59 protein-coding genes and 1 tRNA gene (1 of these 60 only partly in view) are annotated in these 53,703 nt (G+C 67.8%); 31 read left to right on the top strand and 29 right to left on the bottom strand.

The window, feature by feature from the left end; translation table 11 throughout:
- Nucleotides 1-95 carry the 5' end (the start) of a hypothetical protein gene (locus NLI89_RS14220; RefSeq protein WP_187502157.1) on the bottom strand. 109 nt of this gene lie to the left of the window's left edge, so 95 of the gene's 204 nt are visible here — the first part of the coding sequence; the start codon lies at nt 93-95; its stop codon lies beyond the left edge, outside the window.
- Nucleotides 96-166: 71 nt separating this feature from the next.
- On the opposite strand from NLI89_RS14220, the gene NLI89_RS14215 reads away from it, so the two are divergent.
- On the top strand, nt 167-427 hold the full coding sequence (locus NLI89_RS14215) for a DUF2171 domain-containing protein (protein WP_187502156.1): 261 nt from the start codon (nt 167-169) through the stop codon (nt 425-427).
- Nucleotides 428-527: 100 nt separating this feature from the next.
- Here the strand turns inward: NLI89_RS14215 and NLI89_RS14210 are convergent, their stop codons facing one another.
- On the bottom strand, nt 528-2,447 hold the full coding sequence (locus NLI89_RS14210) for a ribonucleoside-diphosphate reductase subunit alpha (protein WP_254687610.1): 1,920 nt from the start codon (nt 2,445-2,447) through the stop codon (nt 528-530).
- A gap of 1,343 nt (nt 2,448-3,790) precedes the next feature.
- On the opposite strand from NLI89_RS14210, the gene NLI89_RS14205 reads away from it, so the two are divergent.
- The 19 genes from NLI89_RS14205 (at nt 3,791) to NLI89_RS14115 (ending at nt 21,400) form a co-directional block, all read left to right on the top strand.
- Nucleotides 3,791-4,585 (top strand): hypothetical protein, encoded by a 795-nt coding sequence (locus NLI89_RS14205; RefSeq protein WP_254687609.1) that lies wholly within the window; start codon nt 3,791-3,793, stop codon nt 4,583-4,585.
- A complete protein-coding gene (locus tag NLI89_RS14200; RefSeq protein ID WP_254687608.1) occupies nt 4,582-6,213 on the top strand; it encodes a DNA-packaging protein in 1,632 nt (543 codons plus the stop codon). Before NLI89_RS14205 ends, NLI89_RS14200 begins: the two co-directional genes overlap by 4 nt.
- 313 nt (nt 6,214-6,526) lie before the next feature.
- Nucleotides 6,527-7,648 (top strand): phage portal protein, encoded by a 1,122-nt coding sequence (locus tag NLI89_RS14195; protein ID WP_254687607.1) that lies wholly within the window; start codon nt 6,527-6,529, stop codon nt 7,646-7,648.
- Nucleotides 7,648-7,953 carry a DUF6127 family protein gene (locus NLI89_RS14190; RefSeq protein WP_183129183.1) on the top strand — a complete coding sequence of 102 codons (306 nt, stop codon included), beginning with the start codon at nt 7,648-7,650 and terminating at the stop codon, nt 7,951-7,953. Before NLI89_RS14195 ends, NLI89_RS14190 begins: the two co-directional genes overlap by 1 nt.
- On the top strand, nt 7,941-8,330 hold the full coding sequence (locus tag NLI89_RS14185) for an HK97 family phage prohead protease (protein WP_439144517.1): 390 nt from the start codon (nt 7,941-7,943) through the stop codon (nt 8,328-8,330). The genes NLI89_RS14190 and NLI89_RS14185 overlap by 13 nt, the downstream gene beginning before the upstream one ends.
- Nucleotides 8,331-8,570: 240 nt before the next feature.
- Nucleotides 8,571-9,572, top strand: a complete 1,002-nt coding sequence (locus tag NLI89_RS14180) for a phage major capsid protein (RefSeq protein ID WP_254687606.1) — start codon at nt 8,571-8,573, stop codon at nt 9,570-9,572.
- 120 nt (nt 9,573-9,692) lie between these two features.
- On the top strand, nt 9,693-10,241 hold the full coding sequence (locus tag NLI89_RS14175) for a head-tail connector protein (RefSeq protein WP_254687605.1): 549 nt from the start codon (nt 9,693-9,695) through the stop codon (nt 10,239-10,241).
- Nucleotides 10,238-10,621, top strand: a complete 384-nt coding sequence (locus NLI89_RS14170) for a DUF3168 domain-containing protein (RefSeq protein ID WP_254687604.1) — start codon at nt 10,238-10,240, stop codon at nt 10,619-10,621. The genes NLI89_RS14175 and NLI89_RS14170 overlap by 4 nt, the downstream gene beginning before the upstream one ends.
- 70 nt (nt 10,622-10,691) lie before the next feature.
- The gene (locus NLI89_RS14165; protein WP_254687603.1) at nt 10,692-11,099 is read left to right on the top strand and encodes a phage major tail protein, TP901-1 family; all 408 of its coding nucleotides are present in this window, start codon (nt 10,692-10,694) and stop codon (nt 11,097-11,099) included.
- A 158-nt stretch (nt 11,100-11,257) separates the two neighbouring features.
- Nucleotides 11,258-11,572: a gene transfer agent family protein gene (locus NLI89_RS14160; protein ID WP_254687602.1), complete on the top strand. Its 315-nt coding sequence runs from the start codon at nt 11,258-11,260 to the stop codon at nt 11,570-11,572.
- 44 nt (nt 11,573-11,616) lie between these two features.
- Nucleotides 11,617-11,760: a phage tail assembly chaperone gene (locus tag NLI89_RS14155; protein ID WP_254687632.1), complete on the top strand. Its 144-nt coding sequence runs from the start codon at nt 11,617-11,619 to the stop codon at nt 11,758-11,760.
- Nucleotides 11,753-12,298 carry a tail tape measure protein gene (locus NLI89_RS14150; protein WP_439144516.1) on the top strand — a complete coding sequence of 182 codons (546 nt, stop codon included), beginning with the start codon at nt 11,753-11,755 and terminating at the stop codon, nt 12,296-12,298. Before NLI89_RS14155 ends, NLI89_RS14150 begins: the two co-directional genes overlap by 8 nt.
- A 169-nt stretch (nt 12,299-12,467) precedes the next feature.
- Nucleotides 12,468-14,768 (top strand): DUF2460 domain-containing protein, encoded by a 2,301-nt coding sequence (locus tag NLI89_RS14145; protein WP_254687601.1) that lies wholly within the window; start codon nt 12,468-12,470, stop codon nt 14,766-14,768.
- A gap of 149 nt (nt 14,769-14,917) precedes the next feature.
- Nucleotides 14,918-15,715 (top strand): DUF2163 domain-containing protein, encoded by a 798-nt coding sequence (locus NLI89_RS14140; protein ID WP_254687600.1) that lies wholly within the window; start codon nt 14,918-14,920, stop codon nt 15,713-15,715.
- On the top strand, nt 15,712-16,083 hold the full coding sequence (locus tag NLI89_RS14135; protein ID WP_254687599.1) for a C40 family peptidase: 372 nt from the start codon (nt 15,712-15,714) through the stop codon (nt 16,081-16,083). The genes NLI89_RS14140 and NLI89_RS14135 overlap by 4 nt, the downstream gene beginning before the upstream one ends.
- A gap of 1 nt (nt 16,084) precedes the next feature.
- A complete protein-coding gene (locus NLI89_RS14130; protein WP_254687598.1) occupies nt 16,085-18,238 on the top strand; it encodes a phage tail protein in 2,154 nt (717 codons plus the stop codon).
- Nucleotides 18,239-18,260: 22 nt separating this feature from the next.
- Complete coding sequence (locus tag NLI89_RS14125; RefSeq protein ID WP_254687597.1) at nt 18,261-18,764, top strand: DUF2793 domain-containing protein; 504 nt, start codon at nt 18,261-18,263, stop codon at nt 18,762-18,764.
- Nucleotides 18,765-18,883: 119 nt separating this feature from the next.
- Nucleotides 18,884-20,005, top strand: coding sequence for an OmpA family protein (locus NLI89_RS14120; protein WP_254687596.1), 1,122 nt, complete (start codon nt 18,884-18,886; stop codon nt 20,003-20,005).
- A 576-nt stretch (nt 20,006-20,581) separates the two neighbouring features.
- Entirely contained in the window at nt 20,582-21,400 is an 819-nt protein-coding gene (locus NLI89_RS14115) for a shikimate 5-dehydrogenase (RefSeq protein ID WP_254687630.1), read from the top strand.
- A 147-nt stretch (nt 21,401-21,547) separates the two neighbouring features.
- Here the strand turns inward: NLI89_RS14115 and ygfZ are convergent, their stop codons facing one another.
- Complete coding sequence (gene ygfZ / locus NLI89_RS14110; RefSeq protein ID WP_254687595.1) at nt 21,548-22,288, bottom strand: CAF17-like 4Fe-4S cluster assembly/insertion protein YgfZ; 741 nt, start codon at nt 22,286-22,288, stop codon at nt 21,548-21,550.
- Nucleotides 22,289-22,369: 81 nt separating this feature from the next.
- Between ygfZ and pyrC the strand changes: the two genes are divergently transcribed.
- Nucleotides 22,370-23,419, top strand: a complete 1,050-nt coding sequence (gene pyrC / locus NLI89_RS14105) for a dihydroorotase (protein WP_254687594.1) — start codon at nt 22,370-22,372, stop codon at nt 23,417-23,419.
- A 214-nt stretch (nt 23,420-23,633) separates the two neighbouring features.
- On the opposite strand, the gene NLI89_RS14100 is transcribed toward pyrC, so the two are convergent.
- Entirely contained in the window at nt 23,634-23,984 is a 351-nt protein-coding gene (locus NLI89_RS14100) for a hypothetical protein (protein ID WP_254687593.1), read from the bottom strand.
- Nucleotides 23,985-24,155: 171 nt separating this feature from the next.
- Nucleotides 24,156-24,926, bottom strand: coding sequence for a DUF1134 domain-containing protein (locus tag NLI89_RS14095; RefSeq protein ID WP_254687592.1), 771 nt, complete (start codon nt 24,924-24,926; stop codon nt 24,156-24,158).
- 326 nt (nt 24,927-25,252) lie between these two features.
- Here NLI89_RS14095 and NLI89_RS14090 point away from each other — a divergent pair.
- Nucleotides 25,253-25,345, top strand: a tRNA-Ser gene (locus NLI89_RS14090).
- 169 nt (nt 25,346-25,514) lie between these two features.
- Here NLI89_RS14090 and NLI89_RS14085 read toward each other — a convergent pair.
- The 4 genes from NLI89_RS14085 to NLI89_RS14070 all read right to left on the bottom strand — a co-directional run bounded on the left by NLI89_RS14085 (nt 25,515) and on the right by NLI89_RS14070 (nt 28,188).
- Nucleotides 25,515-26,435: an HNH endonuclease gene (locus tag NLI89_RS14085; protein WP_254687591.1), complete on the bottom strand. Its 921-nt coding sequence runs from the start codon at nt 26,433-26,435 to the stop codon at nt 25,515-25,517.
- 100 nt (nt 26,436-26,535) lie between these two features.
- The gene (locus tag NLI89_RS14080) at nt 26,536-27,177 is read right to left on the bottom strand and encodes a heme exporter protein CcmB (protein WP_254687590.1); all 642 of its coding nucleotides are present in this window, start codon (nt 27,175-27,177) and stop codon (nt 26,536-26,538) included.
- Between the two features lie 7 nt (nt 27,178-27,184).
- The gene (gene ccmA / locus NLI89_RS14075; RefSeq protein WP_254687589.1) at nt 27,185-27,757 is read right to left on the bottom strand and encodes a heme ABC exporter ATP-binding protein CcmA; all 573 of its coding nucleotides are present in this window, start codon (nt 27,755-27,757) and stop codon (nt 27,185-27,187) included.
- The gene (locus NLI89_RS14070) at nt 27,754-28,188 is read right to left on the bottom strand and encodes a metallopeptidase family protein (protein WP_254687588.1); all 435 of its coding nucleotides are present in this window, start codon (nt 28,186-28,188) and stop codon (nt 27,754-27,756) included. Before NLI89_RS14070 ends, ccmA begins: the two co-directional genes overlap by 4 nt.
- A 48-nt stretch (nt 28,189-28,236) precedes the next feature.
- Here NLI89_RS14070 and NLI89_RS14065 point away from each other — a divergent pair, with 48 nt between their 5' ends.
- Nucleotides 28,237-28,533 carry a 4a-hydroxytetrahydrobiopterin dehydratase gene (locus NLI89_RS14065; protein WP_187503671.1) on the top strand — a complete coding sequence of 99 codons (297 nt, stop codon included), beginning with the start codon at nt 28,237-28,239 and terminating at the stop codon, nt 28,531-28,533.
- A 128-nt stretch (nt 28,534-28,661) separates the two neighbouring features.
- Here NLI89_RS14065 and NLI89_RS14060 read toward each other — a convergent pair whose 3' ends face one another.
- Nucleotides 28,662-29,453 (bottom strand): SDR family oxidoreductase, encoded by a 792-nt coding sequence (locus NLI89_RS14060; protein ID WP_254687587.1) that lies wholly within the window; start codon nt 29,451-29,453, stop codon nt 28,662-28,664.
- 53 nt (nt 29,454-29,506) lie between these two features.
- Here NLI89_RS14060 and NLI89_RS14055 point away from each other — a divergent pair, with 53 nt between their 5' ends.
- On the top strand, nt 29,507-30,280 hold the full coding sequence (locus NLI89_RS14055; RefSeq protein WP_254687586.1) for an ATP-binding cassette domain-containing protein: 774 nt from the start codon (nt 29,507-29,509) through the stop codon (nt 30,278-30,280).
- Entirely contained in the window at nt 30,277-31,815 is a 1,539-nt protein-coding gene (locus tag NLI89_RS14050; RefSeq protein WP_254687585.1) for an ABC transporter permease/substrate-binding protein, read from the top strand. The genes NLI89_RS14055 and NLI89_RS14050 overlap by 4 nt, the downstream gene beginning before the upstream one ends.
- Before the next feature lie 117 nt (nt 31,816-31,932).
- On the opposite strand, the gene NLI89_RS14045 is transcribed toward NLI89_RS14050, so the two are convergent.
- Entirely contained in the window at nt 31,933-32,562 is a 630-nt protein-coding gene (locus NLI89_RS14045; RefSeq protein ID WP_254687584.1) for a TlpA family protein disulfide reductase, read from the bottom strand.
- A gap of 16 nt (nt 32,563-32,578) precedes the next feature.
- Here NLI89_RS14045 and argH point away from each other — a divergent pair, with 16 nt between their 5' ends.
- The 5 genes from argH to NLI89_RS14020 are packed head-to-tail and all read left to right on the top strand — an operon-like array spanning nt 32,579 to nt 37,298.
- The gene (gene argH, locus NLI89_RS14040; protein WP_439144519.1) at nt 32,579-33,946 is read left to right on the top strand and encodes an argininosuccinate lyase; all 1,368 of its coding nucleotides are present in this window, start codon (nt 32,579-32,581) and stop codon (nt 33,944-33,946) included.
- The gene (locus tag NLI89_RS14035) at nt 33,943-34,185 is read left to right on the top strand and encodes a hypothetical protein (protein WP_254687582.1); all 243 of its coding nucleotides are present in this window, start codon (nt 33,943-33,945) and stop codon (nt 34,183-34,185) included. Before argH ends, NLI89_RS14035 begins: the two co-directional genes overlap by 4 nt.
- A gap of 11 nt (nt 34,186-34,196) precedes the next feature.
- Nucleotides 34,197-35,459, top strand: a complete 1,263-nt coding sequence (lysA, locus tag NLI89_RS14030) for a diaminopimelate decarboxylase (protein ID WP_254687581.1) — start codon at nt 34,197-34,199, stop codon at nt 35,457-35,459.
- Nucleotides 35,444-36,331 carry a precorrin-2 dehydrogenase/sirohydrochlorin ferrochelatase family protein gene (locus tag NLI89_RS14025; protein WP_254687580.1) on the top strand — a complete coding sequence of 296 codons (888 nt, stop codon included), beginning with the start codon at nt 35,444-35,446 and terminating at the stop codon, nt 36,329-36,331. Before lysA ends, NLI89_RS14025 begins: the two co-directional genes overlap by 16 nt.
- Nucleotides 36,332-36,344: 13 nt before the next feature.
- Entirely contained in the window at nt 36,345-37,298 is a 954-nt protein-coding gene (locus NLI89_RS14020; protein WP_254687579.1) for a zinc transporter ZntB, read from the top strand.
- Nucleotides 37,299-37,412: 114 nt separating this feature from the next.
- On the opposite strand, the gene NLI89_RS14015 is transcribed toward NLI89_RS14020, so the two are convergent.
- The 18 genes from NLI89_RS14015 to NLI89_RS13930 all read right to left on the bottom strand — a co-directional run bounded on the left by NLI89_RS14015 (nt 37,413) and on the right by NLI89_RS13930 (nt 52,909).
- Entirely contained in the window at nt 37,413-37,811 is a 399-nt protein-coding gene (locus NLI89_RS14015; protein ID WP_254687578.1) for a flagellar export chaperone FliS, read from the bottom strand.
- Nucleotides 37,808-39,256: a flagellar filament capping protein FliD gene (gene fliD / locus NLI89_RS14010; protein WP_254687577.1), complete on the bottom strand. Its 1,449-nt coding sequence runs from the start codon at nt 39,254-39,256 to the stop codon at nt 37,808-37,810. The genes NLI89_RS14015 and fliD overlap by 4 nt, the downstream gene beginning before the upstream one ends.
- 66 nt (nt 39,257-39,322) lie before the next feature.
- Nucleotides 39,323-40,465 carry a flagellar type III secretion system protein FlhB gene (flhB, locus tag NLI89_RS14005; RefSeq protein WP_254687576.1) on the bottom strand — a complete coding sequence of 381 codons (1,143 nt, stop codon included), beginning with the start codon at nt 40,463-40,465 and terminating at the stop codon, nt 39,323-39,325.
- On the bottom strand, nt 40,465-41,238 hold the full coding sequence (fliR, locus tag NLI89_RS14000) for a flagellar biosynthetic protein FliR (RefSeq protein ID WP_254687575.1): 774 nt from the start codon (nt 41,236-41,238) through the stop codon (nt 40,465-40,467). The genes flhB and fliR overlap by 1 nt, the downstream gene beginning before the upstream one ends.
- A 127-nt stretch (nt 41,239-41,365) precedes the next feature.
- The gene (fliQ, locus tag NLI89_RS13995) at nt 41,366-41,635 is read right to left on the bottom strand and encodes a flagellar biosynthesis protein FliQ (RefSeq protein WP_055874447.1); all 270 of its coding nucleotides are present in this window, start codon (nt 41,633-41,635) and stop codon (nt 41,366-41,368) included.
- A gap of 121 nt (nt 41,636-41,756) precedes the next feature.
- A complete protein-coding gene (gene fliP, locus NLI89_RS13990; RefSeq protein ID WP_254687629.1) occupies nt 41,757-42,503 on the bottom strand; it encodes a flagellar type III secretion system pore protein FliP in 747 nt (248 codons plus the stop codon).
- Nucleotides 42,504-42,703: 200 nt separating this feature from the next.
- Nucleotides 42,704-42,958 (bottom strand): flagellar biosynthetic protein FliO, encoded by a 255-nt coding sequence (locus NLI89_RS13985; protein WP_056054129.1) that lies wholly within the window; start codon nt 42,956-42,958, stop codon nt 42,704-42,706.
- A 6-nt stretch (nt 42,959-42,964) separates the two neighbouring features.
- Complete coding sequence (gene fliN / locus NLI89_RS13980; protein WP_056054132.1) at nt 42,965-43,255, bottom strand: flagellar motor switch protein FliN; 291 nt, start codon at nt 43,253-43,255, stop codon at nt 42,965-42,967.
- The gene (locus NLI89_RS13975; protein WP_254687574.1) at nt 43,252-44,214 is read right to left on the bottom strand and encodes a flagellar motor switch protein FliM; all 963 of its coding nucleotides are present in this window, start codon (nt 44,212-44,214) and stop codon (nt 43,252-43,254) included. Before NLI89_RS13975 ends, fliN begins: the two co-directional genes overlap by 4 nt.
- A gap of 3 nt (nt 44,215-44,217) precedes the next feature.
- Nucleotides 44,218-44,844 carry a flagellar basal body-associated FliL family protein gene (locus NLI89_RS13970; protein ID WP_254687573.1) on the bottom strand — a complete coding sequence of 209 codons (627 nt, stop codon included), beginning with the start codon at nt 44,842-44,844 and terminating at the stop codon, nt 44,218-44,220.
- Nucleotides 44,845-44,863: 19 nt separating this feature from the next.
- Nucleotides 44,864-45,862: a flagellar hook-length control protein FliK gene (locus NLI89_RS21905; RefSeq protein ID WP_254687572.1), complete on the bottom strand. Its 999-nt coding sequence runs from the start codon at nt 45,860-45,862 to the stop codon at nt 44,864-44,866.
- Nucleotides 45,863-46,036: 174 nt separating this feature from the next.
- On the bottom strand, nt 46,037-46,456 hold the full coding sequence (locus NLI89_RS13960) for a hypothetical protein (protein WP_254687571.1): 420 nt from the start codon (nt 46,454-46,456) through the stop codon (nt 46,037-46,039).
- A gap of 1 nt (nt 46,457) precedes the next feature.
- Nucleotides 46,458-47,783 carry a FliI/YscN family ATPase gene (locus NLI89_RS13955; RefSeq protein ID WP_254687570.1) on the bottom strand — a complete coding sequence of 442 codons (1,326 nt, stop codon included), beginning with the start codon at nt 47,781-47,783 and terminating at the stop codon, nt 46,458-46,460.
- Nucleotides 47,777-48,589 carry a FliH/SctL family protein gene (locus tag NLI89_RS13950; RefSeq protein ID WP_254687569.1) on the bottom strand — a complete coding sequence of 271 codons (813 nt, stop codon included), beginning with the start codon at nt 48,587-48,589 and terminating at the stop codon, nt 47,777-47,779. Before NLI89_RS13950 ends, NLI89_RS13955 begins: the two co-directional genes overlap by 7 nt.
- On the bottom strand, nt 48,582-49,592 hold the full coding sequence (fliG, locus tag NLI89_RS13945; protein WP_368077283.1) for a flagellar motor switch protein FliG: 1,011 nt from the start codon (nt 49,590-49,592) through the stop codon (nt 48,582-48,584). The genes NLI89_RS13950 and fliG overlap by 8 nt, the downstream gene beginning before the upstream one ends.
- Nucleotides 49,589-51,250 carry a flagellar basal-body MS-ring/collar protein FliF gene (fliF, locus tag NLI89_RS13940; protein WP_254687568.1) on the bottom strand — a complete coding sequence of 554 codons (1,662 nt, stop codon included), beginning with the start codon at nt 51,248-51,250 and terminating at the stop codon, nt 49,589-49,591. The genes fliG and fliF overlap by 4 nt, the downstream gene beginning before the upstream one ends.
- Nucleotide 51,251: 1 nt before the next feature.
- The gene (gene fliE, locus NLI89_RS13935) at nt 51,252-51,614 is read right to left on the bottom strand and encodes a flagellar hook-basal body complex protein FliE (RefSeq protein ID WP_254687567.1); all 363 of its coding nucleotides are present in this window, start codon (nt 51,612-51,614) and stop codon (nt 51,252-51,254) included.
- Entirely contained in the window at nt 51,611-52,909 is a 1,299-nt protein-coding gene (locus NLI89_RS13930; protein ID WP_254687566.1) for a sigma-54 interaction domain-containing protein, read from the bottom strand. Before NLI89_RS13930 ends, fliE begins: the two co-directional genes overlap by 4 nt.
- A gap of 284 nt (nt 52,910-53,193) precedes the next feature.
- Here NLI89_RS13930 and NLI89_RS13925 point away from each other — a divergent pair.
- Nucleotides 53,194-53,703 (top strand): flagellin N-terminal helical domain-containing protein (locus NLI89_RS13925; protein ID WP_439144515.1); only part of this gene is annotated, 510 nt, incomplete at its 3' end.

Here is a 53,703-nt window from a genome sequence, read left to right as displayed (position 1 = left end):
GTGACGCTCGGGCTGCGCAGACGGAGCAGCATCGCGGTGCCGACGATTCCGAGCACGCCCGCGACCACGAACATGATAGCTGAACCATATGTCATGCGGCGAACTCGCATGCCATGCGTTGAGATGCCGAGCCCCGTATCGGGGAACCCAAAACAGGAGAACGACCATGGTCGATGCAACCCAGATCCAGGAACATGCCGAAGTCATCGGCGCGGACGGCGTCCATGTCGGTACCGTCGACAAGGTCGAAGGCAACCGCATCAAGCTGACCAAGAAGGACTCGGGCGCGCAGGTCGTCGAGGGCAAGGGTCGCCATGAAGGGCATCATCACTTCATCTCGCTCGGGCTGGTCGCGGATATCGAGGACGGCAAGGTCCGCCTGTCCGCCAACGCCGACGTGGCGGTGACGTTCGAAGAAGAGGCCTGAACTCTCGGCGGCGCGTTCGACACGCGCCGCCGAGTCTGCCCGAACCCCGGTCCGTGATTCACGGGCCGGGGTTTGTTGCGTCAGGCCGCAGCGAGGCGCCTTACTGGCAGGCAAGGCACTCATCGTAATCCTTCGACTCGACGTCGATCTGGCGGAGGTCGATCGTGTTGTCGGCCTCGACGCCACCGGCGAAGCCTGCGCGCTGGACCGACTTCGAGCGGAGGTAATAGAGCGACTTGATGCCGAGCTCCCAGGCGCGGAAGTGGAGCATCAGCAGGTCCCACTTCTCGACGTCGGCGGGGATGAACAGGTTCAGCGACTGCGCCTGGTCGATGTAGGGGGTGCGATCCGCCGCGAGTTCGAGCAGCCAGCGCTGGTCGATCTCGAACGACGTCTTGTAGCAGTCCTTTTCCTCGGTCGAGAGGAAGTCGAGATGCTGGACCGAACCGCCCTGTTCGAGGATCGAGTTCCAGACCGCGTCGCTGTTCTTCGACTTCTCGCTCAGCATCTTTTCGAGATACGGGTTCTTGATCGAGAAGCTGCCCGACAACGTCTTGTGCGTGTAGATGTTCGCCGGGATCGGCTCGATGCACGCCGAGGTGCCGCCGCAGATGATCGAGATCGACGCCGTGGGGGCGATCGCCATCTTGCAGCTGAAGCGCTCCATCGCGCCGACGTCGGCGGCGTCGGGGCAGGGGCCGCGCTCGATCGCGAGCTGCATCGAGGCTTCGTTGGCCTGGCTGCTGATGTGCTTGAACATGCGCAGGTTCCACGACTTCGCCATCGCGCCCTCGAACGGGATGCCGCGCGCCTGGAGGAACGAGTGGAAGCCCATCACGCCGAGGCCGACCGAGCGCTCGCGGCCCGCGCTGTAGGCGGCGCGTTCCATGCCCGGCTCGTGGCGGTCGATGTAATCCTGCAGGACGTTGTCGAGGAAGCGCATGACGTCCTCGATCAGGCCCTTCTCGTCCTTCCACTGATCCCACGTCTCGAGGTTCAGCGACGACAGGCAGCAGACCGCGGTCCGCTCGTTGCCGAGGTGATCCTTGCCGGTCGGCAGCGTGATCTCCGAGCACAGGTTCGAGGTCGAGACCTTGAGGCCGAGTTCGCGGTGATGCTTGGGCATCGCCTTGTTCACGTGATCGGCGAAGACGATGTACGGCTCGCCGGTCTGGAGACGGGTCTCGACGAGCTTCTGGAACAGCGAGCGTGCGTCGACGGTGGCGCGGATCGCCTGGTCCTTCGGCGAACGCAGATGCCATTCGTCGCCGTTGCGCACGGCTTCCATGAAGGCGTCGGTGATCAGCACGCCGTGGTGGAGGTTCAGCGCCTTGCGGTTGAAATCGCCCGAGGGTTTGCGGATTTCGAGGAATTCCTCGATCTCGGGGTGCGAGACGTCGAGATAGACCGCGGCCGAGCCACGGCGCAGCGAGCCCTGGCTGATCGCGAGCGTCAGCGAATCCATGACGCGGACGAACGGGATGATGCCGCTGGTCTTGCCGTTGAGGCCGACCGGCTCGCCGATGCCGCGGACGTTGCCCCAATAGGTGCCGATGCCGCCGCCGCGCGAGGCGAGCCAGACATTCTCGTTCCAGGTATCGACGATCCCGCCGAGGCTGTCGGGGACCGAGTTGAGGTAGCACGAGATCGGCAGACCGCGACCGGTGCCGCCGTTCGAGAGAACGGGGGTGGCGGGCATGAACCAGAGCTTCGAGATGGCGTCGTACAGCCGCTGCGCGTGGCCGGCGTCGTCTGCGTAGGCCGACGCAACGCGGACGAACAGGTCCTGATAGCTTTCACCCGGGAGCAGGTAGCGATCCCGGAGCGTGTCCTTGCCGAATTCGGTCAGGAGCGCGTCGCGGCTGTGATCGACCTCGACCGGGTAGATCTGCGCGCGCACGGAGTGGCTGTCCTGCGCCTGGCGGGGCGCCTTGGGAGCCTCGGCTTCAGGCGTTGCGATGGTCTGTTCGATCGTGTTCGTGGTCATGTCGCTATCCCGGCTGCTGTCTCTGAAATCCATCGAAACCGCTCCTAGTGTTCTGTATTCGTTCGAATCGGTCGCCTGTCGCCATGCTACCATCGGGCGAGCGCAAACGGGAGAACAAAAAGTGACCATCGCGGCGGTGGAAGGCGCGCTTACGGTCATATCGCATAGGACTATGCGAGGGTTGTTCTACCAGCGATTGGGTCCGCCCCCGAACGCAACCCCAAGAGATTGTGCCAAAGCGCGAAGAGACGCAAGGGGGTGCGGGGGGTGGCCGGGGCTCGGTTCGTCGCGTTCGTCGCGGGGTTGGGCGAGCAGGGGATTCGCGACGCGTGGACTTCTGCGGGGTTCGCGATGCGCAAGGGGACGAAGCGGGAACGAAAAATTATTTACGCGGGGAAGGTAGCAAATGTTGCTCGGGTCCGGGGTGGCGGATGTGGGAGCTAGATATGGGGTGATCCTTTACAATCCTCCCCCGCCAGGGGGGGGCGCCGAAGGCGACGGAGGGGGCGGACACGCAACGTCCGTGATCCCTTTCCTCCCCCTCCGTCTGGCAAGCGCCAGCCACCTCCCCCTGGCGTGGGAGGATCGAAATGTGGTTGGCGATTCAATCGAGGCTTGCTCGACGGCACTGCCCCGGCGGAGGCCGGGGTCCAGTTGGGGGATGTTGCCGACCGAGCGGGGTGGGTCGTTACTGCGGCCTTGCCAATTGGGCCCCGGCCTCCGCCGGGGTGGAGGTAAGGGGGCGGGGACGGGTGGGGTTTGGAGCCCGGGGTTGGGGCCGTAGTTGGGGCTGGGGCCGGGGGAAGTTACGATTGGAGCGAGTGGGGGCGCGGGGCTCGACGTTCCATTGAGCCTACTTCCCTTCTAGTTCCCCCGCGGAGGCGGGGGGCCAGGCGCCACGAACGTCATCCTGCTTGATTCCTGGGCCCCCGCCTTCGCGGGGGAACGGGAGGGGGCGTTCGTCCTCTTCCAAAACGATCGCACCACCCCGCCAAGTCTTTCCACCCCGGCGGAGGCCGGGGTCCAGTTGGGGGACGTCGCTGGCCGAGGACAACGCGTTGTTACTGCGACCTTGCCAACTGGGCCCCGGCCTTCGCCGGGGTGGAGGAGAGTGGGGCGACCCGGACGGGCGGAGGCACGAATGGACGACCGGACGACCGGACGACCGGACGTACGGGACAACGGGAGTGCACGAACGGAAGTTGTCCAAATGGGTTAAAGCGCTTGACATCGTCACGCTCTTTTGGTACATAACAGGAACGATGAAGAATTGCGGGTCGGGCTGGTGTCCGATCGGAGGCCGGGATGGTCGGGGCGCGAGCCTCGGGCGTCGCCGGCCTCTTTGCGTTGGTGGCGGGACGATGCTGGGGGGCGGTATGGCTGATGCGATGCAGGGTGAACCGACGTGCGGGTCGGCGAAGAGAGAGCGGGCGAAGAAGGGGCCGATCGGGGACGTGTCGACCGGGACGGTGCCGACCGGGACGGTGCCGACCGGGACGGTGCCGGCCGGGACGGTGCCGACGGGGACAGTTATCGCCGGCGGAAGCCATCATGTCGTGCAGGTGCGCGCGGTGCGTCGCGACGGGTGGACGGCGGCGCGGCGAACGGCGTTCCTCGCGGTGCTGGCGACGACCTGCAACGTGACGATGTCGGCAGCGAAGGTCGGCATGAGCCGGACGACCGCGCAGGCGCTGCGACAGCGTGATCCGGCCTTTGCGGCGCGGTGGGCCGCAGCGCTGGCGAGTGGGTACGACCGGCTGGAGGAAGGCCTGCTGGCCGTGACGATCGCCGGGTTGCAGGGGGCTGGGGCGGGAGGGGCTGGGGCGGGAGGCGATGACCAGGGCGACGACGTCGTCGGCGCGCCTGTGGAGTTCGACGCCAGCGAGAAGGGCGGGGAGAAGGGCGGCGGGCTGTCGCCGTCGCCGCTGCTGTCGCCATCGTCGGTGGATCGTCTGGGCATGGGATCGGGAATCGTCCCGCTGGCCAGCATGCAGGCGGTACAGGTGGCGCTGGCGCTGCTGAACCGGCACCGAGCGGGTGCGGGGCAAGCCGGTGCCAAGCGCGGCGCGCATCGGCGGGCGACGCCGTCGGAGACCAATGCGGCAATCGCCAAGAAGCTGGATTCGCTGGCACGACGGCTGCGTGCCGCGTCGAAGGGGGGCGACGCATGAGCGAGGTCGATGGAACGCAGCATGGCGGTTGCGACCAAGCCTCGGCCGGTGAGCAAGCCGCCAATGAGCAAGCCGCCAATGAGCAAGCCGCCAATGAGCAAGCCGCCAGTGAGCAAGCCGGCAGTGAGCAAGCCGGCAGTGAGCAAGTCGGCAGCGAGCAAGTCGGCAGCGATAGGGGCTTGGGTACGCCATCGTTCGATGATCCGGCGGGCGATGCTGCCCCGATAGCGGACGCCCCGATAGCGGACGCCCCGATAGCGGATGGCGGGGCGGCCAGCGATGCGGGCGACCCGCCTTCGGGCGAGCCGCGCGACGTGCTGGCGGAACTGGCGCTGCTGCCAGCGGCGCAACGGGCGATCCTGATAGGGTCGCTGACCGCGGCGGAACGGCATGAGCTGCACGATCGGTGGGAGGTCTGGGCGCATCCGGGGCAGCATCTCGGGGCGGGCGATGCGCGCGACGACTGGCGGGTCTGGGTGATCCTGGCGGGGCGGGGGTTCGGCAAGACTCGCGCTGGGGCGGAGTGGGTCAGTCAGGTGGCGCGGGATAACCCGGGGGCCCGGATCGCGCTGGTCGGGGCGACGATCGAGGACGTGCGGCGGGTGATGATCGAGGGGACGAGCGGGCTGCTCGCCGTCGCGCGGGAGGACGAGGATCCGGTGTGGCGCGCGGGGCTGGGCGAGCTGCGGTTTGCGAACGGGGCCTTGGCTTCGGCCTATTCCGCGGAGGCGCCGGAGGGGTTGCGTGGGCCCGAGCATCACGTGGCGTGGTGCGACGAGGTGGCCAAGTGGCGCAACGGCGATGCGACGTGGGACAATCTGATGATGGGGCTTCGGCTGGGGACGCTGCCGCGGATCGTGGTGACGACGACGCCTCGGCCGGTGGCGTTGCTGCGGCGGATACTGGCGTTGCCGGGGGTGGTGCGGTCGCAGGGGCGGACGGTCGACAACGTGCATCTGCCGTTGAGCTTCGTGGAGTCGATGACGGCATCCTATGCGGGGACGCGGTTGGGGCGGCAGGAGCTGGATGGCGAGCTGATCGAGGATGTGATCGGCGCCTTGTGGACGCGGGCGCTGGTGGAGTCTCGGCGGGTCGCTTTTGCGCCCGAGGTGGCGCGGGTCGTGGTTGGGGTGGATCCGCCGGCCGGCAGTGTTTCCGGGGGGCCGGGGGATGCTTGCGGGATCGTTGTGGTGGCGCTCGGGGTCGATGGGTTTGCGTATGTGCTGGAGGATGCGAGCGTGTCGGGGGCCAGTCCCGAGGGGTGGGCTCGGGCTGTCGCGGAGTGCGCCGAGCGGCATGGCGCGGACCGGGTGATCGCGGAGGCCAACCAGGGAGGTAAGATGGTGGGGAGCGTCCTGTCCGGCGCGGACCGGGCGATGCCGGTGAAGCTGGTGCATGCGGCGCTGGGGAAGGTGGCGCGGGCGGAGCCGGTGGTGGCCTTGTATGAGGCTGGGCGGGCCTGGCATGTGGGGGCGTTTCCGGCGCTGGAGGACGAGCTTTGCGGGCTGATCGCGGGGGGCGGGTATGAGGGGCCGGGGCGGTCGCCGGATCGGGCCGATGCGCTGGTTTGGGCGATGACCGAGGTGATGCTGGGGCCTCGGCCGCGGGTTTCCGTGCGGGTTTTGTAGGTGGCCTCCTGAAGCGAGGCGCGACGGCTCATTTTTTCCCCTCCCTGGAAGGGAGGGGCTGGGGGTGGGTTGGCTGGTTTTTGCCGCGGGCGTCTGGATATGCGGACGCCGACCCACCCCCGACCCCTCCCTTCCAGGGAGGGGGGAAGAGGAGTTTTGGCCCTCTCCCCTCGGGGGAGAGGGAAGGAGGAGCCTTGGGCGACGGGAGGTGAGGGCGTTTTTCTTGGTGAGCGTGCCCTCACCCTCCCACGCTTCGCGCGGGCCCCTCCCTCTCCCCTGAAGGGAGAGGGGTTTTCGTTACAGGAGATCATCCATGAAATTGTTCGGGTGGAAATCCGGGCGCGAAGAGTCGCGGCCGGTGTTGTCTCGCGCGCTCAGTGCGCCTGGGTTCCAGGGGGCGTTTGGGGATGTGCCGTATTCCTATGAGGCGCAGGTGCGGGCTGGGTATCTGGGGAATGCGATCGTCCAGCGGGCGGTGAAGCTGGTGGTGGAGTGCGTTGGGTCGGCGCCTTTGATGGCGTCCGATCCGGCGCTCGTGGCGCTCGTGACCGCGCGGTCCGGGGGGCAGTCTCTGGTCGAGACGGTGGCGGCGCAGATGCTGCTCCACGGCAATGCGTATGTGCAGGTGTTGCGTGACGTCGATGGGGGCGCGGCGGAGTTGTTTGCGCTTCGGCCCGAGCGGGTGGCCGTCGAGGCGGATGCCAGCGGTTGGCCGGCGGCCTACCGGTACCGGGTCGGGGAGCGGGTTACGCGGCTGCACGCGGATGCGGTTCGGCCGGAGGTGATCCACCTGAAGAGCTTCAATCCGGTGGATGACCATTATGGGTTGGGGTGCCTGGGGGCCGCGTCGAGCGCGGTGGCGATCCACAATGCGGCGGCGCGGTGGAACAAGGCGCTGCTGGATAACGCGGCGCGGCCTTCGGGGGCGCTGATGTACGATCCGAAGGATGGCGCGGTGCTGTCGACCGAGCAGTTCGAGCGGTTGCGGGGCGAGCTGGAGGCTTCGTTCTCGGGGGCGGGGAATGCCGGGCGGCCGATGCTGCTGGAGGGCGGGCTCAGGTGGCAGGCGTTGAGTCTGTCGCCGGCGGATATGGATTTCGTCGGGACGAAGGCGGCGGCGGCGCGGGAGATCGCGCTGGCGTTCGGGGTGCCGCCGATGCTGCTCGGGCTGCCGGGGGATAATTCCTATGCGAACTACCGGGAGGCTAATCGGGCGCTTTGGCGGCTGGGGGTGCTGCCGTTGGCGTCTTCGGTTTTGACGGGGATCGCGCAGGGGTTGGCCGGGTGGTTCGAGGGGGCGGCGATTTCGGTCGATCTCGATCGGGTGCCGGCGCTGGTCGAGGATCGGGAGCGGCTTTGGGGGATGGTGAGCGGGGCTTCGTTTCTTAGCGATGCGGAGAAGCGGGCGCTCTTGGACATATCGGAGGTGGTGTGATGGATGGGGCGGTTTTGGCGCAGTTGATGCGGCAGGGGGCTGAGCGGGGTGTCGACCTCGTGACGCTGCGGGCGATCGTGGAGGAGGCTGGGGAATTGGGGGCGGCTCGGGCTTTGGCGCGGGTGGCGTTGAGCGACGAGCGGGCTCGGGAGGATGTGGCGGAGTTGCGGGAGCTGTTGGCGGCGTGGCGGGATGCGAAGCGGTCGGTCTGGAAGGCGGTTGTCGGGTGGATCGCTCGGCTGGCGATGGCGCTGATGCTGGCGGGGCTGGCGGTGAAGCTGGGGTTTGCCGCGTGGTTGAAGTGATCCCGGTGGCTTTCGCGGGGTATGCGGCGGTGTTCGATGTCGTCGATCGCGCGGGGGATGTGGTGCGGCGGGGGGCCTTTGCCGACGCTCGGGTGGTGCCGTTGTTGTGGCAGCATCGTGGGGGGGCGGTTGGTTCTCTGTCCGTGGTCATGGAGGATGCTCGGGGGTTGCGGGTCGAGGGGGTGGTTGCGGATCCGGAGTTGGCTCGGCTGGTGCGGGGTGGGGCGGTGGCTGGGTTGTCTGTGGGGTATCGGGCTTTGCGCGTGCGGCAGGGGGTGCGGCGGGAGTTGCTGTCGGTCGAGTTGGTGGAGGTTAGTCTGGTGGCGGTCCCGATGCAGGCTTTGGCGCGGGTTGAGGTGGTCGACATCGTGGCGTGATCGTTTTCCTGCGGACGCAGGAATCCAGGGTCGAGGGGTGAGACGCGTGTGACCCTGGGCTCCTGCGTTCGCAGGAGAACGGTGATTGGCGCGGGCGTTGCGAGCCTCACTCCCCCTCACCCTCACCCTCCCACACGCAAGCGCGTGCGGGCCCCTCCCTCTCCCCTGAGGGAGAGGGATTCAGAAGTTTCATGAGGCGTCCTGCGGGGCGCCTTTTTCGTTTCATGCGAGGAGATGGACATGAGTGTTGTTGACCGGCCGGTTTTGGAGGGGGCGGCTCCTCTCGGGGTGAATGCGGCGTTTGCGGGGTTTGTGCGGACCGGCGCTACGCTGGAGATGAAGGCGTTTACCGGGGTGACCGGCGACGCAGGCGGATTTGCGGTGCCGCGGGAGATCGATGCTCAGATCGATACTTTGCTGAAGGGGATCTCGCCGATCCGGGCGATTGCCAATGTGGTGAAGGTTGGCTCGGCTGGGTATCGCAAGCTGGTGACCACGGGCGGCACGCCGTCCGGGTGGGCGGCGGAGAATGCGGCTCGGCCGGAGACGGCGTCGCCGGTGTTCGTGGAGATCGCGCCGCCTACGGGGGAGCTGTATGCGAACCCTTCGGCTAGCCAGGCGATGCTGGATGATGCCGCCTTCGATGTGGAGGAGTGGCTGGCGGGCGAGATCGCGATGGAGTTTGCGAAGGCCGAGGGGGCGGCTTTCGTGTCGGGTTCCGGTGTGTCGCGGCCTAAGGGGTTTTTGACTTCGGCTACTGCTGCGACGGCGGATGGGGTGCGGGCGTTCGGGACTTTGCAGTATCTGGCGAGCGGGACCGCTGGGGACTTTTCGGCGAACCCGCAGGAGCGGTTGATCGATCTCGTTCAGTCTTTGCGGGGGCCGTATCGCCAGGGGGCCAGCTTCGTGATGAATGCGGCGACCTTGGCGCGGATCCGGAAGTTCAAGACGACGGATGGCGCGTTCGTCTGGGCGCCGAGCCTGGCGGCGGGGCAGCCGGCTACGCTGCTCGGCTATCCGGTGGTGGAGGCCGAGGACATGCCAGATATCGCCGCCAATGCGCTGGCGATCGCGTTCGGCAACTTCAAGGCGGGCTACATCATCGCCGAGCGGACCGAGACGGGGATCCTGCGCGATCCGTATTCGAACAAGCCGTTTGTGAACTTCTACGCGACCAAGCGGGTCGGTGGGTGTGTGACGAACTCCGAGGCGATCAAGCTGATGAAGTTCTCGGTGGCTTGAGCTTCGGGGGAGGGGTTTGGGTCGAGGGGTGCTCGTCCCAACGCCCCTCTCCCTCCCACGCGCAAGGGCGCGCGGGCCCCTCCCTCTCCCCGGAGGGGCGAGGGAAATAGGAGACGTTGCATGGGTGGGTCGGCGATTTCTGCCGGGGTGATCGCTGAGGTGGTCGTCGCGGCGCGGGCTTTGTTGCGGGTGGAGACGGGCGAGGACGCCGTGCTGGCGCGATTGGCGCAGACCGCGCTGTTGCTGGGGGAGGCGTTCCTGGGGGCGGCGGTGATCGTGCGGCCGTTCGAGGACGTCGTCACCAGTGCGGCGGGGTGGCGGCGGTTGTTGGTCGCGCCGGTCAGCGTCATTGCCGGGGTTACCGGGTTGCCGAGCGAGGGGGCGCCGTTCGTGTTGGCGGTCGGGGCTTATGCGGTCGATATCGATGCGGATGGGGTTGGGTGGGTTCGTATCCTGGCCGCCGGATCTGCGGGGCGGGTGGCGGTGGCGTATTCGGCTGGGATCGCGATGACGTTCGAGGCGGTGCCGGCGCCGATCGCGCAGGGGGTGGCGATGCTGGTCGCGCACCTCTTTGACCACCGGGAGAGCGATGTGGCGCCGCCGGCTGCGGTGGCGGCGCTTTGGCGGCCTTATCGGCGGATGCGGCTTTCTGCGGGAGTGCATTCGTGAGTGCGCGGGTGGTTTTGCAGGCGGCGATCGTAGCGCGGCTGAACGCGGTGCTGGACGTCAGTGTGTTCGATGCGCCGCCGGTGCGGGGGGGGCTGCCGTATGCGGTGGTCGACGAGCCGGTGCTGTCGGACTGGAGCACCAAGACCTGGGTCGGGCGGGAGGGGCGCGTTCTGCTGACGCTGTTCGATGGGGGTGAGCGGCCGGTTCGGGTTCGCGCGCTGCTGGCGGTGGCGGAGGAGGGGTTGGAGTTACTCGCCCCTGATCTTGGCGAGGAGTGGCGGGTGGTTCGGCTGGCGCTGGTTCGGTCTCGGGTGCTGCGGGTTGGGGATCGGTGGCGGGGGACGGCTGAGTTTCTGGTGCGGATGTACCGGGAGAGTTGAGATTTTGCGCCGCGAAGACGCGGTGCAGGCTGGGTCCCCGCCTTCGCGGGGAAACATGGAGGGAGCTGACATGGCGGTGGAGAAGGGGAGTGCGTTCCTGCTGAAGGTGGGGAACGGGGCGGCGCCGGTGGTCTACGCGACCGTGGCGGGGCTGCGGACGACGCAGATGTCGGTGAACGGGGAGGCTATCGTTGTTACCACCAAGGATTCCGGGGGGTGGCGGCAGTTGCTGTCGGGGGCCGGGGTGCGGAGTGTTTCGGTGTCGGGGGCTGGGGTTTTTACCGGGTCGGTGGCGGAGTTGCGGGTGAAGGCCAGCGCGCTGACGGGGGTGCTGGATGATTATCGGCTGGCGTTCGAGGGGGGGGATATGATGACGGGGAAGTTCCTGGTGTCGCGGCTGGACTATGCCGGGGATTTCAATGGGGAGCGGTCTTATACGCTGAGTTTGGAGAGTTCTGGGGCGGTGGTGGTGGGTTAGCGGCTTTCCCTCGCCCCTTTGGGGAGAGGGAAGGAGGAGCCGCAGGCGACGGGAGGGTGAGGGCACGTGCTTTGGTGAGCCGTGCCCTCACCCTCCCACGCTTCGCGCGGGCCCCTCCCTCTCCCCTGAAGGGAGAGGGGGTTTTTAAGGACATTCTTATGAACGATCTGGCGAATTCGGTTCGGGGGGAGGGGGCTCTTCGGGTTGGGGGGGAGACTCTTGTCTTGCGGCCTAGCTTTGCGGCTTTGGTGGCCGCCGAGAGCGAGTTGGGGCCTTTGTTTGCGCTGGTGGAGCGCGCGGCGGAGGGGAAACTCGGGATCGGGGAGATGGTGGGGCTGTTCTGGCATTGCCTGCGCGAGTGTCCCGAGGGGGTTACTCGGGAGCGGCTGGGGGAGGCTGTCGTCGAGGCTGGGCTCGCCGCGGTGACGCCGGTGTTGCGGGTGCTGCTGCGGCAGATCCTGGCGGGGAAGTGACGTTTTCCGACAGCGCTGCGCGGCTCGCCGGGTTTGCGGGGGCGATGTTGGGGTGGGCGCCGGAGGTGTTCTGGCGGGCTACGCCGGCGGAATTGGCGGGGGTCGTGGGGGCTTTGGTGGGGGACGTGCAAACGCCGCCGGATGCTTCGACGATCGCGCGGTTGAGGGAGGCTTTTCCTGATGGATGATCTTGATGCGGCGCTGGTGAGCGTGCGGGCGGATACGAACGGGTTCTCGCGTGATGTGGAGGCGATGCGGGGGGAGTTGGAGGGCGTGCTCGGGGCTGGGGCGGAGCGGGCTGCGCTTCGGCTGGAGGCGGGGCTGTTGCGGGCGGTTCGGTCGGGGAAATTGGGGTTCGAGGAGTTGAAGGGGGTCGCGTTGTCGGCGCTGGATGCGATTGCTTCGGCGGCTTTGAAGGCTGGGGTGCAGTCTGTTTTGAGTGGTGGGGGTTTGAGTGGGGCGCTGGCCGGGTTGGTTGGCGGGTTGCCGGGGCGGGCTACCGGTGGGCCCGTGTCTCCGGGGCGGGCTTATGTCGTGGGGGAGCGGGGGGCGGAGGTGTTCGTGCCTACTTCCAGCGGGCGGGTCGAGACTGGTTCCGGTGGTGGAGTTCGCGAGGTTCGGGTGGCGATTACCGTGAATGCCGCCGGGGGGAGTGCTCCGGGGGTGTTGGCGCAGTCCGGGCGGCAGGTGGCGCGGGCGGTGAAGGCGGCTTTGGCGGTGGAATGATGGCTTACCCTCTCCCCTCGGGGGAGAGGGAAGGAGGAGCACTTGCGACGGGAGGGTGAGGGGCTTTGGGATTGATGTTCCTAGCCTCACGCCCCTCTCCCTCCCACGCGCAAGGGCGCGCGGGCCCCTCCCTCTCCCCGGAGGGGCGAGGGACAGTAGGAGAACATCTATGGCGCATTGGCTTTGCTCGGCTCGGACTGTGCAGGTCGAGGGGCTGGTCTCGCGGTTCGATCCTCGGTTTTGGACGGTGGATTTTCCGCGGCCGATGATGGCTTCGGTGGTGACGACCGGCCCGGCGTCCCTTCGGGTGGATGCCGTCTTCTATAAGGCGGATGATCTGGCGGGGGTGATCTGGGCGGCTGAGGATCGGTTCGATCATCCTTTGCTGCGGTACGAGACGTCGCGGGATTTTCGGGACTGTCGGCTGCGGTTTCGGTGGCGGTCTTCGGGGGTGATGGCGCTGGACGCGATCAATGGCCCGACGCTTACGATCGAGGGGCGGGATGCGGCGGGGGTGGCGCGGTCCTGGTATGTGCGGTTGTGGAATTATGCGGTGGGGACGCCGGAGGATGCGGTCGTCTCGCTCGATTTCGCGGCGATGGTCGGCGGGTATGAGCTGCCCGAGGATAGCGATCCGGTGTGGGCGGGGGATATCGACCGGATGTTCGTGTCGGTGGTGCCGCCGGATTATACCGGGTCGGACGTTCCGCTGGCTGCGCCGCGCGAGGGGTGGGTCGAGTGGACCGATCTCGTCTGCGAGGGGCCGGGGGCGGTGCTGGCGATCGGCGATGCGGTGGTGCCCGAGCACGGGGTTCGGATCGCGGGCGGGTATGACGATAGCTATAACCTGACGCCGGCGCGGTTGCTGCGCAATGCGCTGCATCTCGGGTACCGCGGGAGCATCGTGCAGTATGTCGGGATGAGCCATTATTTCCGGCTCGAGGCGGCAGGCGGCGGGTTTTACGTGTCGGCGGCGGGGGGCGTCTTGAATGTCGCGTGTGCGGCCTGGCATCGGGATTTCGCGGCGCGGGCGAAGGCGCTTGGCTTCGATGTGATCTGGTCGCTGAGTTACGAGCTGTTCGATGCGCATTGCTGGGGCGACTGGAAACAGCGGGCTGCCGATGGCGCGCCCGCGCTGACGGGATGGGAGCCGCCTTCGACGTTGCTGTCGCCGGCGCATGCTGGGGCGATGGGGTATCTGCAGGCCGTGGCTCGGGCGTTCATGGGGATTGCGGTGGCGGCGGGGCTCGCGGCCAAGTTCCAGGTGGGCGAGCCGTGGTGGTGGGTGATGCCGGATGGGCGGCCGTGCTTCTATGACGCGAGCGCGGTGGCGGCGTTTGCGCCGGTCGAGATGGCGAGCATTCGGCGGTCGAAGACGCTTGCGCAGATCGCGACGCTGGATGCTGCGGGGGTTTGCCTGGCGGCGTCTACGGCGGCGCTGGTGGCGGCAGCGAAGGGGGCCGCGCTTTCGTTGGGCGCGGGGGGATGCGTGTCCCACCTGCTGACGTATCTGCCGACCGTGCTGGAGGCGAAGGCGCCGGAGGCGAAGCGGGCGAACATGCCGGTGGGGTGGGCGAGCCCTGCCTTCGATGTGCTGCAGCTGGAGGATTACGACTGGGTGACGGCGGGGGATACCGCGTCGTCGGCCGAGGGCGTGGCGGTGGCGTTCGCGCGGCTGGGGTATCCTGCGGACCGGCAGCATTATCTGTCGGGGTTCGTGTTGCAGCCGGACCAGGGGCCCGATCAGGTGGCGGAATGGGGGCTGATCGAGGCGGCGGCCGAGGTCGCTCGGGCGCGTGGGGTGGCGGAGACGTTCCTGTGGGCGCTGCCGCAGGTGATGCGGGATGGGTTCGTGCATTTCGATAATTCCGGGGGAGACGAGGTCGTGGACGCGTTCGATGACGTGCTGTTTCCGTTGGCGCTGGGGCGTGAGGCCGAGGTTGCGCCTGAGTTCTCGACCGCGATCCTGACGAGTGCGGGGGGGCGGGAGGCACGCAATGCCGCCTGGGCGGAGGCGCGGACGGCGTATGACGTGGGGCCCGGGCTTAGGAGCGAGGCGGATATCGGGGTTTTGCTGGCGTTCTTTCGGGCGCGGATGGGGGCGGCGCGGGGGTTTCGGTTGCGGGATCCTTTCGATTTCGACGCGGTGGGCGAGGTCGTCGGGGTCGGCGACGATTTTACGCGGCGGTTCGCCTTGGTGAAATCTTATGGCGCGGCGGAGCGGCGGATCACCCGGCCTGTTGCTGGCAGTGTCTCGGTGGCGGTGGGGGGCGTGGGGACTTCGGCGTTTTCGGTGGAGGCAGGCGGGTGGGTGGTGCTGGATCTGGCGCCGCTTGCCGGGGCGTTGGTGACGGCGGGGTTTGTGTTCGATGTGCCGGTGCGGTTTGCCGAGGATCGGTTGAGCGTGGCGCGGGCTACGTTTCTGGCTGGGGTGGCCGCGAGTGTGCCGCTGGTCGAGGTGCGGGAATAACCCCTCTCCCGTTGGGGAGAGGGAAGGAGGAGCACTTGCGACGGGAGGGTGAGGGCACGTTTTTTGGTTAGCGTGCCCTCACCCTCCCACGCTTCGCGCGGGTCCCTCCCTCTCCCCTTAAGGGAGAGGGGTTTTCAGAGGAGACTTCCATGTTTCTGGATGCTGAGCTGGCGACGATCGCGCTGTGTTGGCGGATCGAGCGGCGGGATGGGGTGGCTGTGGGCCTGACCGCGCATGACCGGGATTTGGTGGTGGACGGGCTGGTGCACCGGGCGGCGCCGGGGATGACGCCTTCAGCTATCCAGCGGAGTGAGGGGCTGGAGGCGGATACGATGGATGTCGCCGGCGCGCTGACCTCCGCTGCAATCGGCGAGCGGGATTTGCTCGGCGGGCGCTGGGATGGGGCTCGGGTGGTGCTGTTTGCGGTGGACTGGAGCGATCCGACTGCTCGGGTCGAGCTGGGGGAGGGCGTGATCGGGGCGGTCGAGCTGGGGGATGCGGGGTTCACTGCGGAGTTGCGGGGGGCGAGTGCTGCGCTGGATCGGGCGGTTGTCGAGGAGACGTCGCCGGAGTGTCGGGCGGAGCTGGGGGATCGGCGGTGTCGGGTGGCGATGGCGGGGCGGCGGCGGTTTGCTCGGGTCGTCGCGTGCGAGGGGGCGGTGGTGACGCTGGATGCTGGCGCGGAGGGGCTTGGGGGCGGGCTGTTGCGGTGGTTCGGGGGGGCGAATTGTGGGTTGGAGAGTGCTGTCGCGCGGGGTGCCGGGGTGGTGGTCACGTTGCGCGCGGTGCCGGCGTTCGTGGTCGAGGCAGGGGTGCTGGTCGAGGTCGTCGAGGGCTGTGACAAGAGTCTTGCCACTTGTGCGGGGCGGTTCGGGAATGCGGTGAACTTTCGGGGGGAGCCGTTTCTGCCGGGGATCGATCTGCTTACCCGGTATCCGGGGGCTTGAGCGCGGTTGCGGAGGCTGCCCTGCGCGCGGTGGGGACGCGGTTTCGGTTGCATGGGCGGGGGGCGGATGGGCTCGATTGTGTCGGGCTGGTCGCGCTGGCCTTGCGGGCTGGGGGTTATCTCGGCGCGGTTCCGAGCGGGTATTCGTTGCGGGGTAGCGATTGGGGTTTGCTCGATCGGGTGCTGGTGCGGGTTGCCGAGGCCGAGCCGGGCGACGTGCTGGTGATGGCGGTGGGGCCGGGGCAGATTCATCTGGGGATCAGGACGGCGGGCGGGTTCGTGCATGCGGACTCGGGTCTGCGGCGCGTGGTGGAGCGGCCGGGGCTGCCGCCTTGGCCGCTGATCGGTGTTTGGCGGGTGGGGGTGTGACATGGCGACCTTGGTATTGACCGCGGTGGGGAGCGCGGTGGGCGGGCCGATCGGCGGCGCGATCGGCGCGCTGATCGGGCAGTCGGTGGATCATGCGCTCTTCGGCACGCGGAAGGAGGGGCCTCGGCTGGTCGAGCTGGCGGTGCAGACGTCGTCTTACGGCAGCCAGATTCCGAAGTTGTTCGGGACGATGCGGGTGGCGGGGACGGTGATCTGGGCGACTGACCTGATCGAGAACCGGACCGTCTCGGGCACCGGCAAGGGGCAGGCGGGGACGGCGACCTATTCCTATGCGGCGTCGTTCGCGGTGCTGGTGTCGGCGCGGGCGGTGCTGGGCATCGGGCGGATCTGGGCCGAGGGGAAGCTGCTGCGGGGGGCGGCTGGGGACTTCAAGACGGCGACCGGGTTTCGGTTGCATCGGGGGGGCGAGGATCAGGCTGTGGATCCGTTGATCGCGTCCGCGGAGGGGGCGGGGACGCCGGCGTATCGCGGGTGCGCCTACGCCGTGTTCGAGATGTTGCAGCTGGCGGATTTCGGGAATCGGATCCCGTCGCTGAGTTTCGAGGTGATTGCGGACGAGGGCGTGGTGTTGGTGTCGACGATCGCGAAGGCGCTGGCGGGGGAGGTCTCGGGGGCCGCCTCGCTGGCGGTGGGCGGGTTCGCGGCGTCGGGCGGGAGCATTCGGGCGGTGCTGGAGATGCTGGGGCAGGCTGGCGGGGCCTGGTTTGCGCCCTCCGGGAGGGGGCTGGTGATGCGGGATGCGGCGGGGGCGACCGTCGCGGTGGCCGATGAGGGGTTTGCGGTTTCGGGCAAGGGTGTCCGGCGGGCTCGGGCGGTGGCGGCGATCGAGACCGTGCCGCGGACGGTGACGGTCGGCTATTATGACGCGGCGCGGGATTACCAGGCCGGGGTGCAGCGGGCTCGGCGGCCGGGGGCTGGCGTGCGCGATGAGCGGGTCGAGGTGCCGGCGGTGCTGGAGGCTGGCGCGGCGAAGACGGTGGCGGAGGCGATGCTGGCGCGGGCCGAGGCTGGGCGGGTGCGTCGGACCGTAGCGGCGGGGTTTGGGGCGATGGCGATTGCGCCTGGGGCTTGCGTGACGGTCGCGGGGGAGGGCGGCGTGTGGCGGGTGGCCGACGTCAGCATCGAGGGGATGGTGACGACCCTGGGGCTGGTGCCGCTGGTGGCGGCGTCGCTGCCGGCGACCGCGACGAGCGGGCGCGTTTCGGGGGCGGTCGATGCGGTCGTCGGGGCGACGATCCTGCGCGCGTTCGAGGTTCCGGGGCTGGAGGAGACGCCGTTGCGCGCGCCGCGAATGACCGTGGTTGCTGCCGGCTCGGGTGCGGCGTGGCGGCAGGCGGCTCTGCTCTACAGCGTGGACGACGGGGTGAGTTGGGTGGCGGCCGGTGTAGCGGCCGCGCCCGCGGTGCTGGGGACGATCGTGGTGGTCGCGTCGGGAGCGCCGGCGACTCTGGTCGACCGTCGGGGGGTGTTCGAGATCATTTTGGCGCATGCGGACATGGAACTGGGTGACGCCGATGCGGCGGCGCTCGATCGTGGGGTCAATCTGGCGCTGATCGGCGACGAACTCGTCCAGTTCGGTCGGGCGGAACCCTTGGGCGGCGCGCGGTGGCGGTTGAGCGGGTTGCTGCGGGGGCGGCGGGGGAGCGAGGCCGCCATCGGCTTGCAGTTCGTCGGGGATCGGTTCGTGCTGATCGAGGCGGAGGCGGCGCGGGCGTTCGACCTGCCGGTGTCGGTGCTGGGGCGCGAGGTTCGGGTGATGGCGTCGGGCGTGGGCGACGCGACCCCGGTGGAGACGCGGTGCGTGCTGCACGGGGCGTCGGTGGTGCCGCCGTCTCCGGTGCATCTCGGCTGGCGTGGCGAGGCGGATGGCGGCGCGACGGTACGGTGGACGCGGCGAAGCCGGGCGGGATGGCGCTGGATCGACGGGGTCGACTCGCCGCTGGCCGAGGAAAGCGAGGCGTACCGCGTGACGCTGACGACGGGGACGACGGGAACCGATGTGCGGGACATCGATGTGTCGGTGCCGTGGATCGTCCTCAGTGCGGCCGAGCGAGGCGGGCCGGTCGGCGTCGCGGTGCGGCAGCGGGGCGTGTTCGGCGAATCGCTGGCGGCGGAACTGATCGTACCGGCCTGATAATCGAACGGGGGAACGAATGATGAGCGACGACACCACACCGCGACTGGCATTGCCGTTGTTGCAGCCCGGACAGGCGCAGAAGGAAACGACGCATAACGAGGCGCTCGCGCTGCTCGACCTAGCGGTGCAGGCGAGCGTGCTGGCGGTGGGAACCAATGTGCCGCCGGCGAACCCGGTGGCGGGGAATGCGTGGATCGTCGGCACCGCGCCGACCGGCGGCTGGGTCGGACAGGCGCGGACGATCGCGGGGTGGACGAGCGGCGGGTGGCGGTTCGTGGCTCCGCGCGACGGGATGGCGGTATGGAGCGTGGCCGACGGGCAGGTCGCGCGGTTCGCCAGCGGGGCGTGGACGGTCGGCGTGCTGGCCGGATCGCGCGTGTCGATCGGCGGAGTCGACGTGGTTGGGCCGCGCCGGGCGGCGATTCCCGACCCCAGCGGCGGCGCTGTCATCGACGTGCAGGCGAGGGCGGCAATTTTCGCCATATTGGGCTGTTTGCGCGGCCACGGGTTGATTGGAGGCTAAAACACCCCAAAAACTGTGTCGTTCCGGCAACACCTTCGACATTTGTGAACTTGCGTGGAAACAACCCCGAGGATAGGGAGTTTGCGATGTCCGTGTGACACTCATGAAAGGGGATTAGTATGCGGAAGCTTGCCGTCGTTCTGGCACTCGCCTCCACCGCACTCGCCACTCCCGCCCTCGCCCGCGATAAGTCGTGGTACGTTGGCGTCGAAGGCGGTGCGATGATCGTTGAAGATATCGATTATGATATCGGCAACCTCAATAAGGCCGGTTCGGTCGATCATGACTATGGTTATGACGTCGATGCGGTCATGGGTTATGACTTTGGTGGTTTCCGTCTGGAAACCGAAGTCGGCTACCGTAAGGCAACCGTGGACGGCTATTCGTCGACCACGACCACGCCGATCTTTGCTGCCAATGGTGCACGTGGCAACTACCCAGCCGGCAATGCCGACTTCGCTGGTGGTTCGTCGTCGGCGCTCAGCTTCATGCTGAACGGCCTTCTGGACTTCGGTCCGGATGATGGCATCCAGGGCTTCGTCGGCGGTGGTGTTGGTGTTGCTCGCGTCAAGGCGCAGTACGCACTCAACAACAACGGCGACTTCCTGAACGACTCGGACACCGTGTTCGCGTATCAGGGCCTGGCCGGTATCCGCGCACCGCTGACCGACCACATCGACGCGACGCTGAAGTATCGTTTCTTCAACGCCGAGAACGTCAAGCTGGTCGACGTTTCGAACCGCGTGTTCGACGGTCGCTATCGTTCGCACAGCATCCTTGGTGGTGTGACGTACAACTTCGGCGAGCCTGCTGCTCCGCCGCCGCCGCCGCCGCCGCCGCCGCCGCCTCCCCCGCCTCCTCCGCCGCCGCCGGCGCCGGTCGAAGTGGTCTGCTCGCCTGGTCCGTTCATCGTGTTCTTCGAATGGGACAAGTCGGACATCACGCCAGAGGCAGCGTCGATCCTCGACAACGCGATCACGCAGTACCAGTCGTGCGGCAACGCACAGGTCATGCTCGCAGGTCACGCGGACAAGTCGGGTTCGGCTTCGTACAACGTCGGTCTGTCGCAGCGCCGCGCAGATGGCGTGAAGGCATACCTGTCTTCGCATGCCATCCCGGACAGCGTCATCTCGACGGAAGCATTCGGCGAGAGCCGTCCGCGCGTCGAGACCGCCGATGGCGTTCGCGAAGTGCAGAACCGTCGCGTGGAAGTCACCTACGGTCCGGGTTCGGGCCAGTAAGACTTTCGCCAACCGGCTCTCGGGTCGGTTACGGAATGAAGATCGGGGAGGTCGGCGCAAGCCGGCCTCCCTTTTCTTTTGTGCTTTGCGTTTTGGGCGTGGACCGGTCGCGGAGACGGCGGCTTGGGCTGGCGTCGATTTTGTTCACGCGGAGACGCGGAGCCGCGGAGAGTAAGAGCGGAGATGGCTCGTTCGGGGCTAAGGTCGTCCGCGAATGCGGCTTTCGATAACCGGCTTCGCCAAGGTGCGGCGATAACGGGAAACGCTGCCCAAACCTTCTTCTTACTCTCCGCGGCTCCGCGTCTCCGCGCGAACAAAATCGACGCTTGGACCTTTCGCGACGGCGGTGTTTGGCGGAACGTCGATGTGTTCACGCAAAGGCGCAAAGGCGCGAAGAGGAATTGCGTGGGGCGGCGTCGGTCGCCTTCTCACAGGATTTTGTGCTGCCGCACGAGTGCGAGGCGGAGCGCGGGGCCGGGGACGACATTTTTGCGCCTTCGCGCCTTCGCGTGGACACATCTATCGACGCTTCACCATGACGGCTCGCGGCTGTATTGGAGCCAGCCTACCGAGGAGATGCAGATGAAACCGCTGATTGGCCGGGATACGCGGCTGTGCATGTCGCTGTCGGCGCGGCCGGGGAACTTCGGGACGCGGTTCCATAACCGGCTGTACGAGCTGACCGGGCTGGATTTCGTCTACAAGTCGTTCTCGACCACCGACCTGAACGCGGCGATCGGCGGGATACGGGCGCTGGGGATTCGCGGGTGTGCGATCTCGATGCCGTTCAAGGAGGCGGTGATCCCGCTGCTCGACGGGCTGGCGCAGACCGCGAGCGCGATCGACAGCGTCAACACGATCGTCAACGACGAGGGCGTGCTGACCGGGCACAACACGGATTATGGCGCGGTGGTCGATCTGGTCGCGGACCTCGACCGGGCGATGCCGTTCGTCGTGCAGGGCTCGGGCGGGATGGCGAAGGCGGTCGCCGCGGCGCTGAGCGACAGCGGGTTTCGCGACGGCACGATCGTCGCGCGGAACGAACGCGCGGGGCGGGCGCTGGCCGATCTCTATGGGTATCGCTGGGCGGGGGTGGCCGAGGGGGAGGTGCCGTTGCTCGTGAATGTCACGCCGCTGGGGATGACCGGGGCGGATGCCGAGGCGCTCGCATTTCCGGCGGCGATGATCGCCGGCTGCGCGGTGGCGTTCGACGTGGTGCAATATCCGATCGAGACGCCGTTCCTGCGCGCGGCGGGTGCGGCGGGGAAGCGGTGTATCACCGGCGCGGACGTGGCGACGTTGCAGGCGGTGCAGCAGTTCGTGCTGTATACCGGGGTGACGCCGGATGCGGCACAGGTGGCGGATGCCGGGGCCTGGGCGCGCGCGAATTCCTGAGTCATCGTGAAATCCTCCCCCGCTAGGGGGAGGTGGATCGCGTAGCGAGACGAAGGGGGAGGGCGCGATAACGCTGGTTTCGTGTCCTCCCCCTCCGTCACCTTCGGTGCCACCTCCCCCTGGCGGGGGAGGATCGTGAGGGTGGCGCTAGGGCGTTTCCTCTAGTGCTGCGGCGAGCCAGGGGGGCGTCAGCGCGTCGCCGAGCGCTTCGACGCGGCGGTGTTCGACCATCAGGTCGAGTTCGGGATAGGTGACGCGGGTTCGCGCGCTGGGTTCGGTGAACGGGGCGACGACGAGGCGGCGGTTGACCTTCGAGCGGTGATGCATCCGGGCGGTGTTCTCCTGGCCGACATAGCACCCCTTGGTGAAGCTGACGCCGTTCAGCTCGCGCGCGTTGCATTCGAGCCAGAGCGTCTCGCCGCTGCCGAGCTCGCCGACGCCTTCGGTGACGCCGAGCGACAGGCGATGCGCGTCCCAGCCGGTGGCGGGGTCGCCGGCGGGGCCGAGCCAGCGATGGCCTAGGTCCGCGAGGCGCGGATCGGGGACGCCCCGGTCGCCGGTCGGGGACCAGTGGACCTTGGCCGCGTCGGGCCGGAGCGTGATCGCGCGGCGCAGGCGGTAGAGCGTCAGGCGCTTCACCAGCGCTTCGGCCTGCGCGGCCTCGACGTCGATCAGCACGTCGTCGCCATCCGCCCAGAGGATGAAGTCGAACAGCACCTTGCCTTGCGGCGACAGCAACGCTGCCCAGGCAGGGGTGTCGGGGGTGAGCAATGCGGTGTCGGCGGTGACCAGCCCTTGCAGGAAGCCGCGCACGTCCTCGCCCGAGACGCGGATCACGCTGCGGTCGATCAGCATCGTGGGGGGCGTTGCGGGGGGCGGCTGGTCCATCACTATCACCTAGTGCGCGTGGGGCGATTTCCAAGCCGCGTGCGTCTGGTATCCGATCGCTGGGGCCGATAGGAGGGCGGCATGACCGAGCGCCTCACGATCCGCCGCCCCGACGACTGGCATGTCCATTTGCGCGATGGCGCGATGCTGGAGGCGGTCGCGGGGCATACCGCGCGGCAGTTCGCGCGCGCGATCATCATGCCGAACCTGACGCCGCCGGTGACCTCTATCGACGCCGCAAAGGCGTATCGCGGACGGATCATGGCCGCGCTGGATGACAGTGAAGGAGGGGGCGCGAACTTCACCCCGCTGATGACGTGCTATCTCACCGACGGCACCGATCCGGCCGAACTCGAGCGCGGTTATGCCGAGGGCGTGTTCACCGCGTGCAAGCTGTACCCCGCACATGCGACCACCAATTCCGCGCACGGCGTCACCGATATCCGCGCGCTGACGGCTGTGCTGGAGACGTTGCAGCGGATCGGCATGCCGCTGCTGATCCACGGCGAGGTGACCGACAAGTCGATCGACATCTTCGACCGCGAGGCGGTGTTCGTCGAGCGCGTGCTGACGCCGCTGGTGCGCGATTATCCCGGTCTCAAGATCGTGCTGGAGCATATCACGACCGCGGAGGCGGCGGCGTTCGTGGCCGAGGCGGATCATCCGATCGCCGCGACGATCACGCCGCAGCACCTGATGATCAACCGCAACGCGCTGTTCGACGGGGGGCTGCGGCCACACGCATACTGCTTGCCGGTGCTGAAGCGCGAGACGCACCGGGTGGCGGTGCGGCAGGTGGCGGTGTCGGGGTCGCCGCGGTTCTTCCTGGGGACGGACAGCGCGCCGCATGTCGTCGGGGCGAAGGAATCCGGGTGCGGGTGCGCGGGGATCTTCAACGCGCCGTTCGCGCTGGAGGCGTACGCGCGGGTGTTCGACGAGGAGGGCGCGCTCGACAAGTTCGAGGGGTTCGCGTCGGAGCATGGCGCGCGGTTCTATGGGTTGCCGCTGAACGAGGGGACGGTGACGCTGGTGCGCGGCGATGCCGAGGTGCCGGCGTCGATCGGTACGGGGGAGACGGCGGTCGTGCCGTTTTTGGCCGGGACCAATGCGGGGTGGCGGTTCGAGGGGTAGGGCTGCTCAGAGGCACTTGAAGCGGAGCGGGCAGGTGCGTCCAGAGCTTTAACGGCGTGCTCAGCTATCGGTTCTCCCCTCCCTGGAAGGGAGGGGCTGGGGGTGGGTTGGCCCGCTTTGGTCGCGAGCGTTCGGACGAGCTGAAGCTGACCCACCCCCTGCCCCGTCCTCCCAAGGGAGGGGAGCCTGTCGCTGTTTAGGTAGCGATGGTCATCTACAGCGTAGAAGGTGACGCCTTCAGCCGATCCAGCCACAGCCGCGCTTCCTTCTGCTCGCCGACCGCGCTGGCGCTGACCGGGCCTCGCGCGGCGAAGAAGTCGCGGTGGAGCGCAAAGGGCTCCAGCATCAGGCGCTCACGCATTGCGTCGATGTCGGTACCCATTTCGGTGAGCGCGTCGATGGTCGGGGCGATCGCGGCGCGGATGCGGCGGTCCGGGGTGCGGTCGAACAGGCCTAGCGAACCGGCTGCGGTCTTCTCCAGCGCCGCTATCAGCGCTTCGCGGTAGTCGGTTTCGAGGTCTTCGCGCTGGGCGTCTAGACGGGCGAGGCGGTCGGGTTTTGCCATTTGCCGGGGGTAGCGTGCCTGGTGGGGGCGTCAACTTTTGGGGCGGTGGGAATCACTAGCGTCACTGCTTGGGCGCGCGCCGTGGGCGAAGCCCACGTCGTCGGACGGGGCCTTGCCCCGCCGGCCGGGCTTGCCGGAGTCAGCCGGGCGTGGCCGGCTGCCCGACTGCGCCTAAAACGGCAGCCACCGGCTCTTGTGCGTGATGTTCATATACCCGACGTTGACGCCCGCGCGCCAGCCGACGCCGAGGCGGATCGGGATCAGGACGACGTTGCCGCGGCGCAGATACGTCGCGGCGAAACCGCCGACCAGGTACAGGCGGCCTTCGACGGCGGGGAAGCGTTTGTAGAGTTCCTCGGTGTCGTAGAGGTTGTAGACCAGCACGAAGACCTTGTTCGCGTCGCCGCCGATGTCGAAGCCGACCGACGGGCCGGTCCAATAGACCGGCTGCTGGCCCTCGACCTTGTGGCTCATGATCCCCGAGCCATAGCGCACGCCGAGGATGAACGCGCCCGAGGCCTCGCGCCCGGCGATGTACGCGTTGGGCTGGCCCTGGTCCTTAAGGATGTTCTCGAGGATGCCGCCCAGGCCGGCGGCACCCTTGCCGAACACGCCTTCGCCCGCCGCGAGCAGGTCATCGCGCTGATAGGTGTCGGCGGCCTGCATGGTGGCCTCGGCGCGCGTTTCCGGGGTCGGGGCGGTGGTCGTCTGAGCGGGCGGCGGGGGCGGCACGTCCTGGGGTGGCGTCTCGGGATAGGTCGGATCCGGCGCGGGGCGCGACGGCTGCGTAGTCGCCTGCGGGCGCGACGGCGCCTGATAGGCCTGGGCGGACAGATCGCCGTCGATCGCCTGGTTGGGATCGATCGTGCGGACCTGCGCCGACGCGGTGCCCCCGCAAACGGCTGCCGCTAGGGCACCCAGGCCAAGCCAGACGCTACGCATGTCGATCGATCCCCAAAATACCAAGGCGTCCCGTGACGGCAGGTTGACCACCGGGACGCCGGTCGCCAGCCAGATTAACCAACGTTGGCCTTGCCGCGCAATGAACGAACCGGGCGCCCGTGTCGAATTTGGGCGAATACGGGGTGAATGGCGGGAATGCGGGAGTTGGGGAGGCGGGCGGACGGGATCGAGGTTATCAGGCGCGGGTGCGGAAATGTGGTCGGGACCGAAGCCGACCCGAGGAATATCGGAATTCGCGAACCGGACCCATTACAGGCGTTGCCCCCTGCACCGACCCTCGCTATAGCCCCGCATCTGCTGCAGCCGGAGACGTGGGTGAGTGGCTGAAACCAGCGGTTTGCTAAACCGCCGTACCGGGTTTACTGGTACCGAGGGTTCGAATCCCTCCGTCTCCGCCAATTTTATAGCCGATCCACCGGTTGATAGGATCGTGGTTGCTGGCGTGCGAATTATGGTTCGCTGATCATCGTACATCGTTGTTCGCCCCAGAGCCGGGCCGCGTTCTCGGTGCAGGTTTTGCCTGCACGGCTCTCGGGACCGCGTGTTTCCGCACAGTGCGCGCGGCGCTTATTGCTTGAAGCAATGGTCGCGGTGCCAGGCGAGGAAATGGGGGTGGGGGCGGTCTGCCATCCGGGCGGGGGGCAGGGCGTAGCCGCTCTTGTTGATGATGCCGCGAATGCTGTCGGGGTCGTTGGCCTGACGCGAGACCAGGATAGCGTGGTCGTCCGCGAGGCTGAGCAGACCGCGGTCGAACATCCAGTGTGCGGTTCCGGACAGGGCGATGCCGTTGCCGACGCTGTCGGGGCCGTTCGCCTCGACCGCGCGGATATGTGCCGCCTCCACTTCTGCGCGGCCGCCGCCGTTGATCAGCTTAAGCCCGGTGATGGCGCATCGTTCGTCGTAGGCGCGCAGGACGACACGGCGGAATACGCGGTCGCGGATCGGGCGGGATACGAGCGTGGCGAGGCGCGGGCGGTCGTGGTCGTAGGCGAAAGGCGCCTGTTCGTGGAGAAAGATCGGGGCTTCTTCGCGCAACCGGTCGCCACGCTCGGGATCCCCGGTCCTTGGCAGCAACGGCGTATCGTCATCGAGCCCCAGCGCGACGATCCGGTTGAAATCCGATGCCGAGATCGGGCGCACCGCCGACTGCGCACGCCCCGATATGCGCCCCTGCGCGTTCAGGACACCGCGTTCGATCGGGCCGTCCGGGCCGGCGAACGGCACCGGCCGCGGAAAATCGATGCAGGAACCGGGCTCGATCATTGCTAGGTACATGCCTTGCGTCGATGGATCGGGAATGATCCGGTCCACCTTGGCAGCCGCGAAATAGCCGCGGGCGTTCGCAACCTTGCGGGGTTCGTAATAGAGTATCCAACTGCCGACGCACGGCTGTGCCCGGCTCAGATACTGCGCTGGAAACTGATACTGCTCTGCGCGAATGTCTTTGTAGATCGAGCCCGGTCGAAGGATGAAGACGCCAAGAGACATGGTGTACCTTAGCGAATATGGCGGGCGTCGCCAGCGGTGACGCTGCGCGCAAGTCTGTGCACTGCTCGGACTTGGGACCCCGACCAAGGTCCCGGGCGCCTCAGTCCATGGCGGCGCGGATCGCGGCGGCGGCCACGAAGGGGGCGCCGGCGACCAGGAGCAGGCTGACCGCGGCGAGGAGCTTGATCGCGCCTGCGCTGCCTGCCGGGTCCAGCGAGCCGGCGCCGAAGATCAGCAGGGGGACGGCGAGGGGGAGCATCACGAGGCCGCTGACCGCACCGCCGCCGCGGACGCCGGCGACCAGCGCGCTGGTGACGACGGCGAGCGCGGCGAGACCGGGCGTGCCGATCGCGAGGCCGATCTCGACGCGGAGCAGCGTGTCGCCGGACAGGCCGAGCAACCCGGCGGCGACGATCGCGGCAAGCATCAGCGGGGGACCGAAGCTCAGCCAGTGCGCGACGATCTTGGCGGCGGCGACGAGCGCCATCGATCGGCCGCGCACCGCGAGCTGATCGAAGACGCCCGCGTCGAGATCGGGGCCGATCAGGCGCTCGACCGGCAGCAGGGCCGCGAGCAAAGCCGCGGTCCAGATCACGCCGCCGCCGATCTTCGCGAGAAGCGCCGCGTCGGGGCCGATCGCGAACGGGAACAGCGTGGCGACGAGCAGGAAGAAGCCGACGACCAGCGTCGCACCACCGCTCGACAGGCTGTGGCGGAGATCGCGGCGGACGAGGGCGATCATGGCGTGCTCACAGGCCGATCTCCTGCGCGCCCGGCATCGACAGCGGGAGATGGGTGGCGACGAGCGCGATGCCGCCGCCGGCGCGATGTCGGGCGATCAACGCCTCCAGGCGCGCGACCGAGTGGGTGTCGAGCCCGTTGGCGGGTTCGTCGAGCAGCCAGACCGGGGCTTCGCTGGCGGCAATGCGCGCGATCGCGGCGCGGCGGCGCTGGCCGGTGGAAAGGAGGCGGACGGGTATGCCGTCGAGTGCTTCGAGATCGAGCGCCTGCAACGCTTGGACAACGCGCGCGTCCGGATTGGGCGCGCGGTCGAGGCTGGCCCAGAAGCGGAGTGCGGCGACGAGCGTGCGGTCGCTGTCGAGCGCGCTGGCTTCAGTAAGTAGCGCCTTGTCCGCGTCGCAGCTCACGGCGCCTTCGAACGGCGGAAGCAGGCCGGCGGCGATGCGGATCAGGCTCGACTTGCCGATGCCGTTGGGGCCGGTGACCGTCGCCGCGTCGCCGGGTGCGAGATCGAACGATACGCCCGAGAACAGCATCCGCCCGCCCCGCACGCACGCGACGTCGCGAAATGCGAGGCTCACGTCGGCGAGTCTTCTGCGGAATCTTCCAGCGTGTGCATGTCGTCGTCGCTGAGGCCGAAATGATGGCCGATCTCATGGATCGTGACGTGGGCGACGAGGTCGTCGAGACGGACCCCGGTCTCGATCCATTCCTCCAGGATCGCGCGACGATAGAGGACGATGCGGTCGGGCATCGCGCCCGAGTCCATCGACGATTTTTCGCCGAGCGGGCGGCCGTGGTACAGGCCCGACAGGTCTAGCGGGTGCTCCAGCCCGAGCGCGGCGAGCGTCTCGTCGTCAGCATACTCCTCGACCGCGAAGACGATGTCGCCGAGATGCTGGGCGAACTGCGCGGGGAGCCTGGCGATCGTCGCGCGGCAAATCGCCTCGATCGTGTCGGCGTCGGGGGCTTCCCCGAGGTCTCGGCCGTGGATTGCTGCTTGCCCGCTCATGCCAGCAGCCATAGTCGGTGGCGAACTGTGGCGGCAAGGGAGAGCCCGATGATCGAAGCGCTGAACGAGACCGAGCGGGCCGAGGCGCTCGATGGGCTGGACGAGTGGGATTACGACGATGCGCGCGATGCGATCACGCGGACGATCGTGTTCGCGGATTTCGTCGAGGCGTTCGGCTTCATGACGCAGGTCGCGCTGATCGCCGAGCGGGCGAACCACCATCCGGAGTGGAAGAACGTGTGGAACCGGGTGGAGATCCTGCTGACGACGCACGATGCGGGAGGCCTGAGCCCGCGGGATATCGAGATGGCCGAGGCGATCGATGCGATCGTGGGGGACGTTTGAGTTCTTCTCTTTCGCCCCTCCCTGAAAGGGAGGGGTTGGGGGTGGGTAGGTCGGCTTGAGCCTCGAGAGGTTCGGGTATGCGGAAGCCGACCCACCCCCTGCCCCTCCCTTCCAGGGAGGGGGGATTATTACCCCCGCGTCATGCTGCGGCGCATGCGTTTGCGGAGCGCGCCCGGCATCCATCGTGCCGCAAAGGCCATGCGGTGGGCGGTCTTCCCCACATAGGTGTGGATCCTGTCGCCGTGGACCGCGGCCCAGGCGGCCTCGGCGACCTTGTCCACCCCGGTCAGTTCCAGGCCCGCGCCGGTCACCGTCTCGCGGATCGAGTGATTGGTCTTTCCCGCAGCGGAATCCAGCAGCGGCGTGTCGATGAAGCTCGGCACGATCGAGCGTACCTTGATACCGTCCGCCGCCCATTCGCCGTCGAGCGCCTCGGTGATCGCGCGGATGCCGAACTTGGTCGCGGAATAGGGCGCGAGGCCGGACGAGCCGTAGATCGCCGACGCCGACGCGGTGTTGAGCAGGCAGGATCCGGGCGTGCGCTTGAGATAGGCATGGCCGATCCGCGCGCCGTTCAGCGCGCCGACCAGATTGATCGCAATCACGCGGTCGATCTCGGCGAAGTCGGTATCCGCAAGCGGCCCGCCCGAGCCGATCCCGGCATTGTTGAACAGCACGTCGAGCCGCCCGCCGGTGGTGGCGACGAATGCGTCGAGGCAGGCCACCCACGCCTCGCGGTCGCGCACGTCCATCTGGTAGGTGGACGCCATCCCCTCGGGGAGCAGCGCGGCGGTTTCGGCCAGCCCGGCGACGTTGACGTCGGCGAGACCGACGCGCCAGCCCTTGCGCGCGAACAGCAGCGCGGTGGCGCGGCCAATCCCCGAACCGCCGCCGGTGATGAAAATGCTCTGCTCGCTCATGGCATCCCTCTCATATTTGATTTTCCGGTATGTTTCCCGCATCCTGCGCGCAGATGCCAGACAATTTGCCAGCGCCCGACCTCGTGTTGGCTTTCGAACGCGTCACCAAGACCTACGGGTCGACGATCGCGGTCGACGCGGTCTCGCTGGATATCGCGCGCGGCGCGTTCGTCGCGCTGGTCGGGACGTCCGGTTCGGGCAAGTCGACGCTGCTCAAGACGATCAACCGGCTGGTCGAGCCGAGCGAGGGCCGCGTGACGATCGACGGCGCAGACGTCGCCGCCGAGCCCGCGCCCGAACTGCGCCGCCGGATCGGTTACGTGTTCCAGAATATCGGCCTGTTCCCGCACATGACGATCGCCGAGAACATCGCGATCGGATTGCGGATCGCGGGGCGCGGGGAAGAGGCGAAGGTCGGCGACCTGCTCGATCTGGTCGATCTGCCGCGCGATATCGCCGGGCGGATGCCGGATGCGCTGTCGGGCGGCCAGCGGCAGCGTGTCGGCATCGCCCGCGCGCTCGCGCCGGGGGCGAAGCTGCTGCTGCTCGACGAGGCGTTCGGCGCGCTCGATCCGGTGACGCGCGATGCGCTCGGTACGCGGATACGCGACCTGCACGACCGGCTCGGCCTGACCACGATCCTGGTGACGCACGACATGGCGGAGGCGTTGCTGCTCGCCGACCGGGTGCTGGTGATGAAGGCCGGGCGGATCGTCGCCGATGCGACGCCGGCCGAACTGGTCTCGGGCAAGGGTGGCGACGATGCGCAGGCGCTGGTCCAGGTCCCGCGCGCGCAGGCCGAACGCTTGCAGGCGCTGGTATCGTGAGCGCATTTATCGAGGCACTCGGCCGCGTGCCGCCGTTGCTCGCCGCGCATGTGCTGTTGTCGGCCTCGGCACTGCTGCTGGGGATCGCGATCAGCCTGCCGCTGGGAATCTGGTCCGCGCGTAACGCGACCGTGGCGCGCGTGTCGCTCGGGTTTGCCAGCCTGGTACAGACGATCCCGAGCCTTGCGCTGCTCGCCCTGTTCTATCCGCTGTTGCTCAGTCTCTCCACGCTCGTCGGCGGCGGCATCCCCGCGCTCGGCTTCCTGCCGTCGCTGATCGCGCTGACGCTATATGCGTTGCTGCCGATCATCCGGAATGCGGTGGCGGGTTTGCAGGGCATCGATCCGGCGGTCATCCAGGCGGCGGACGCGGTCGGCATGACGCCCGCGCAGAAGCTGCGGCTGGTCGAGGCGCCCCTGGTCGCGCCGGTGCTGATCGCCGGCATCCGGACCGCGGCGGTGTGGACGATCGGGGCGGCGACGTTGTCGACCACCGTGGGTCAGCCGAGTCTCGGCGACATGATCTTCGCCGGATTGCAGACGCAGAACTGGGCGCTGGTGCTGGCCGGCTGCATATCGGCGGCGGCGTTGGCGCTGGCGGTCGACGCGCTGATCGGCGGGATCGAATACGGCATCCGCGCGCGGCGGCGGTGGTTGTGGATCGCCAGCGCCGTCATGTTGCTGGCGGGAACCGCGGTGGCGACCGTGCCGCTGTGGCCGAAGAGCGGCGGCGACCGGACGGTGGTGGTCGGCGCGAAGAACTTTTCCGAGCAATATATCCTCGCCCGGCTGATCGGCGATCGGCTGGAGCATGCGGGCTACACCGTCGAGTATCGCGACGGGCTCGGCTCGGCGGTGGTGTTCGGCGCGCTTTCGGGCGGGGATATCGACGTGTATGTCGATTATGCCGGGACGATCTGGGCGAACGAGATGAAGCGCACCGACGTGCCCGAGCATGGCGCGATGGTCGCGGCGATCGGCGACTGGGCGAAGCGCGCGCACGATGTCGGGCTGATCGGTTCGCTCGGGTTCGAGAATGCCTATGCCTTCGCGATGAAGGGGGCGGAGGCCAAGGCCAAGGGAATCGCCAGCCTCGACGATCTGGTGAAGGCCGCGCCGGGGATGACGCTCGGCAGCGACCTGGAGTTTCTCGAGCGGCCCGAATGGGCGGCGGTGAAGCGCGCCTATCCGCTGCGGTTCGCCAAGACGACGCCGTACAGCCCGACCTTCATGTACCGCGCGCTGGAGAGCGGGAACGTCGACGTGATCTCGGCCTTCTCGTCGGACGGGCGGATCGCGGCGGATGGCCTGACCGTGCTGACCGATCCACGGCGGGCGATCCCGGGATATGACGCGATCCTGATGGTGGCACCGAAACGGGCAGGGGACGCGAAGTTCGTTGCCGCGCTGAAGCCTTTGGTCGGATCAATCCCGGTCGAGGCTATGCGCGCGGCCAATTATCGCGTGGATCGCGACACGGACAAGCAAACCCCCGAAGCCGCGGCGACGTGGCTCGCCAATCGGATCGGGCGCTGATTACGACCGCGTGATCGGGTGCACCGGACGGCGATCTGTCCTAGGATACGGTGCCGGCTCGCCATCAACCTTTGGCTCGTCACCAAGGCGGGTCGGCACATTACACATCGTGACGAATTACGACGCCTCGGCGATCAGCTTTGCGGCTTCGGGCGTGTTCCATTCATAGCCGCCGGTCATCCGCCAGACTTCCTTGCCCGCCGAATCATAGAGGATCGTGGTCGGCAGATTCGCCTGATAGGCGAGGCTGAGGCCGAGCTTCGGATCGAGATACGGCTTGAGCGTCGTGAACTTCTTCTCGGCGAAGAACGGCGTCACCTTCTCTGCGCCCTGCATGTCCTGGCTGACCGCGATCACCAGCACCTTGCCGGCCATCGACTTCGCGGCGGCATCGAGCGTCGGCATTTCCGCGACGCACGGCGCACACCAGGTCGCCCACAGGTTGAGCAGCAACGGCTTGCCCTTGAACGACGCGAGCGTGACCGGCTTGCCATCGGGGGCGGTGAAGGCGACCGCCGGGCCGGTTTCGCCCTTGTGACTGCGGTCGAGCTTTTCCGCGCTGGCGGCAGGGCCGGTCGCTTCGTCCGGAGCAGGGCCGGCTGCGACCTCGTCGGCGGACGCGGTGTTCGTGGCGACGACGTTTGCTTGCTCCGGCGCGGGCGATTTCCTATCGCAGCCGGCGACCAGCAGGCCCATCCCGGCAAGACAGGCGATCGGCAGCGAATTGAACACAGGACGCGAGAACATGGACGGTTCCAATTCGATGTGGGGTGGGCGGTTCGCCGAGGGGCCGGCAGCGGTCATGCGCGAGATAAACGCCTCCATTCCCTTCGACAAGCGCCTCTGGCAGCAGGATATTGCCGGCTCGAAGGCGCATGTCGCGATGCTCGGCAAGCAGGGCATCGTCTCGACCGAGGATGCCGCGACGATCGCGGCGGGGCTCGACACGGTGGCGGCGCATTATGCCGAGCACGGCGTCGAGGAGGATCTGGTCCTCGAGGATATCCACATGCAGACCGAGGCGCGGCTCGCCGACGCGATCGGCCCGGTGGCGGGACGGCTGCACACCGCACGCTCGCGCAACGATCAGGTCGCGACCGACTTCCGGCTGTGGGTGCGCGACGCGATCGACCAGGCGCTGGCGGCGCTCGCCGGGTTCCAGGCGGCACTGCTCGCGCGGGCGGAAGAGCATGCGGCGAGCGTCATGCCGGGCTTCACGCATTTGCAGTCTGCGCAGCCGGTGACGCTAGGCCATCACCTGATGGCGTATCACGCGATGATCTCGCGCGACGTCGGGCGCTTCGCCGATGCCCGCGCACGGATGAACCGGTCGCCGCTCGGCTCGGCTGCGCTCGCCGGGACGGGCTTCCCGATCGACCGCGAGATGACTGCCACCGCGCTTGGCTTCGACGGCCCGATGACCAATTCGCTCGACGGCGTCAGCGACCGCGACTTCGCGATCGAGTATCTCACCGCCGCGACGCAGACCTCGCTGCACCTGTCGCGGCTCGCCGAGGAGTTCGTGCTGTGGGCGTCACAGCCGTTCGGGTTCGTCGCGCTGAGCGATCAATGGTCGACCGGCAGCTCGATCATGCCGCAGAAGCGCAATCCCGATGCGGCCGAGTTGGTGCGCGGGCATGCCGGCCGCATCCTCGGCTGCATGACTGCGCTGATGGTGACGATGAAGGGCCTGCCGCTCGCCTATTCGAAGGACATGCAGGACGACAAGCCGCCGGTGTTCGAGGCGCACGACCTGCTCGCGCTGTCGATCGCGGCGATGACCGGGATGGTCGAGAGCGCGACGTTCCGCACCGACCGGATGCGCGGGCTGGCCGAGAGCGGCTTTGCGACCGCGACCGATCTGGCCGACTGGCTGGTGCGCGAGGCGGGGCTGCCGTTCCGCGAGGCGCATCATGTGACCGGGCGCGCGGTGAAGCTGGCGGAGGAGCGCAAGGTCGCGCTCGATGCGTTGCCGATCGAGGATCTGAAGGCAATCGATGCGCGGATCGACGAACGCGTGTACGGCGTGCTCTCGGTCGATGCGTCGGTCGCCAGCCGGACCAGCTTCGGCGGCACTGCGCCCGACAATGTGCGCGCTGCGATCCTTGCAGCCCGGGGGGATACGGCATGAAACGGCTTCTAGGATTGGCGGGACTGGTGCTGGCACTGTCGGGTTGCGGCGCAGCGGACGGGCTCGTCCCGGCGGAGGGCAAGTCGCTCCCGGTCGCGCCCTATGGTGCGAAGACCCAGCCTACCGCCGCGGAGCTGCTCACGCCCACCACGCAGCAACGCCCGCAGCGCAGCGACGAGCTGCTGACCAAATCCGACGAGCGACGCAGCGACGAGTTCGACCTGCCGCCGCCAAATTGAAGACCTGATCCATGAACCATTTCGACTATCGTGACGGTGTTATGCATGCCGAGGACGTCGCCCTGCCGGCGATCGCCGAAGCCGTCGGCACGCCCGTCTATGTCTATTCGACCGCTACGTTCCGCCGCCATGCGCAGGTGTTTCGCGACGCGCTGAAGCCCGCCGGCCGCGTCCACCTCGCCTACGCGATCAAGGCGAACCCGAACGTCGCGGTGCTGCGCGTGCTCGCCGACGAGGGTTACGGCGCCGACGTCGTCTCGGCCGGCGAGATGCAGCGCGCGCTGGCGGCGGGGATTCCGGCGTCGGACATCGTGTTCTCGGGGGTTGGCAAGACGCGGCGCGAATTGGCGCAGGCGCTCGACGCCGGGATCGGCCAGTTCAATCTCGAGCTTGAGGAAGAGGGCGAGGTCCTTGCCGCGCTCGCCCACGCGCGCGGCGAGCGCGCACCCGCGGTGCTGCGCGTGAACCCCGACGTCGATGCCGGCACGCACGCCAAGATCTCGACCGGGCGCAAGGAGAACAAGTTCGGCGTCGCGATCGACCAGGCGGTGGCGATGTTCGATCGCCTGTCGCAGCATGACGGGCTCGACCTGCGCGGCGTGGCGATCCACATCGGCAGCCAACTCGCCGATCTCGCGCCGCTCGAGGCGGCCTATGCGCGGATCGGCGAGCTGGTCGCCGAACTGCGGGCCGCGGGTCACACGATCAGCCGCGTCGATCTCGGCGGTGGCCTTGGCGTACCGTACAAGCCCAACGACGTGCTGCCGAGCCCGGCCGACTATGGCGCGATGGTCGCGCGCGCGACCGCCGACTGGGACGTCGAACTCATGTTCGAGCCCGGCCGCGTGATTGCGGGCAATGCCGGCGTGCTGCTGACCGAGGTGATCTGGGTGAAGCCCGGCGTCGTGAACCCGTATGTGATCGTCGATGCCGCGATGAACGACCTCGCGCGCGTCGCGATGTACGACGCGTATCACGACTTCGTCGCGGTCGAGCCGACCGGCGAACGGATGACCGCCAACATCGCCGGGCCGGTATGCGAGACCGGCGACACCTTCGCGATGGGGCGCGACATCGACGTGGTGAAGTCGGGCGATCTCGGCGTGTTCCGCACCGCGGGCGCCTATGGCGCGACGATGGCCTCGACCTATAACAGTCGCGCGCTGGTGCCCGAAGTGCTGGTCGATGGCGACCGGTTCGCGGTGGTCGCGGATCGGATTCACCCGGAGACGATCCTGGCGGCCGAGCGCGTGCCGGAATGGCTCAAGCGGTGACCCCCGCACCGCTCCCGCTACAAAGCCTGCCGCTGTTCGTCAGGCTGGCGGGGCGCCCGGTGATCCTGCTGGGCGAGGGCGAGGCGGCGGATGCTAAGCGGCGGCTGCTCGATCGTGCGGGCGCGGACGTGGTCGGCGAGGATGCCGCGGCGTCGCTCGCGATCGTCGCGATCGACGACGAGGACGAGGCGCTGGCGGCGGTCGCGCGGCTGAAGGCACGGGGGATCCTCGTCAATGCGGTCGACCGTTCGGCGCTGTGCGACTTCACGCTGCCCGCGATCGTCGACCGTGCGCCGGTGCTGATCGCGATCGGCACGAGCGGCGTGTCGGCCGGGCTGGCGGCGGCGTTGCGGCAGCGGCTGGAGGCGCTGGTGCCGGCCGACCTCGGAAAACTGGCGTTGGCTCTTCAGGCGGCACGTGGCGCGTTGCGGCGTCGCTGGCCCGACATGGGCGAGCGCCGCCGCGCGCTGGCGACGGCGATGGCGGCAGGCGGCATGCTCGACCCACTCTCACCAACGCATGACGTCGACGCGTGGCTGGCCCAACCCACACCAGGCTCCCCTCCCTGGCAGGGAGGGGCAGGGGGTGGGTCGGCCGCTGATATCCATGCCGACTCCCAACCAACCGACCCACCCCCAACCCCTCCCTTCCAGGGAGGGGAGCAGGTTGTGATCCGCCTGACCTCCACCGATCCGGACGACCTCACCCTGCGCCAGGCGCGGGCGCTGGCGAGCGCCGACCGGGTCTATCACCGCCCCGACGTGCCTGCGGCGATCCTCGACCGCGCGCGCGCAGATGCCGCGCGGCTGTGCGAGGCGATGCCGAGCGATCCCGGCACCGGCCTATCGGTCGATGTCGAGATGGCCCTGTGAGCGAGATGGTGCGGTGAGCGGGTTCGGCTTTCGCGTCACCGACGGCAAGGCCGCGCGGATCGACGTGAAGCAAGCCCTCGACTGCACCGCCGATCTCGTCTGGGTGCACCTGTCGACCACCGCCGAGCACGCGCAAACGTGGCTGCGCGACGAGGCCAGGCTGCTCGACTATGTGGTCGACGCGCTGACCGCGACCGAGACCCGGCCGCGCTGCGAAGCGGTCGGCGACGGTGCGTTCGTCAACCTGCGCGGGCGTTCGCACGAGGAACTCGACACCTCCGATATGCTGGCGTCGGTACGGATCTGGGCGGTGAAGGGCCGAGTCTATTCTGTCACGCGGAAGCCGTTGATCGCGGTCGCCGAGGTCGAAAAGATGGTCGAGCGCCACGAGGTGCGCGATCCGGGGGACCTGATCGCCGCGTTCGCGACCGAGATCACCACCGACCTCGACCCCGACGTCGCGTCGCTTGGCGACCAGCTCGACGATTGCGAGGAACAGCTCGACGCCAACCGCGTGTTCGAACTGCGTCGCACCGTCAGCAAGGTCCGCGTGGCGGCGATCGGCTACAAACGCTTCCTCAGCCCCCAACGTGCGGCGCTGGAGAAGCTGGCGGCATTGCCGGGCGACTGGCTCGCCGACGACGACCGACTGCATCTGGCGGCAGCGGCGGACCGGGCCGCGCGGATGGCGGAGGAACTCGAATCGATCCGCGAGCGCGCCGCGCTGGTCCACGAGACGCTGACCGACCTGCGCGCCGAACAGATCGACAACCGCTCGCTGATCATCTCGGTGGCGGCGCTGGTGTTCCTGCCGCTGACGTTTCTCACCGGGCTGTACGGCATGAACGTGAAGGGGCTGCCCTATGCCGAGGAGCCCTGGGCGTTCGATGCGATCGCCGGCGCCTGTGCGGTGATCGCGGCGGGCGTCGTGGCCTATTTCTCCATGCGACACTGGTTCAAGCGGTAGGACTTCTTACCTCGACCCTCCTCCCGCAAGGGGGGCGACAACCGCTGTTCCGTGTCCGCCCCCTCCGTCTGGCACGCGCCAGCCACCTCCCCCTGGCGGGGGAGGATTGAAAGCTCAGGCGGCGCTGGCGGTGCGCCAGGCCTGCGCGATCTCGTCCAGCATGTCCGCGGAATCGCGGAACGGCTTTGGATCATGGCCGAGTGAGGCATTGATGACGGTTTTCCGCGCGCCGCCGTACAGGCGGGCGAGCGTCTCCGAAACCTGGCCGCCTTTTTCGAAGTCGAGACCGGCTTCCAGGGCGAACAGGATCGCGGTGGCGCGGGTAATGCGTTCGCTCTTGATCGCGAACTTGCGCTTTTCGCAGGCCCAGGCGGCGGCGCGCAGGGCCGCGACCAGTTCCTTGTAGAGCAGTTGGACGAGGGCGGGGCCGTCCGCGGTGGCGGTCTGGCCGACCGCATCGATCTGGCGATAGGTCGCGAACGGATCGCGCATCAGGGTGCTGGCGTAGGTCACGAGTCGCTCTTGTTCCACTGGGCGATCTGGCCGGTCAGGAAAGTCTGCGTCGACTTATATGCGGATACGCGCGAGTTCATGCTGGCATATTGCTGGGTCAGCCGGGTGGTCAGCTGCGCCGACTGGTCGGTCACCTTGTCCTGCTGCTCGGTCACGTCGGACTGGGCCGCGGTGTAGCGCACGGTCGACGCGCCGAGCCCGGTCAGCGTGCTGGTCGCGCTGGTGGTCAGCGCGGTCAGCGTCGCGGACAGACCGAGCGCGTTGGTGCCAGACGGCGCAAACATCGATTCGACCGTGTCGGGATAGGCCGCGAGTTGCTTCGCGAGCAACGTGGCATCGACCCGCAGCGTGCCGTCGGTGTTGGTCGCGACGCCCAGCTCCGACAGCGTTCGCGGGAGGCCAGCCACCGCGCCGCCGACCAGCGGCCTGGACGTCAGCGCCTTCAGCGAGCTCAGCAACGACTTTGCGGCAGGGTCGGCGCGGAGATTGCCGGTGATCGGATCGGTCTGCTCGGTGATCGTTTTGAGCACCTCGTTATAGGTCGTGACGACGTCGTTGACCGCCTGCGTCAGCGCGTCGGTCGGCGGGGTGCTGGTCAGCGACACGGGTACGGTCGACACGCCGCTCAATTGCAGCGTCACGCCAGCGACGAGATCGCCGACGGTGTTGCTCGGTCGCTCGACATCGATCCCGTCGACGGTGAGCTTGGCATTCTGCGCGGTCGACACGAGGCTGGTCTTGGTCGCGCTGCCGCCGATATCGAGCGCATCGCCGTCCGCACCCTTCAGCGTGAAGGCATTGGCACTGCCGGTCGCACCCTTGACGGAAAGGTACGCGCCACCGGCCGCATCGGTGACGACCGAGGCGGTGACGCCGCTCTTCGACGCGTTGATCCCGGCCGCGACCGCGTCGATGCTGCCGTCGCCGGTGTCGATCGCGATGTCCGCACCCTCGCCGATGTTCAGCGTCAGCGCGCCGGTGCCGAGCGATTTGGTACGATCGGCGGCGGCCACCGCGCTCGTCGTGCGCGCGACCTGGCCGGTGGCGAGGCGCGTGACGGTGACGCTGGCCGACAGCCCCGACAGCTTCGCGCCCGACTGTGCGGTGGCGGACAGGACGGCTGCGTTCGAGCTGGTCGGCTGGGTCTGCAAGCTGCCGCCCTTCACCAGATTTGCGAGTGCGGTGGAAAAGCCGGTCATCGTGCTCTTGAGCGAGGCGACGCCCGAGATCTGCGCGGTGAGCGTGTCGGACTTGGACTTCAGCGTCGCGGTGCGGGCGGCGAACTGCGCGGCGACCAGCGACGTGACCAGCGTGCCGGTGTCGACGCCGGAGCCTGCGCTGAGGCCGGTGAGCAGCGCCTGGGTCGCGGTGTTGACCGCACTCTGCGCGGTTGCGGTGGGCGTCGGCGTTGGCGTCGCGGTCGTGCTGGTGGTCGAGGTTACCATGGCGAAATTCCTGCACTGACGATCGGCGCGCGCGTATTCCCAGTAACGGCCGGGTCGCGCCGATCTTTAGGCTTGTTTCATGCCGTTTTCGTCGAAGCGGGCGTCCTTCGGCACGGTCACGAACGGCTGGACCCCGGCGGCCGTGCCGCCCGCCGCAGCGTTCAGCCCGAAGACGAAGGCTAAAACCGTCGCGATCGCGGTGTAGAGGTCGTCGCGGACTTCCTGACCTTCCTTGCTGGTGTAGTACACCGCACGCGCCAGCATCGGATATTCGAGCACCGGCACGCGGCCTTCGCCTGCCAGTTCGCGGATCGCCAAAGCCGTTGCACCGCGACCCTTGGCGACGACCACCGGCACCTGGTCCTTGCCGCGATCGTAGCGCAGCGCGACGGCGAAATGCGTCGGGTTGGTCAGCACGACATGCGCCTCGGCGACCGACTTGCGCAGGCCGCCGCTCGCCATCGCGCGCATCTTCGCGCGCATCTGGCCCTTCGCCTCGCCATTGCCTTCGGTCGACTTGTGCTCGTCCTTCACCTCCTGCTTCGACATCCGCATTTTCCCCAAGCGGCGGATGATCTGGATCGGCAGGTCGATGCCGGCGATCGCGCACAGCCCGAACGCCATCGCGATCAGGATTCCCTTGAATATCCCGCCGAGCGTCGACAGCGCCTGGTTGAGATCGGCGGACGAGGCGAGGCCCATCGTCGAATGCGCGGCGTTCCACAGCATCCAGCCGCCGATCGTCCCTAGCAGGATCACCTTCAGCAGCGACTTGCCAAGCTCGATCCAGCCGTTCGCGCCGAAGATGCGCTTCAAGCCGGCGGCGGGATCGACGCGGCTGTATTTGGGCGCAAGCAGACCGCCGTTGAAGCCGAGCGAGCCGAGCCCCGCCTGGCTCAGGATAGCGGCGCCGATGCTGACGATGAACAAGGTTATCAGTGATGGCGCGAGCTTGCCGCCGGCTTCCATCAGCGGACGCCAGGGGGAGAAATCCTCGACGTCTGCGTGCGTGAACTGGAAGCTGGAAGTCATGATCGCCTTGCACGCGACGATCAGCGTCGGGCCGGCGTAGATCAGCCAGGCGACGCCCGCGAGCATGCTCAGCGCGGTGGCGAAATCGCGCGATTTGAGGATGTCGCCCTTTTCGACCGCATCCTTCTTGCGCTTGGCGGTTGGTGCTTCGGTTTTTTCGCCCGAGTCCTCCGACATCAGCCGAGCACCAGGTTTTCGGTGGCGGCGAGGCCTTCGCGGACGATGACGAGCATATAGTCGCCCATCGTCGGGAACGCGATCGCCAGCGTGACGACGCCGACCGCGAGGCTGGCGGGGAGACCGACCGCGAACAGGTTTAGCGAGGGCGCAGCGCGGCTCAGCATGCCGACGACGATGTTGAGGCAAAGCAGCAGGAAGCCGACCGGGAGCGCGAGCAGCAGGCCGGCGAGAAACGCATAGCCGCCGAAGAACGCGATCGCCTTGAGTCGCTCGACGCCGATCCAGGCGGCGCCGGGGGGGAGTACGTCGTAGCTCTTCACCAGCAGGTCGATCAGGATCAGATGCCCGTCGACCGACAGGAACAGCAGCGTCAGCATGATCGAGAAGAACTGGCCGAGGGCGGGGCTCGACTTGCCGTTCTGCGGGTCGATCGAGGAGGCGAAGCCGAGCCCCATCGCGCCGCCGATCACTTCGGCCGCGATCATCGGCGCGGCGAACGAAATCTGCAGCACGAAGCCGAGCGCGAGGCCGACCAGCGCTTCGGCGGCGGCGGAGAGGATGGTGGAGACGGCGAAAATCTGTTGCGGCGGCACGATCGGATGCGCGGCGAGCACGAGGAACCCGATCGCGCCCGACAGCGTGACGCGCACGGTGACCGGGACCGAGACGTTGCCGAACACCGGCGCGGCGATGAACGTCGCACCGATCCGGATCATCACGAAGATGAGCGCCCAGAGCTGGGGTTCGATTGAGAGGCCGAAGCCTAGCACTGTAAAATCCCCCTCCCGCTTGCGGGAGGGGTCAGGGGAGGGCGCGACGTACGTACCGGCGTCCGGTCGGTGGGGCACGCCCCTCCCCCGACCCCTCCCGCAAGCGGAAGGGGAGCAGCAAGTGCGCTCATTTTACCAGATCCGGAATGCGCTCGAAGATCCCGATCGTGAAATCGCTCAGCAACCCCAGGATCAGGCTCCCGAAGATCAGGATCGACACCGCGACCACCACCAGCTTCGGCACGAACGACAGCGTCTGCTCGTTGATCGACGTTGCCGCCTGGATCATGCCGAGGATCAGCCCGGCGAGCAGCGCCGGGATCAGGATCGGCGCGCTGGCGAGCGCCAGCACCCACATCGTCTGATTGGCGACGGTCAGGAAATATTGCGCGTCCATGGCTTACAAAACTGCCGTTCGTGCTGAGCGAAGTCGAAGCACATGAGTCTCAGGCCCTTCGACTTCGCTCAGGGCGAACGGTAGGTTTGGGGCGAACATGATTGTGGGGCCGTACATGCTCTCAGGTCGCGAACGAGTTGGCGAGGCTGCCCATCGTCAGTGCCCAGCCGTCGACCAGCACGAACAGCAACAGCTTGAACGGCATCGAGATGATCGTCGGCGACAGCATCGCCATGCCGAGCGACATCAGCACGGTCGCGACGACCAGGTCGATGACGATGAACGGCAGGAAGATCAGGAAGCCGATCTGGAACGCAGTCTTCAGCTCGGACGTGACGAACGCGGGGAGCAGTACCGAGAAGGGGATGTCGGTCGGCGTCGCATAGGGGCCAGATTTCGCGATCTGCGCGAACATCGTGACGTCCTTCACGCGCGTCTGCTTCACCATGAACGCGTGCAGCGGGACGCCAGCGGTGGTGATCATTTGCGTGCCGGCGAGCTGCCCGGCGGCATAGGGCTGGATCGCGGTCGTGTTGATCTGGCTGATCGTCGGCGCCATGATGAAGAAGCTGAGGAACAGCGACAGCCCGAGCAGCACCTGGTTCGGCGGCGTCTGTTGCAGGCCGAGCGCCTGGCGCAGGATCGCCAGCACGATGATGATCCGCGTGAAGCTGGTCATCATCAGCAGGATCCCCGGCAGGATCGTCAGCAGCCCCATGATGATGAGGACTTGCAGCGACAGCGACAGCGAGCCGCTCTGGCCGGTATTGCCCGCGGCTTGTCCGCCGAGCTGGCCGAGTGCGCGATCGACCGCGTCGCCGACGGCGGGGTTGGTCGGGGCGGGAAGGGTTTGCGCGAAGGCGGGCATCGCGAGGAAGAGGGCGAGCACTACCGCCAGTAGGACCCACACCCACCCGTTTCCCCGCGAACGCGGGGATCCAGGGTGATGGAGCGCACCGTTCGTGGCTCCTGGATTCCCGCGTTCGCGGGAAAACGGCTTGGCGGAGGATGCGGCGAACAGGGCAGGGCCCGAGCCTTTCCGCGTCACCGTTGGGCGAGCGACCGCGCTCATGCGTCGACCTTGTCGATCAGGTGCACGCCGCCACGGCCGACCGAGACGAGCAGCCGGCGGCCCTCGAAATCGATCACCGCGAGACGCAGACCCGGCGAGATCATCATCGTTTCCTTGACGCCGATCAGCCGCGTCGAGGGCTTGCCCGGGATCCGGCTCTCGAACTTGCGCCACAGATACAGGCAGCCGAACATCAGTCCGCACACCAGTGGCAGCAGGATGACGAGCTTGAGGATGTAGGTCCAGAGCATCGTCGATCAGCCGCGCTTGTCGGGCGACACGAGTTCGGTCATCCGGACGCCGAAGCGCTCGCCGACCGTGACGACTTCGCCGCGCCCGATCAGCGTGCCGTTGACGAATACGTCGAGCAACTCGTTAGCCTGGCGATCAAGCTCGATCACGCTGGATTCGCCGAGCGCGAGCAGTTCGCGCAAGGTCAGGCTGGTCGAGCCGATCTCGACGGTCAGCTTGACGTCGACATCCTGGAGCAGCCGGAAATTGGCGGCGACGGCAGCATCCACGGGGAAGCCTCCGGTCATGTCGTTCATGCTGCAAATCCTTCGTCGAAACGTGTAATCGAGGTGAGCTGGATGGCGGCGAAGCCGTTGGACGTACCGACCGTGCCGCAGCCGAGCCGGTTGTTGCCGACCATCACCGGCACGTCGCCCGAGATGGTGATCGGGATCACGTCGCCGGGCTTCAGGTCCATCAGCATGGTCAGCTTGACGACCGGTTCGGCGAGCACCGAGCGGATCGGGAAGCGGACGTTCATCGCCGCCCGCGTCAGCTCGGTGCGCCACGCCGGATCGGGGTCGGCCGACTTGCCGACGACCTTCGCGGTCAGCGACGGGGCATGCGGCTTCAGCGCGGAGACGGGGTAGACGAGGTCGAGGAACACCGGCTTCGCGGCGCCCGCGGCGATACCGAAGCGCGTGACGATCATCGCGTCCTCGCCGTCGAGATCGGCGATCATCGCCGGGTTCACCTCGACGCGCGTCGGCAGGAAATCGAACCGCGCCATCGGCTCCCAGGCGGTCTTCAGCGGCGCGGCGATCATCTGGCCGATCCGCGCGACCATCGCCTCGGCGGCGGGCGAGAATTCGGTCGGCAGCGTGTGCGGCGCGGCGCCGGTGCCGCCGAAGAACATGTCGAGCAGCTCGAGCACGAACTTGCCGTCCATGATGCACAAGGCCTGCGCCATGCCCGGCGTCATGACCAGCGGCAGCCACGCGGTCAGCGTATCGCTCCGCTCGGCGCGGTAATCGGTGAAGCGCTGGACCACCAGCGGCTCGGCCCAGCAGCGGACCTCCTGCCGCAGCAACGGCTCGAACACGCCGCGAAGACCGCGTGCGAACCGAGCGGACAGATGCTGCAACGAATGCAGGTCGCCGAACGGATTGAGCTTGGCCCCGCCGAGCACGCCCTGATGCAGCACGCCGCCCTGGGGTGCGCCGGAGCGATCCCGGTCGCGCCGTTCGCGCGTCTTTGCTGAGCCCTCGTTAACCATGCCTCACTGAACAACGAAACTGGTAAAGTAAACGTTACCGATCCCGCCGAAGCCTTCCTTCTGCTTGAGCGTATCGTTGATCGCCTTGGCCAATCGGACCTGCAACTGGCGCTTGCCCTCGCTGCTCATCACCTGCTCCTCGGTGGTGTCGCCGAGCGCCATCAGGATCGCCGAGCGGACCGCGATGTCGTTGGTTTTCAGGTTGGTGATGACGGTGTCGTCGTAGGGCGTGGAGACCGCGACGCCGACCTGGACGAAGTGCACCGAATCCTGGAGATTCGACGTGAAATCCTTCTCCAGCGGGTAGTAGGTGGAGGCGTATTTGTCGCCGCCCTGCCCTGCGGGGGGCTTCATCCCGTGGTTTTCAGGTGCTGCGTCCTCGCCGCCGTGACCGCCGCCTTCGCCGCCCTCGGCCGCGTGCTTCTGCTCGCTCTTGGGGACGAGCTTGGGCTTGCCGTCATCGGCTTCGGCATGGTTGCCGCCGCCGATCAGCCCGGCACTGGACGCGTAGACGCCCGCGCCGACGCCACCGCCGACAAGTACCAGCAGCGCGACGCCGCCGATCAGGATCGTCTTCATCCTGCCCTTTTTCTTCGGGGCGGCGTCGGGCGTTTCTTTTGTGTCGCTCATGATTTCAGGGTCCTTCGGTTCAAGCGATTCGGATGTCGTCGGGCGTGTCCGCGATCACGGTCGAGACCGACGCAGGGCGATTCGGGATTTGCGGAGTCGTTGGCGCGCGTTGCTGTTGCGCACTGCTGTCGCCGAGCGACCCTTGCGAAAGCTTCAACCCGCGCGCTTCGGCGAGCTCGGCGAGCCGCGGTTGCGCATCCGCCAGCAACGTCCGCGTTGCAGCCTGCTCGGCGTTGAAGTGGACGCGCACGGTGTCGCCCTCCGTCTTCACCGACACGTCGATCGCGCCGAGCGCGTCGGGGACTAGGCGGATACGCGTGTCGACCGCATCGGCGGCGTCGCGGAGCATCTCGATCCGCTCGATCATCGCGTGCGGCCAGCGATCCTGGCGCATGTCGAGTGGCGCTTGCTGCGCGTCGGCGACCTTGATCTCATGCGTTGCGGTCGCGCCGATCGCGGTCAGCGGCGTGTCGGACGGAGCGGCAGGCGTGTCTGGCTCTTCACGCTTCCTGGTTGCGGCCTGGATCGCGGCGCCGAACACCACCGCCGCCGACGCGACCGTACCGGGTTGCGGCTGGGCGATGTCGGGTTGTGCGATGGCGAGGGCGACGGGCGCCGTACCGGGCGTGGCCCAACGCGGCTCGTCGGTCGTCGAAGTGTCCACCGGCGTCTGCACGGTCGTCTTTACCGGTGGCATCGCGGCCATGATCGCGGCGGCGAGCTGCGTTGCGGGTGTGCCGCCGGCTTGGGTCGGCGCGGAGGGCAGGGGTGTTTGAGGCTCTATCGGAGCAGGCGTGGCGGCCTGCGGCTGCGATTGCGCGAAGGTCGGGCGCTGCACGCTAGCTGGTTGGTTGCTGGTTGCAACAATGATGCGTGCACCGGGAACGGAAACCGGCAGGGCCGGGGCGGGCGTCGCGACTATCGGATGCCACATGAATGCAAGATCGGGCGCGATGACCGGCGGCGGCAAGGTGTTGCCGGTCGCGGCGTCGTCCTGCCGGGTATCGTCTTCCGCCACTCCGGCAGAAATTTCGGCATCCGCCTCATCGCTAATTTGCGCGAATGAGTCGGCGAAGTCGCCCGACTCGCCGCAACTCTTCGCAACAGCGGCGCGAGGGTGGGGAGGGACCGTACGGGAAAGGGTCGCAATCTGGATCATTCGGGCACTCGCGTTCGGGCGTCTGGCCCTCATTCAGCAAGGATCGTGCCGAACCTTCCGGAAGGCGGGTGCCTCTTCCATCGCGCGGATCGCTTTCAGCACGGCATCGGCGTCTGCGCGCGCGAGCAGCTTCTCGACCGCGCTCTGGTCGCGCTTGGCGGCGCGGGTTGCTTCCGCTGCGCGCTCGACGTGATATTCGGCGGCTCGCACGCGCTCGACGGCGGCGCTGGCGGATTGGTGCAGGCGTTCGCGGTAGTGCGCGGCGGCGCCGAGCGACACGGCGACCTGCGTTTCGTGCACCGGCGCGACTGCTTCGGCGAGCAGGGCTATGCGGCCGGACAACGCCTGTTCGCTGGCGAACTTGTCGTGCGCGCGGGCTTCGTCGGCACGGGTCAGGCCGAGCTGGAGCGTGCGGACGCGGTGGATGCGCGCGAGGGTCTTGCCGCGCGTCATCTCAGCCGCCGAACACGCCGGTCAGTTCGGCGACGGCATCGGCGAGCGACACGTTTTCGTCGGCATCCTGGCGGATATATTCCATGACCGCGGGCTGGCACGCGATCGCCGCGTCGATCGCCGGATCCGCGCCGTGGCGATACGCGCCCATCAGCACGAGATCTCGGTTTTCCTCGTAGGTGGCGAGGTGACGGCGGAGCGTTCGAGCAGCCTTGGCGTGAGGCGCATCGACGATGTCGGTCATCACGCGGCTGACCGACGGGCCGATGTCGATCGCGGGATAGACGCCGCGCTCGGCGAGGTGGCGGTTGAGGACGATATGGCCGTCGAGGATCGATCGCGCCGAGTCCACCACCGGATCGTTGCCGTCGTCGCCGTCCGCCAGCACCGTGTAGATCGCGGTGATCGAGCCGCCGGTGTGGACGTCGACGCCCGCGCGCTCGATCAGGTTCGGCAGCATCGCGATGGCGGACGGCGGATAGCCGCGTGCGGAGGCGGGTTCGCCGAGCGCAAGGCCGATCTCGCGACCGGCATGCGCGACGCGGGTCAGCGAATCCATAATCAGGAGGACCTTCTTGCCCTCGTCGCGGAAGGACTCGGCGATCGCGTGCGCCCGGAGTGCGCCGCGGATGCGGAGGACGGGCGAATGGTTGGCGGGGACGGCGACGACGACCGAGCGCTTGCGCGCTTCGCCGGCGACCTTGGTTTCGAGGAAGTCGGCGACTTCGCGGCTGCGTTCGCCGATCAGCCCGATGACGATCACGTCGGCCTGCGCCGCGCGCACGATCATGCCGAGCAGTACCGACTTGCCGACGCCCGAGCCCGCCATGATGCCGACGCGCTGCCCCTGGCCGATCGTGAGCAGGCCGTTGATCGCGCGGACGCCGACGTCGAGCGGTTCGAGCACACGGCCACGGTCGAGCGGCGACTGGAGCTTGCCGGCCAGTGGCCAGCGACCGGCGCCACGGATCGGGCCGAGGCCGTCGATCGGCTTGCCGGCGCCGTCGACCACGCGACCGAGCAGCGCGGCGCCGACTTCGGCCTCACCCGGAGGGCCGATCGGCTTGACCGGCGCGCGCGGGAGCAGCGCGGCGGGGCCACCCAGGTTCATCATCAACGTGCGGCCGTTGCGGAAGCCGATGACCTCGGCCTCGACGCTCGCCGCATCTTCGCCGACCTGGCAGACGGTGCCGACCGGAAGAGTCAGGCCGACCGCTTCCATGAGCAGCCCGTCGAACGAGGCGAGACGGCCCGAGACCTTTGGCTTGGCGACGAAATCGGCGTTGGAGAGGGTTTCGAGATAGTCGGCGGTAAAGCGGTTCAGCATTTGGGCACCGGCACGCGGTCGATCGCCTGCGCGAGTTGATCGAGCCAGAGTTCGGGGCCGTCCTCGACGATGGTCGATGCGCTTTCGAGTACGAAGCTGCCGCGCGCGACGCCCGGATCGCCCGCGGCGAAGATCGTTTTCGGCAGGCGGCCTTCGAGCAAGGCGACATCGTCCGGGTGGACGCGCAGGAGCGCGGATTCGGCGGAGTCCGACAGAAGTTCGGCGGCGGTCTCGATCCGACCGGCAAGGACGTCGGGCGCGATGCCGACCTCGCCAACCAGCTTCGAGACGAGGAACAAGACGGTCTGACGGAGCTGCCCTGCGATCCGTTCGCGGTCGATCCGGTCGCCGCCCAGCGCGCTGGCAAGATCGCCGAGCAGCGCGCCGTCGCGTGCAGCCGTCTCCTGTGCCGCGGCGGCCGCAGCGGCGAGACCCTCCGCATAGCCGGCGGCATGCGCGTCGGCGAGCGGATCGATGAACGACGATTCGCTCACCGGATCGAGCGGATCCCAGCCCGCGGTCGGGTTCACGTCCTTGTCGGCCGGGCTGAAGTGCCTGGGCGCACTCGGCTCCGACGCGAAGTTCGGGGACGCGAAGTTTGGGGACGTGAAACTCGGGGACGTGAAACTCGGGGACGTGAAACTCGGGGACGTGAAGCTGGGGGACGTAAAGTTGGTCGGGCGCACTGTCGCACGCTCGCGAATATCCGCAGCCGCGAACCCGGACGGCGGGGCGAACGCGCTCGCCAGGACGTTGGCCGTCGTCGTGTGACGCGACGCGAACCCCGCGGTGAAGCCGTTAGACATAATCGTCTTCCCCCCCGCCCATCTGGATCGTGCCGTCCTTCGCAAGGCCGCGCGCGATCGCGATCATCGCCTTCTGTGCCTCGAGCACTTCGGCGAGCTTCATCGGCCCGCGTGCTTCCATCTCGTCGCGAATGCCGTCGGCGGCGCGCGCCGACATGCAGCCGAGGAAACGGTTGCGGATCGTCTCGTCGACGCCCTTCAACGATTTGGTCAGGATCTCGCTGTCGACGTTGCGGATCAGCGTGCCGAGATTCTTGTCGTCGAGTTCGAGCAGGTTGTCGAAGACGAACATGGCCTCCTCGATCGCCTTGGCGACTTCGCGGTCGATCTTGAACAGCTTGGGCATGACGCGCTGTTCGGTCGCCTTGCGCGCGCCGGACAGGATCTTGGCGGCCTCGCGCGTGCCGCCCAGCGTCACGCCTGCCGAGCCGGGCGCCGCGGTGGTGCGGTTGGCGAGCACGACCTTCAACGTCTCGACCGCCTCGGGCGTGATCGGCCCCAGACGTGCGATGCGGTGGAGGATGTCGGGCTGGACTGCGTCGGGCAGCAGTTCGAGCACCTGGCCGCCGATCGACGCGTCGAGATTGGCGATCAGGACGGCGGCGATCTGCGGATGCTCCTTCTCGATCATCGCCGCGATCTCGGGCGCGTCGAGCCAGTCGAGCAGTTCGAGTTCGCATGCGGCTTCCGGCGGGGTGATGCGCGCGAGAACGCTTTCCGCTTTCTCGGGGCCGAGCGCGCGGTTCATCACGGCCTCGATCTGCGGGCGCGGGTCGAAGCCGATCGCGGTGCGCTCGCGGGCGCGGCCGACGAAATCGTCGAGGACGTCCTCGACTTCCTGCTCCGACACGTCGGCGACCTTGAACATCGCCGCGCCGAGCTGGCGGACTTCCTCGGGTTCGAGCTTCTGGAGGATGGCGGCGGCCTCCTCCTCGCCGACGAGCATCATCAGCACCGCGGCGCGCTCGACACCGGTATAGGTGCGCAGGGCTACCTCGCTCACTTGGCGTCCGCCTTGATCATGTCGCGTACCGCGAGGGCTGCGCGGGTCGGATTGTCGCGGGTGAAGCCGCGGACCGCGCCGATCCGGTCGTCATAGCCGCGCGTGTTTTCAAGCTGGTCGAGGCTGACCGGTGCTGCGACCGCCATGCCGTCGCCGCTTGCCGCACCGATCGGCTGGCCGAGTGCAGGCCGCGTGCCGGCATCGTCGCGTTTCTTCATCAGTGCCTTGGCAATCGGGCGGACGCCGAGCAGCAGCACCAGAAGCGCGATCAGGATCGCGGTGCCGTTGCGCGCGAGGACCGGCAGCCACGCATTGTCGTACCAGGCGGGACCGGCAGCGGCATCGGTGGCGCCGGCGAACTTGCGGCTGATGACCGTCACGTTGTCGTTGCGCGCCTGGTCGAAGCCGACGGCGCTCTTCACGAGATCGCTGATCTGGTTGATCTCCATCGCGGTGCGGCGACCCTTTTCGGGATCGCGCAGGAGCACGGCGACCGAGAGACGCTTGACCCCGCCCGGCGTGGCGCGCGTCACCGACACTTCGCGGCCGAGGTCGTAGGCGCGCTGATACTGGTCGGACTGCTTCATCGCATCGGGTACAGCGCCCCCGGCCGCCGGTTGCGCACCGGTGTTGCCGGTCGCAGCTTGCGGTGCCGACAAGGTGCTCGCGGCGGGCGGCGTGTTGCTCAGCGCACCGGGGATACCGCCGGGAGCGCCCGCGGCGTCCTTCTGGTTGCCGGTCCAGTTGCCCGTCTCGGCACGCAGGACGCCCTGCTTCTCATAGCTTTCGCGCGTCGCCTGGCTCTCGTCTAGATTGACGTCGGCCTGGACCTCGGCAGTGAAATTGCCTGCGCCGACCAGCGGCGTGAGCAGGGCGATCAGCTGGGTGCGATACTTGTCCTCGATCCGGCGCTGGATATCGATCCGCGCGTCGCTCGCGGCACCCGCACCGTCGTTGCCGCCGGCCTTGGTGAGCAGCGCGCCCATCTGGTCGACGATCGTCACGGCCTCGGGTTTCATGCCCGGCACCGACGAGGCGACGAGATTGATGATCGAGCTGACCTGCGCATCGCTCAGCGAGCGGCCGCCCTGAAGCTTCAGGATCACCGACGCCGATGGCGCGGCGTTGTCGCGGACGAACACCGACGCTTCCGGCATGGCGAGATGCACGCGCGCCTCGGCGACCGCATCGATCTCCTCGATCGACTTCGCCATCTCGGATTCGCGCGCCTGGCGAAGGCGTTCGCCTTCCACGGCGCGCGAGACGCCCATCGGCAACTGGTCGAGGATCGCGTAACCGCCCGGCGCCGCCTTCGGCAGGCCCTGGCCCGCCAGCAGCATCTTCGCGCGGCTGTAATCGTCCTCGCCGACGGTCAGCGCGCCGGTGCCTTCGTCGATATGGCTCTTGATGTTCGCGGTGGTCAGCGCGGACGTCACCGCAGCCTTGTCCGAATCCGGCAGGCCGCTGAACAGCGTCTTCTGCGGCGGCGTCGACAGGCTCATCCACGCGAGCGCGGCGGCGGCGATCAGGCCGACCATCAGCGCCATCGGCAGCGAGCGGCGGACGGCCGGCTGCGCGAACACGCCCTTGATCTGCTGGAGGGGGTTGGCGAACCGTTCGGTTGCACCAGACGAAGCGGGGATGAGTGCGGTGCTCATGTCAGACCGGCATGCTCATGATATCCTTGTAGGCGGACAGCAGCTTGTTGCGGACCTGCAACGTGGCCTCGAACCCGACCGACGCCTGCTGGCGCGCGAGCATCACTTTCGCGATGTCGACCGTCTCGCCGCGCTCATAGCTTTCGCTGAGCTTGGCAGCCTGGGTCTGGCCGTCGTTCACGCTCTTCAGCGCGGTTTCCATCGTGTCGGCAAAGCTGGTCGGCTTGACCGTCTCGGTCGGCGCGACGGTCCCCGCAGCGCCAGCACGCGACAGCGCCTGGTTGCGTTCGAGGATCTGCGAGCGCAGCGCCATGACGCGGTCGACGCTCATCGCGCCGCCTCCGATTCCGGACACGCCGCTCATGCCGAGGCGGCCCAGTTATGGACGCTGCCGATATCGTCGCCCTGTTCGCGCGCCTTGGCGAGGCGATAGCGCAGCGTGCGCTCGGAAATGCCGAGACGCTTGGCGGTCTCGATCCGGCTGCCGTTGCAGGCCTTCAGCGTCTCGCGGATCGCGGCGAACTCGCTCATCTGGACGATGTTTCCGAGAGTTTCGGGTTCGTTCGGCGCCACAGGGGCGATCGACGTGACTGGTGCGCTACGCTGGAACGTCATCGACACGGGACGGTCGAACACGATGTGGCTGGCCTCGATCGTGTCGCCGCCGCAGAACAGCAAGGCGCGCTGGATCACGTTCTCCAGTTCGCGGACGTTGCCGGGCCAGTCGTGCAGCATCAGCTGCTCGATCGCGGCATGGCTCGGCCAGGGAATGACGTTGCGGTTGCCGGCATGGCGCAGGATCAGCGTCGCGGCGAGCGCGGGGATATCCTGCGGGCGCTCGGCCAGCGACTTGGTCGCGAGCGGGAACACGGCGAGGCGGTAATAGAGATCGGCGCGGAACCGGCCGGCTGCGACTTCGGCGTGGAGATCGCGGTTGGCGCAGGCGATGACGCGGACGTCGATCGGCTGCGGCACCGAGGCACCGAGCGGCACGACCTCGCGCTCCTGCAACACGCGGAGCAGCTTGGCCTGCAATTGCAGCGGCATCTCGGCGATCTCGTCCAACAAAATCGTGCCGCCGTTTGCCGCGCGGAAGAAGCCATCGCCGCCCGACGACGCGCCGGTGAACGCGCCCTTCTGGTGACCGAACAGCAGCGCCTCGAGCATCGATTCGGGGAGCGCGGCGCAGTTGATCGCGATGAACGGCTTGTCTTTCCGCGCGGAGCCGTTGTGGATGGCCCGCGCGAGCACTTCCTTGCCGGTGCCGGTCGGGCCGTTGATCAGCACGGTAATGTCGGCGGCGGCGACACGCTCCGCGAGGGCGAGCAGCGCGAGTGATTCCGGGTCTGCGGCGGTCGGCATATCGGGTCCACCGATCAGGGCACGCGCGAAGCCGTTGCCGACCGCGGTGTCCTCGGCCGCGAAGCTGATCCGCGCCGGCGCACCGTCGCGCGACGGGGTCACTTCGCGACCTTCGCAACCGATCACGACGGTGCGGGCAGGGGCGGTGATGCCCTCGCCGTCAGCGACCAGAAACAGGTCGTTCGCACCCGGCTGGGCCGTCTCGAACGAGCCTACGCCGAACCCCTGCGCACGAAGCGACGAGACGAGCGCATATTTCCGCGAAGTGACTGCGGCCGATGGAAAAATAGAGCGCATTGAGTTCCCCCTGAACGATTCGGGGATTGCGCCATTGGTGGTAAACGCGCGGTTAAACCCTGCCGCCCCCGGCAGATTATTTCCGGGCGCGTCTCCGCGGGCACACCCGGGCGTTCCCGCGCGCACGATCCCGCGCGCGAGCCCCCATGCGGGCACGTGCGAGGCTCGACCGACGCTGCATTTTTTCGCTTAAGTCCGGTCCGAAGCGGCCGTTACCCCCTGTGACGGATCGGCACTTCGCCATGGGGGCGGCGCGGAACGTCGAAGATCACGGAGATTTCGCAATGACTGTCATCGGTACCAACATCTCGGCCATGCGCGCCACCAACGCATCGGCCAAGGCGTCGAACATGCTCGCAACGTCGATGGAGCGCCTGTCGACCGGCAAGAGCATCAACTCGGCCAAGGACAACGCCGCCGGCCTCGCGATCACGTCGTCGATGACGTCGCAGATCAAGGGCATGAACCAGGGTATCCGCAACGCCAATGACGGCATCTCGATGGCACAGACCGCAGAGGGCGCACTCGACGAGGTCACCAACAACCTGCAGCGGATGCGTGAACTGGAAGTCCAGAAGGGCAACGGCACCTATTCGGATACCGACAAGGCCAACATCACCCTCGAGCAGGATTCGCTCGCGAAGCAGATCGCCAACGTGTTGAAGAACACTGAGTTCAACGGCGTGAAGCTGTTTACGGGTGATGCCGCCGATCCGACCAAGGCGAAGACGGTCGATATCCAGGCCGGCGCCAATACCAACGACGTGATCAAGCTCGATCTGGGCACGAGCCTT

It is taken from the genome of Sphingomonas faeni, assembly GCF_024273235.1.
GTDB classification, from domain to species: Bacteria; Pseudomonadota; Alphaproteobacteria; order Sphingomonadales; family Sphingomonadaceae; genus Sphingomonas; species Sphingomonas faeni_A.
Note: the sequence above shows the minus strand (reverse complement) of the source record. Positions and strands in the feature narration are given on the sequence as shown.

What these genes read in the sequence shown, in the direction of transcription:
- NLI89_RS14175 (WP_254687605.1), top strand. Translation starts at nt 9,693, where the DNA reads ATGGGTGGGTCGGCGATTTCTGCCGGGGTGATCGCTGAGGTGGTCGTC.
- fliD (WP_254687577.1), bottom strand. Translation starts at nt 39,256, where the DNA reads ATGGTAACCTCGACCACCAGCACGACCGCGACGCCAACGCCGACGCCC.
- NLI89_RS14215 (WP_187502156.1), top strand. Translation starts at nt 167, where the DNA reads ATGGTCGATGCAACCCAGATCCAGGAACATGCCGAAGTCATCGGCGCG.
- NLI89_RS13930 (WP_254687566.1), bottom strand. Translation starts at nt 52,909, where the DNA reads ATGCGCTCTATTTTTCCATCGGCCGCAGTCACTTCGCGGAAATATGCG.
- fliQ (WP_055874447.1), bottom strand. Translation starts at nt 41,635, where the DNA reads ATGGACGCGCAATATTTCCTGACCGTCGCCAATCAGACGATGTGGGTG.
- NLI89_RS14025 (WP_254687580.1), top strand. Translation starts at nt 35,444, where the DNA reads ATGGCTCAAGCGGTGACCCCCGCACCGCTCCCGCTACAAAGCCTGCCG.
- lysA (WP_254687581.1), top strand. Translation starts at nt 34,197, where the DNA reads ATGAACCATTTCGACTATCGTGACGGTGTTATGCATGCCGAGGACGTC.
- NLI89_RS13975 (WP_254687574.1), bottom strand. Translation starts at nt 44,214, where the DNA reads ATGGTTAACGAGGGCTCAGCAAAGACGCGCGAACGGCGCGACCGGGAT.
- NLI89_RS13950 (WP_254687569.1), bottom strand. Translation starts at nt 48,589, where the DNA reads ATGTCTAACGGCTTCACCGCGGGGTTCGCGTCGCGTCACACGACGACG.
- NLI89_RS14165 (WP_254687603.1), top strand. Translation starts at nt 10,692, where the DNA reads ATGGCGGTGGAGAAGGGGAGTGCGTTCCTGCTGAAGGTGGGGAACGGG.
- flhB (WP_254687576.1), bottom strand. Translation starts at nt 40,465, where the DNA reads ATGTCGGAGGACTCGGGCGAAAAAACCGAAGCACCAACCGCCAAGCGC.
- NLI89_RS14080 (WP_254687590.1), bottom strand. Translation starts at nt 27,177, where the DNA reads ATGATCGCCCTCGTCCGCCGCGATCTCCGCCACAGCCTGTCGAGCGGT.
- NLI89_RS14130 (WP_254687598.1), top strand. Translation starts at nt 16,085, where the DNA reads ATGGCGACCTTGGTATTGACCGCGGTGGGGAGCGCGGTGGGCGGGCCG.
- NLI89_RS13970 (WP_254687573.1), bottom strand. Translation starts at nt 44,844, where the DNA reads ATGAGCGACACAAAAGAAACGCCCGACGCCGCCCCGAAGAAAAAGGGC.
- NLI89_RS13955 (WP_254687570.1), bottom strand. Translation starts at nt 47,783, where the DNA reads ATGCTGAACCGCTTTACCGCCGACTATCTCGAAACCCTCTCCAACGCC.
- NLI89_RS14120 (WP_254687596.1), top strand. Translation starts at nt 18,884, where the DNA reads ATGCGGAAGCTTGCCGTCGTTCTGGCACTCGCCTCCACCGCACTCGCC.
- NLI89_RS13985 (WP_056054129.1), bottom strand. Translation starts at nt 42,958, where the DNA reads ATGCTCTGGACCTACATCCTCAAGCTCGTCATCCTGCTGCCACTGGTG.
- NLI89_RS14045 (WP_254687584.1), bottom strand. Translation starts at nt 32,562, where the DNA reads ATGTTCTCGCGTCCTGTGTTCAATTCGCTGCCGATCGCCTGTCTTGCC.
- NLI89_RS14200 (WP_254687608.1), top strand. Translation starts at nt 4,582, where the DNA reads ATGAGCGAGGTCGATGGAACGCAGCATGGCGGTTGCGACCAAGCCTCG.
- NLI89_RS14125 (WP_254687597.1), top strand. Translation starts at nt 18,261, where the DNA reads ATGAGCGACGACACCACACCGCGACTGGCATTGCCGTTGTTGCAGCCC.
- NLI89_RS14065 (WP_187503671.1), top strand. Translation starts at nt 28,237, where the DNA reads ATGATCGAAGCGCTGAACGAGACCGAGCGGGCCGAGGCGCTCGATGGG.
- NLI89_RS13960 (WP_254687571.1), bottom strand. Translation starts at nt 46,456, where the DNA reads ATGACGCGCGGCAAGACCCTCGCGCGCATCCACCGCGTCCGCACGCTC.
- fliF (WP_254687568.1), bottom strand. Translation starts at nt 51,250, where the DNA reads ATGAGCACCGCACTCATCCCCGCTTCGTCTGGTGCAACCGAACGGTTC.
- NLI89_RS14180 (WP_254687606.1), top strand. Translation starts at nt 8,571, where the DNA reads ATGAGTGTTGTTGACCGGCCGGTTTTGGAGGGGGCGGCTCCTCTCGGG.
- ygfZ (WP_254687595.1), bottom strand. Translation starts at nt 22,288, where the DNA reads ATGGACCAGCCGCCCCCCGCAACGCCCCCCACGATGCTGATCGACCGC.
- NLI89_RS14055 (WP_254687586.1), top strand. Translation starts at nt 29,507, where the DNA reads ATGCCAGACAATTTGCCAGCGCCCGACCTCGTGTTGGCTTTCGAACGC.
- NLI89_RS14205 (WP_254687609.1), top strand. Translation starts at nt 3,791, where the DNA reads ATGGCTGATGCGATGCAGGGTGAACCGACGTGCGGGTCGGCGAAGAGA.
- NLI89_RS14035 (WP_254687582.1), top strand. Translation starts at nt 33,943, where the DNA reads ATGAAACGGCTTCTAGGATTGGCGGGACTGGTGCTGGCACTGTCGGGT.
- pyrC (WP_254687594.1), top strand. Translation starts at nt 22,370, where the DNA reads ATGACCGAGCGCCTCACGATCCGCCGCCCCGACGACTGGCATGTCCAT.
- NLI89_RS14190 (WP_183129183.1), top strand. Translation starts at nt 7,648, where the DNA reads ATGGATGGGGCGGTTTTGGCGCAGTTGATGCGGCAGGGGGCTGAGCGG.
- NLI89_RS14085 (WP_254687591.1), bottom strand. Translation starts at nt 26,435, where the DNA reads ATGTCTCTTGGCGTCTTCATCCTTCGACCGGGCTCGATCTACAAAGAC.
- NLI89_RS14095 (WP_254687592.1), bottom strand. Translation starts at nt 24,926, where the DNA reads ATGCGTAGCGTCTGGCTTGGCCTGGGTGCCCTAGCGGCAGCCGTTTGC.
- argH (WP_439144519.1), top strand. Translation starts at nt 32,579, where the DNA reads ATGTGGGGTGGGCGGTTCGCCGAGGGGCCGGCAGCGGTCATGCGCGAG.
- NLI89_RS14060 (WP_254687587.1), bottom strand. Translation starts at nt 29,453, where the DNA reads ATGAGCGAGCAGAGCATTTTCATCACCGGCGGCGGTTCGGGGATTGGC.
- NLI89_RS14115 (WP_254687630.1), top strand. Translation starts at nt 20,582, where the DNA reads ATGCAGATGAAACCGCTGATTGGCCGGGATACGCGGCTGTGCATGTCG.
- NLI89_RS14160 (WP_254687602.1), top strand. Translation starts at nt 11,258, where the DNA reads ATGAACGATCTGGCGAATTCGGTTCGGGGGGAGGGGGCTCTTCGGGTT.
- NLI89_RS14195 (WP_254687607.1), top strand. Translation starts at nt 6,527, where the DNA reads ATGAAATTGTTCGGGTGGAAATCCGGGCGCGAAGAGTCGCGGCCGGTG.
- NLI89_RS14140 (WP_254687600.1), top strand. Translation starts at nt 14,918, where the DNA reads ATGTTTCTGGATGCTGAGCTGGCGACGATCGCGCTGTGTTGGCGGATC.
- NLI89_RS14145 (WP_254687601.1), top strand. Translation starts at nt 12,468, where the DNA reads ATGGCGCATTGGCTTTGCTCGGCTCGGACTGTGCAGGTCGAGGGGCTG.
- NLI89_RS14100 (WP_254687593.1), bottom strand. Translation starts at nt 23,984, where the DNA reads ATGGCAAAACCCGACCGCCTCGCCCGTCTAGACGCCCAGCGCGAAGAC.
- fliN (WP_056054132.1), bottom strand. Translation starts at nt 43,255, where the DNA reads ATGAACGACATGACCGGAGGCTTCCCCGTGGATGCTGCCGTCGCCGCC.
- NLI89_RS14070 (WP_254687588.1), bottom strand. Translation starts at nt 28,188, where the DNA reads ATGAGCGGGCAAGCAGCAATCCACGGCCGAGACCTCGGGGAAGCCCCC.
- fliP (WP_254687629.1), bottom strand. Translation starts at nt 42,503, where the DNA reads ATGCCCGCCTTCGCGCAAACCCTTCCCGCCCCGACCAACCCCGCCGTC.
- NLI89_RS14210 (WP_254687610.1), bottom strand. Translation starts at nt 2,447, where the DNA reads ATGGATTTCAGAGACAGCAGCCGGGATAGCGACATGACCACGAACACG.
- NLI89_RS14155 (WP_254687632.1), top strand. Translation starts at nt 11,617, where the DNA reads ATGTTGGGGTGGGCGCCGGAGGTGTTCTGGCGGGCTACGCCGGCGGAA.
- NLI89_RS14150 (WP_439144516.1), top strand. Translation starts at nt 11,753, where the DNA reads ATGGATGATCTTGATGCGGCGCTGGTGAGCGTGCGGGCGGATACGAAC.
- fliE (WP_254687567.1), bottom strand. Translation starts at nt 51,614, where the DNA reads ATGAGCGGCGTGTCCGGAATCGGAGGCGGCGCGATGAGCGTCGACCGC.